Source organism: Novosphingobium sp. (assembly GCF_036820275.1).
Classification (GTDB): domain Bacteria; phylum Pseudomonadota; class Alphaproteobacteria; order Sphingomonadales; family Sphingomonadaceae; genus Novosphingobium.
Map to the genome: position 1 here is coordinate 1 of NZ_DAISLT010000032.1, position 57,671 is coordinate 57,671.

Annotated in this window: 41 protein-coding genes (1 of these 41 running past the window's edge); 16 read left to right on the plus strand and 25 right to left on the minus strand. The window is 64.1% G+C overall.

Annotated elements, in window-relative coordinates:
- Window positions 1-24 precede the first annotated feature (24 nt).
- From V7066_RS20660 to V7066_RS20680, 5 genes are read right to left on the minus strand one after another with little or no spacing between them, the layout of a single operon-like run.
- Window positions 25-894: an NAD(P)-dependent oxidoreductase gene (locus tag V7066_RS20660; protein WP_334184870.1), complete on the minus strand. Its 870-nt coding sequence runs from the start codon at window positions 892-894 to the stop codon at window positions 25-27.
- On the minus strand, window positions 891-2,069 hold the full coding sequence (locus V7066_RS20665; protein WP_334184871.1) for an L-rhamnonate dehydratase: 1,179 nt from the start codon (window positions 2,067-2,069) through the stop codon (window positions 891-893). Before V7066_RS20665 ends, V7066_RS20660 begins: the two co-directional genes overlap by 4 nt.
- Window positions 2,066-3,313, minus strand: coding sequence for an MFS transporter (locus tag V7066_RS20670; protein ID WP_334184872.1), 1,248 nt, complete (start codon window positions 3,311-3,313; stop codon window positions 2,066-2,068). Before V7066_RS20670 ends, V7066_RS20665 begins: the two co-directional genes overlap by 4 nt.
- 50 nt (window positions 3,314-3,363) lie before the next feature.
- Entirely contained in the window at window positions 3,364-5,064 is a 1,701-nt protein-coding gene (locus V7066_RS20675; RefSeq protein WP_334184873.1) for a GH39 family glycosyl hydrolase, read from the minus strand.
- A gap of 37 nt (window positions 5,065-5,101) precedes the next feature.
- Window positions 5,102-7,843: a TonB-dependent receptor gene (locus V7066_RS20680; protein ID WP_334184874.1), complete on the minus strand. Its 2,742-nt coding sequence runs from the start codon at window positions 7,841-7,843 to the stop codon at window positions 5,102-5,104.
- Between the two features lie 181 nt (window positions 7,844-8,024).
- Between V7066_RS20680 and V7066_RS20685 the strand changes: the two genes are divergently transcribed.
- The 3 genes from V7066_RS20685 to V7066_RS20695 all read left to right on the plus strand — a co-directional run bounded on the left by V7066_RS20685 (window position 8,025) and on the right by V7066_RS20695 (window position 11,452).
- Window positions 8,025-8,768, plus strand: a complete 744-nt coding sequence (locus V7066_RS20685) for a FadR/GntR family transcriptional regulator (protein WP_334184875.1) — start codon at window positions 8,025-8,027, stop codon at window positions 8,766-8,768.
- Between the two features lie 75 nt (window positions 8,769-8,843).
- Window positions 8,844-10,535, plus strand: a complete 1,692-nt coding sequence (locus V7066_RS20690; RefSeq protein ID WP_334184876.1) for a PQQ-dependent sugar dehydrogenase — start codon at window positions 8,844-8,846, stop codon at window positions 10,533-10,535.
- A gap of 371 nt (window positions 10,536-10,906) precedes the next feature.
- Window positions 10,907-11,452, plus strand: coding sequence for a CbrC family protein (locus V7066_RS20695; protein ID WP_334184877.1), 546 nt, complete (start codon window positions 10,907-10,909; stop codon window positions 11,450-11,452).
- A 188-nt stretch (window positions 11,453-11,640) separates the two neighbouring features.
- Here V7066_RS20695 and V7066_RS20700 read toward each other — a convergent pair whose 3' ends face one another.
- The gene (locus tag V7066_RS20700; RefSeq protein ID WP_334184878.1) at window positions 11,641-12,528 is read right to left on the minus strand and encodes a LysR family transcriptional regulator; all 888 of its coding nucleotides are present in this window, start codon (window positions 12,526-12,528) and stop codon (window positions 11,641-11,643) included.
- A 136-nt stretch (window positions 12,529-12,664) separates the two neighbouring features.
- Here V7066_RS20700 and V7066_RS20705 point away from each other — a divergent pair, with 136 nt between their 5' ends.
- Entirely contained in the window at window positions 12,665-13,375 is a 711-nt protein-coding gene (locus V7066_RS20705) for a sulfite exporter TauE/SafE family protein (protein ID WP_334184879.1), read from the plus strand.
- A gap of 66 nt (window positions 13,376-13,441) precedes the next feature.
- On the opposite strand, the gene V7066_RS20710 is transcribed toward V7066_RS20705, so the two are convergent.
- The 4 genes from V7066_RS20710 to V7066_RS20725 all read right to left on the minus strand — a co-directional run bounded on the left by V7066_RS20710 (window position 13,442) and on the right by V7066_RS20725 (window position 18,749).
- Window positions 13,442-14,575 carry a glycoside hydrolase family 43 protein gene (locus V7066_RS20710; RefSeq protein ID WP_334184880.1) on the minus strand — a complete coding sequence of 378 codons (1,134 nt, stop codon included), beginning with the start codon at window positions 14,573-14,575 and terminating at the stop codon, window positions 13,442-13,444.
- A 34-nt stretch (window positions 14,576-14,609) separates the two neighbouring features.
- Window positions 14,610-16,238, minus strand: a complete 1,629-nt coding sequence (locus tag V7066_RS20715; protein WP_334184881.1) for an alpha-N-arabinofuranosidase — start codon at window positions 16,236-16,238, stop codon at window positions 14,610-14,612.
- A 417-nt stretch (window positions 16,239-16,655) separates the two neighbouring features.
- Window positions 16,656-18,026, minus strand: a complete 1,371-nt coding sequence (locus tag V7066_RS20720; RefSeq protein WP_334184882.1) for a TonB-dependent siderophore receptor — start codon at window positions 18,024-18,026, stop codon at window positions 16,656-16,658.
- 33 nt (window positions 18,027-18,059) lie between these two features.
- Window positions 18,060-18,749 carry a TonB-dependent siderophore receptor gene (locus tag V7066_RS20725; protein ID WP_334184883.1) on the minus strand — a complete coding sequence of 230 codons (690 nt, stop codon included), beginning with the start codon at window positions 18,747-18,749 and terminating at the stop codon, window positions 18,060-18,062.
- A 452-nt stretch (window positions 18,750-19,201) separates the two neighbouring features.
- Between V7066_RS20725 and V7066_RS20730 the strand changes: the two genes are divergently transcribed.
- Both V7066_RS20730 and V7066_RS20735 read left to right on the plus strand, forming a co-directional pair.
- Window positions 19,202-21,298: a TonB-dependent siderophore receptor gene (locus tag V7066_RS20730; RefSeq protein WP_334184884.1), complete on the plus strand. Its 2,097-nt coding sequence runs from the start codon at window positions 19,202-19,204 to the stop codon at window positions 21,296-21,298.
- Between the two features lie 49 nt (window positions 21,299-21,347).
- Entirely contained in the window at window positions 21,348-22,007 is a 660-nt protein-coding gene (locus tag V7066_RS20735) for a response regulator transcription factor (protein ID WP_334184885.1), read from the plus strand.
- A gap of 23 nt (window positions 22,008-22,030) precedes the next feature.
- On the opposite strand, the gene V7066_RS20740 is transcribed toward V7066_RS20735, so the two are convergent.
- Window positions 22,031-23,398 (minus strand): sensor histidine kinase, encoded by a 1,368-nt coding sequence (locus V7066_RS20740; protein ID WP_334184886.1) that lies wholly within the window; start codon window positions 23,396-23,398, stop codon window positions 22,031-22,033.
- A gap of 158 nt (window positions 23,399-23,556) precedes the next feature.
- Here V7066_RS20740 and V7066_RS20745 point away from each other — a divergent pair, with 158 nt between their 5' ends.
- The 3 genes from V7066_RS20745 (at window position 23,557) to V7066_RS20755 (ending at window position 29,646) form a co-directional block, all read left to right on the plus strand.
- Window positions 23,557-24,357 (plus strand): type IV toxin-antitoxin system AbiEi family antitoxin domain-containing protein, encoded by an 801-nt coding sequence (locus tag V7066_RS20745; RefSeq protein WP_334184887.1) that lies wholly within the window; start codon window positions 23,557-23,559, stop codon window positions 24,355-24,357.
- 218 nt (window positions 24,358-24,575) lie between these two features.
- The gene (locus V7066_RS20750) at window positions 24,576-27,053 is read left to right on the plus strand and encodes a TonB-dependent receptor (protein WP_334184888.1); all 2,478 of its coding nucleotides are present in this window, start codon (window positions 24,576-24,578) and stop codon (window positions 27,051-27,053) included.
- 415 nt (window positions 27,054-27,468) lie between these two features.
- Window positions 27,469-29,646 (plus strand): TonB-dependent siderophore receptor, encoded by a 2,178-nt coding sequence (locus tag V7066_RS20755; RefSeq protein WP_334184889.1) that lies wholly within the window; start codon window positions 27,469-27,471, stop codon window positions 29,644-29,646.
- Window positions 29,647-29,742: 96 nt separating this feature from the next.
- On the opposite strand, the gene V7066_RS20760 is transcribed toward V7066_RS20755, so the two are convergent.
- Together V7066_RS20760 and V7066_RS20765 are read right to left on the minus strand one after the other, a co-directional pair.
- Window positions 29,743-30,423, minus strand: coding sequence for a Fe2+-dependent dioxygenase (locus tag V7066_RS20760; RefSeq protein ID WP_334184890.1), 681 nt, complete (start codon window positions 30,421-30,423; stop codon window positions 29,743-29,745).
- Between the two features lie 17 nt (window positions 30,424-30,440).
- Entirely contained in the window at window positions 30,441-32,786 is a 2,346-nt protein-coding gene (locus V7066_RS20765; RefSeq protein ID WP_334184891.1) for a TonB-dependent receptor, read from the minus strand.
- A 233-nt stretch (window positions 32,787-33,019) separates the two neighbouring features.
- Here V7066_RS20765 and V7066_RS20770 point away from each other — a divergent pair, with 233 nt between their 5' ends.
- Window positions 33,020-33,736 (plus strand): response regulator, encoded by a 717-nt coding sequence (locus V7066_RS20770; RefSeq protein WP_334184892.1) that lies wholly within the window; start codon window positions 33,020-33,022, stop codon window positions 33,734-33,736.
- Window positions 33,736-35,157 (plus strand): ATP-binding protein, encoded by a 1,422-nt coding sequence (locus tag V7066_RS20775; RefSeq protein ID WP_334184893.1) that lies wholly within the window; start codon window positions 33,736-33,738, stop codon window positions 35,155-35,157. The genes V7066_RS20770 and V7066_RS20775 overlap by 1 nt, the downstream gene beginning before the upstream one ends.
- Here V7066_RS20775 and V7066_RS20780 read toward each other — a convergent pair.
- The 9 genes from V7066_RS20780 to V7066_RS20820 form a co-directional block, all read right to left on the minus strand.
- Window positions 35,154-36,515: a sensor histidine kinase gene (locus tag V7066_RS20780; RefSeq protein ID WP_334184894.1), complete on the minus strand. Its 1,362-nt coding sequence runs from the start codon at window positions 36,513-36,515 to the stop codon at window positions 35,154-35,156. The two genes, V7066_RS20775 and V7066_RS20780, sit on opposite strands and share 4 nt — an antisense overlap.
- A gap of 1 nt (window position 36,516) precedes the next feature.
- Window positions 36,517-37,191, minus strand: a complete 675-nt coding sequence (locus V7066_RS20785) for a response regulator transcription factor (protein ID WP_334184895.1) — start codon at window positions 37,189-37,191, stop codon at window positions 36,517-36,519.
- A 9-nt stretch (window positions 37,192-37,200) separates the two neighbouring features.
- Window positions 37,201-38,586, minus strand: coding sequence for a TolC family protein (locus tag V7066_RS20790; protein WP_334184896.1), 1,386 nt, complete (start codon window positions 38,584-38,586; stop codon window positions 37,201-37,203).
- Complete coding sequence (locus V7066_RS20795) at window positions 38,583-41,684, minus strand: efflux RND transporter permease subunit (protein WP_334184897.1); 3,102 nt, start codon at window positions 41,682-41,684, stop codon at window positions 38,583-38,585. The genes V7066_RS20790 and V7066_RS20795 overlap by 4 nt, the downstream gene beginning before the upstream one ends.
- Window positions 41,684-42,664 (minus strand): efflux RND transporter periplasmic adaptor subunit, encoded by a 981-nt coding sequence (locus V7066_RS20800; RefSeq protein ID WP_334184898.1) that lies wholly within the window; start codon window positions 42,662-42,664, stop codon window positions 41,684-41,686. Before V7066_RS20800 ends, V7066_RS20795 begins: the two co-directional genes overlap by 1 nt.
- 232 nt (window positions 42,665-42,896) lie before the next feature.
- Window positions 42,897-45,971, minus strand: a complete 3,075-nt coding sequence (locus tag V7066_RS20805) for an efflux RND transporter permease subunit (RefSeq protein ID WP_334184899.1) — start codon at window positions 45,969-45,971, stop codon at window positions 42,897-42,899.
- On the minus strand, window positions 45,971-47,062 hold the full coding sequence (locus V7066_RS20810; RefSeq protein WP_334184900.1) for an efflux RND transporter periplasmic adaptor subunit: 1,092 nt from the start codon (window positions 47,060-47,062) through the stop codon (window positions 45,971-45,973). Before V7066_RS20810 ends, V7066_RS20805 begins: the two co-directional genes overlap by 1 nt.
- The gene (locus tag V7066_RS20815; protein WP_334184901.1) at window positions 47,059-48,429 is read right to left on the minus strand and encodes a TolC family protein; all 1,371 of its coding nucleotides are present in this window, start codon (window positions 48,427-48,429) and stop codon (window positions 47,059-47,061) included. Before V7066_RS20815 ends, V7066_RS20810 begins: the two co-directional genes overlap by 4 nt.
- Before the next feature lie 75 nt (window positions 48,430-48,504).
- Window positions 48,505-48,819, minus strand: a complete 315-nt coding sequence (locus tag V7066_RS20820) for a PepSY domain-containing protein (RefSeq protein WP_334184902.1) — start codon at window positions 48,817-48,819, stop codon at window positions 48,505-48,507.
- Window positions 48,820-48,970: 151 nt separating this feature from the next.
- Here V7066_RS20820 and V7066_RS20825 point away from each other — a divergent pair, with 151 nt between their 5' ends.
- From V7066_RS20825 to V7066_RS20835, 3 genes are read left to right on the plus strand one after another with little or no spacing between them, the layout of a single operon-like run.
- Window positions 48,971-49,645: a response regulator transcription factor gene (locus tag V7066_RS20825; protein WP_334184903.1), complete on the plus strand. Its 675-nt coding sequence runs from the start codon at window positions 48,971-48,973 to the stop codon at window positions 49,643-49,645.
- Complete coding sequence (locus V7066_RS20830; protein ID WP_334184904.1) at window positions 49,635-51,062, plus strand: sensor histidine kinase; 1,428 nt, start codon at window positions 49,635-49,637, stop codon at window positions 51,060-51,062. Before V7066_RS20825 ends, V7066_RS20830 begins: the two co-directional genes overlap by 11 nt.
- Window positions 51,063-51,101: 39 nt before the next feature.
- Window positions 51,102-51,611 (plus strand): DUF2141 domain-containing protein, encoded by a 510-nt coding sequence (locus tag V7066_RS20835; RefSeq protein ID WP_334184905.1) that lies wholly within the window; start codon window positions 51,102-51,104, stop codon window positions 51,609-51,611.
- On the opposite strand, the gene V7066_RS20840 is transcribed toward V7066_RS20835, so the two are convergent.
- Together V7066_RS20840 and V7066_RS20845 are read right to left on the minus strand one after the other, a co-directional pair.
- Entirely contained in the window at window positions 51,595-53,052 is a 1,458-nt protein-coding gene (locus V7066_RS20840; RefSeq protein ID WP_334184906.1) for a sensor histidine kinase, read from the minus strand. The two genes, V7066_RS20835 and V7066_RS20840, sit on opposite strands and share 17 nt — an antisense overlap.
- A complete protein-coding gene (locus tag V7066_RS20845; RefSeq protein WP_334184907.1) occupies window positions 53,042-53,788 on the minus strand; it encodes a response regulator transcription factor in 747 nt (248 codons plus the stop codon). The genes V7066_RS20840 and V7066_RS20845 overlap by 11 nt, the downstream gene beginning before the upstream one ends.
- 125 nt (window positions 53,789-53,913) lie before the next feature.
- Here V7066_RS20845 and V7066_RS20850 point away from each other — a divergent pair, with 125 nt between their 5' ends.
- Together V7066_RS20850 and V7066_RS20855 are read left to right on the plus strand one after the other, a co-directional pair.
- Window positions 53,914-56,127, plus strand: a complete 2,214-nt coding sequence (locus V7066_RS20850) for a TonB-dependent receptor (protein ID WP_334184908.1) — start codon at window positions 53,914-53,916, stop codon at window positions 56,125-56,127.
- 81 nt (window positions 56,128-56,208) lie between these two features.
- Complete coding sequence (locus tag V7066_RS20855) at window positions 56,209-57,105, plus strand: glucosamine inositolphosphorylceramide transferase family protein (RefSeq protein WP_334184909.1); 897 nt, start codon at window positions 56,209-56,211, stop codon at window positions 57,103-57,105.
- Here the strand turns inward: V7066_RS20855 and V7066_RS20860 are convergent.
- A protein-coding gene (locus tag V7066_RS20860) for a glycosyltransferase family 4 protein (RefSeq protein WP_334184910.1) crosses the window boundary here: on the minus strand, window positions 57,080-57,671 show its 3' portion. Its footprint extends 488 nt past the window's final position; only the last 592 of its 1,080 coding nucleotides appear in the window; its start codon lies off the right edge, out of view; it ends in the stop codon at window positions 57,080-57,082. The genes V7066_RS20855 and V7066_RS20860 overlap by 26 nt on opposite strands.

Sequence of the window (57,671 nt, forward strand, 5' to 3'; positions counted from 1 at the left end):
ACTGCGCGTTCGTGGCTTCGCCGATTATGAACGCAACGGTTGTATCACGGCAGCGATGTCCCGGTCAGTGTGCCCAGCCTCATCAGCTTCCATGAAGCGTGCCTTTGCAGCCTCGGCGATAGCAGAAACAATACCCGCTTCTGTCAGCGCCTGTCCGGCATAACCCAGATCCTTGGCCATCAGCGGCACCAGGAAGTGCGGCTCGAAAGCATGATCGATCATGCGACGAGAGACAGCTTTAAGGAGTGGACTGCCAGGCGCGCCATCGGTGAGGATGGACATCGCCAGCTCCACGTCGAGCCCGCGCTTCTCGATCAGCGCGAGCGCCTCCGCCAGACTGGCGGCTTGGACGCCGCACAGGAAGTTGTTGGCAAGCTTTACCGTCGCACCACTGCCAACCGGCCCGAGATGCACGACCGTGCTGCCCATCGCATCGAAGACCGGCCGCGCATTAACGAGCACCTCGGATTCTCCTCCGACAAGGAAGCGCAGGGCGCCCTGTGCCGCCTGATCGCGACTGCCCGTGACCGGGGCTTCGAGGAAATGCAGGCCGCGGGCTTCGGCAAGCCCCGAGAGTTCGGCGACCCAACCGCCGGTCAGAGTGCTGCAATCGATGGCAATCGCGCCGTTCGCCATCGCAGCCAAGGCACCGGCCTCGCCGGTCCAGACGGCACGCGAGACAGTGTCGTCTGCGAGCATGGCGACGACGACGTCCGCGCCTGTCGCGGCATCGCCAGGCGTCCGGGCGATGCGCGCACCGGCCTCGACCAGCGGGGCCGCCTTGTCGGCACTGCGGTTCCAGACGGCGACCTCGAAGCCCGCTGCCAGCAATTGCCGCGCCATGCCCGAACCCATGATACCGAGGCCGAGCACGGCTACTTTCATCGTCGTCATCCGATCACCTTGAAGCGCGAGAGGGCATCCTCATCGATTTCGAGGCCCAGCCCCGGAAGAGTGTCGTCAAGGTCGATGTGCCCGTCCACCGCCTGCGGTTCGCCTTTGAAGATGTACCAGAAAAGCTCGTTACCGACCTCTACGTCGACCATCGGGAAGTACTCCGCAATGGGAGAGTTAAGGCTCGCCATCACGACATGGTAGTTGTGCATCTGCCCGGCATGCGGGACGACCGGGATCGAGTAAGCCTCGGCCAGGGACTGGATCTTCCGCGCAGCGGTAATACCGCCGACCCGGTTGGTGTCGAACTGGAAGTAGTCGAGCGCCCTGGCCTCGATCATCTGGCGGAAACCGTAGCTGGTGAACTCGTGCTCGCCCGCCGCGATCGGCGTGGTGCCGAAGCGGCGCAACTCGTGATAGCCGTTGATGTCGTCGGGGATGATCGCCTCCTCCAGCCAGCGCAAATTGAACGGCTCGATCAACCGCATCATGCGCTTCGCATAGTCGAGGCTCCAGCCCATGTAGGCATCGGCCATGATGTCGATCTCGTCGCCGACCGTCTCGCGGACGGTGCGGATCAGTTCGACATTGCGCGCCATGCCCTCCGCGCCGTCGATCGGGCCCCAGCCGAAGCGCAGCTTCATCGCCTTGTAGCCTTCCGCCTTGTAGCGGGCGGCTTCCTGGGCGAGTTCGTCGAGCGGGATCGAGTAGAGGCGGCTGGCATAGACCGGAATCTTCCCCTTCGTGCGGCCGCCCAGCAGACGGAACACCGGCTGCTTCGCGGCCTTGCCCATGAGGTCCCAGATCGCGATGTCGAGCGCAGAGATTGCAACCAGCGCCACGCCCTTGCGTCCGAACGCCATCGTCTTGCGGTACATGTGCTGCCACAGGAACTCGCTGTCCCACGGATCTTGCCCGATGAGCAGCGGCGCCAGGTACTGGTCGATCAGCTGCTTGGTCACGAGCGGCGCCAGCGCCGCATTGCCGATGCCGACAAGGCCCTGGTCGGTGAATATCTCGACGATCAGCCAGCCGTGGAACGTGAAGGTGCCCATCGTCTCGGGCGTGAGCATCGGCGAGACGAGGTCCATCGGGTTGGTGCAGAAATGCGGCGGCAACGGCACGGTATCGCCCTGCCACTGGACGACGCGGGTGCGAACTTCGGTGATCTTCAAGGCAGGACCTTTCCTGTGAAATCGAGTTGTGAAATGCGGGGAATGGTGAGGCAGATGAGCGCGAAGGCGATCAGGTGGAGCACGGCCGCCACCGTAAGGACCGGTGCGTAGCCAAGCCCCATGTCGAGCGCCCAGCCGGCCGCCTGCCCCATGACGATGCCGCCGAATGCACCGCCGAGGCCGACCAGCCCGGCCAGCCGCCCCAGCGCGCTGCGGGGGACGAGGTCGGTCGGCAAGGTCATGACCAAGGTGGACCAGCTCTGCTGCCCGAAGAAGGCAAGGCTGAAGATCGCGACCACGGCAGCGACCGAAGCGGTCGTCGGCGCCAGCATGACCCACGGCATACAGGCCGCACTGAGGCCAAGCGCGATCTTGCGGGCGGCGTTGACCGAGCGGCCGGAGGACAGCAGCCGGCTCGACAGCCAGCCGCCACACAGACTGCCCACTCCCGAGGCGGCGTAGGGTATCCACCCGATTGTGGCCGCCTGCTTCAGGTCGAAACCATGGGCCTCGAACAGATACTTGGGCAGCCAGAAGAGATAGAAATACCAGGCGCCGTCGCTCAGAAACTTGGCCCCTACTACGCCGCGCACTTCGCGGCGTGAGAGCAGCGTGGCAATCGTCGGAGCTGGACCGGGCGTGATCTCTTCGTCCATGATTTCAGGCGGCGTGCGATAGGTCAGAAACCACCAGCACGCCCAGGCAAGGCCGAGCCCGCCCGTCAAGAAGAACACCCAGCGCCAGCTCGCCACACCGAACCAGTTGCCATAGGCGAGCACGCCGGCGATCAGCGGCGGGGCAATCACCGCGCCGAGTGCCGTGCCGGCATTGACGAGCCCCATCGCTGCAGCACGCCGTTCCGGCGGGAACCACTCCGCGACGGCGCGGGTGGCAGCAGGGAAGCCCCCACCCTCGCCCATGCCCAGCAGCAGGCGACTGAAGACCAGCGCACCGATCCCGCCCGCGATGCCGTGGCTGGCGCAGGCGAGCGACCAGAACACCATGATCGCCAGGAACCCGGCCCGCGTGCCGATACGGTCCAGCAGCCAGCCGCCACCCAGGTACATCAGACCGTAAGTGGCGAGAAAAGCGGAGTCGAGAAACGCCTTGGTCTGGTTGCCGATCGGAATATCGGCTTCGATATACTTTATCGCCCAAGGAAGCGTCTGGCGATCGAGATAGCTGATGGCGATGGCAAGAGCGATCATCGCCGCGATCGTCCATCGCCCCGCCACGAGTTTCATGCCCGCCCGACCTTCCGCTTCTGGTGCCGCCGCCGCTCCCGCCATGGCCCCTACTTCGCGTCGAGCACGAGCAAGGCGACACCCTGGCGCGGCAGGCGCAGCGTCGCGCTCGCGCCCTTCCCGCTACGGCTCACCGTGACGTCCTCGGCCTGCATTTTGGAAGCCGCCTCCAGCTTCACATACTGGTCCTGATCGGGCGACTGGGGTGAGCCCATCTTCTGCCACGCGGCGAATGCGTTGGCATGATCGCGGTCCACGCGCCACAGGCTGGCCTTGGCGGGGGCGTTCTTCAGCCCCTTGAGATCGATCGTGACTTGCGCGTCAGGGCCCGCCACGTCGTCGTCATGGTAGTGCCAGAGCAGTAGCGCGATCCTGCCGTCTGCGGTCCGGGTGGCGATCGAGCCGACATCGGCCTCGCCCTGCACGCCCTGCGCCATTACCCGATCGAGCGGGATCTGCGCGGCGTTGGTCGTCGCCAGCTTCGTCTCGCCCAGTTGGGCGAACATGCGAAACACGTTGAGCACGGGCAGATCGACGCCGTTGGTGGAAAGCTGGCGATAGCCGGCGAACCACGGCTGATCCTCGAACTCGAACGACCACGAGAGCACACCCTCCAGGTTCACCTTGCGCCTGGCGGCCAGTTCCCAGATCCGCGCGAAGCTGGCAGCGGTGTAGCTGGAGTACATCGTGCCGTTGCGATAGGCATTCTGCGGTCCGGGACAGGCGGCGCAGCCCTCGGGATCGCTCTCGCCGATCACCACCGGCTTGCCTGCCAGTGCGGGGATCGACAGCACCTTGGTAAAGCCGCCGTCCGTCTCACGCAGGTGCGTAGCCAAGCCCATGCGTACGTGGCCGTCCACAAACGTGGGCTTGCCCTTGGCGTGGAACGAAAGGAAGTCGGTCGGCGTGCCCACCTGCCCCGTAACGTAGTTCTTGCCGGAGGAAACATGCTTCAGGAACCCGTCCATGAAGGTTCCGCCCGGTCCCGCCACGTCCGGCCCGCCGACCCGCGCGGTCGGCAGCGCCTTGCGGATGGCGGCGATGGCATAGTCGTGGAGCTTGTAGAATTCCTCGGGACTGGCGGACCAATAGAAGTCGGAATTGGGCTCGTTCCAGACCTCGAAGTACCAGCGCTCGACTTCGGCCCTACCATAGCGTTCGATGTTGTGGAGCGTCCACTGGTGGACCAGTTCCGCCCACTTCTCGTAATCCTTGGGCGGATAAGTCCAGCCGGTGGCGATCAGCTTGTAGTCGAAGCCGGGACGCCAGGTATGCTGGTAGGGCGTGCCTGCGGGCGCGCTGGACAAGGCTTCGGGCATGAAGCCGATCTGGAGATAGGGTCGCACCCCGCGCGCAAGATAGGCATCGATGATGCCGTCCACGACCTTCCAGTCATAGACCGGCTTGCCGTCCTTGCCCTCGGTGTAAGCGTTGGTGCTGCCCCACTTGAAGGCCGGTGTGCCGTCGCCGCTGCTTAGCAGATTGTGTGCGCGAAAATAGACCTGGCCCGACTTCAACTTGCCCAGTTCGACCAGGAGCTTGCGGCCGTCCTTCATCGTCGCATAGTTCGGCTCGTCGGCACCGAAAAAGCGCCAGAGCGGCGGGAGCTTGCCATCGCTGCGCGCCGCGTCGACGCTCACCGTCACCGGGCGCGATGCCTGGGTTTCCTCCGCGAAGGCAGCATGGGGCAGCACGGCCTGCGGTACAGCCGCAAGCATGGCCATGGTCGCGATAGCCCTGGAAATCGTCATCGGGTCATCCTCTTGAATGGGTACGGCACGGTCTCGATCACAGCTTGGCCCGGAAACCGAGTGCGATCGTGCGGGTGTAGAGAACCGTGTCGCGGGAGAAGAGCTTCGGGTCGTCGAACGAGGTCTTGTAGAGATTCTTCAGCACGTTGGTCGCATCGAGCACGACCGTGAAGTCGGGATTGATCTCATAGGAGAACGACAGGTCAAGGTTGCTGATCTGTCCGTTGGTGATGAAATTCGGATTGACCCCGGTGAAGTGCAACCCGGCATTGTACTTGTCGCGCCAGACGTAAGAGGCCCGCCCCGAGAAACCGCCCTTCTCGTAGATCAGCGTCGCGGTTGCGGAATACTTCGACACGTTCTGGAACGGAATGTCGAGATATCCGGTCACGCCCGGCAGCGGCGAAAGCGCCTTGTTCTTGCCGTCTATGTACGTGCCGTTGGCGCTGACACCTATCCCGTCCAGCCATGTCGGCAGGCCCTTGGGGAACAGCGTGATGCCGCCCTCGACCCCCTGGATCTTGCCTGACCCCGAATTCTCGGGCCGGGTGATCTGGTAGACGCCGTTGTCGGTACCCAGATAATCGATGTCAAAGTTGGAGGTGACCGACTGGATGAAGCCCGTCACGTCGCGGCGGAACAGCGTGGCCGTGATCGAACTGGAACGGTCGATGTACCATTCGAACGAGAGGTCGTAGTTGTCCGAACGGATCGGCTTGAGGTCCGCGTTGCCGCTGGTGCCGCGCCCGAACGGCTGCTGGCCGGGGATCGGCGGGGTCAGCGTCACCGCCGGGTTGAGCTGCGCGAAGCTTGGCCGCGTGATCGTCTTGCTCGCCGCGAAGCGCAGGAACAGGTTGTCTTTCAGCTTGTAGCGCAGCGCCAGGCTGGGCAACACGTCCGTGCTCTTGTTGCGGATCGTCACCGGCGAAGTCGCGCCGCGCAGGACCAGGAATGCGTTCGAGGTAATGTCGGTCTCGATCACGCGCACGCCGATCTGTCCATCAAAGCGCCCGATATCGAGGTTGGCCTGGAGATAGCCCGCGTAGTTCTTCTCGGTGATGTCGAAGTGCTGCGTGTCCTGGAACGACGGGTCGGTGGCTGCCAGTCCGAAAGTCTGCCGCAGCGTACCGATGGCGTTCAGCAGGTAGCTGGTCGACGGCGTCGCCCATTGCCGCACATAGGGGCGTGTACCTTCCATGAAGCCGCCCGGGGTCTGCGTCATGAGGCCCGCGATGCTGTCGGCCTTGATGGTGTAGCAAGCCACGGCGCCCGTGGCCGAGCAATTGACGGTCTGCGTGAAGCTGTCGGACTTCGCGTCGCGCTTGCTGATACGCGCGCCGGCGTCGATGCCCGAGAAGATCAGGAAAGGCGAGCGGTACGAAACGTCGCCGCGCCAGGCCAATTCCTTTCCGTCGCCCTCCGTGCGCGTTGTCGATAGGCGCGAGAGGTAATAACGCGAAGGGTCGGCGATATCGTCGTTGGGCAGGACGAAAGTCGGCGTACCCGAACCGTTGTTGAACACCGCGTCCGTGCGCGAGGCAATGAAGTCCACGTCCAGATTGTTGGCAATGTCGGTGGCCTTCGACCGGGTATACGAGAAGTCGGTCGAGGCCGCCCAGTCACCGCTCTTCCACTCCGCGCCAAGCGCCGCCTGATAACGATCGGCAGTGCTGTCGTAAGCCTGACCGAACTGGGCGACGCGCCCGCCGGTGATGCTGAGCGATTGCACCAGCTTGGTATCGTCCACGAACTGGAGCGGCGAAAGCAGCGCACCGTTCATCGAGGTGAAGTTCTGGTTGCCGTTGCCCTTGTCGCGAAAACCATAGAACAGGCCGTCCGCGCGGATCGTCAGCCGGTCGTCGGGCGCCCATTGCAGGGTGGCATTGGCCGCCGGGCGTTTGCGGGTGCCGATGCGATCGAACGCCCCGATGACATCGGTACGAAATACGCGGGGCTCGGCGGGATTGGTGCCGCGCGGATCGAGGGGAACGCCCGGCGTGTAAGGCGCACGGCTGTTGTCGAGGTTGTAGCCGAAGTAGCCGCCGCCGAAGATGGTCTCGTCGCGATAGCGCGTCTGGTGATAGGAGACGCTGATCAAGGCCCCGATCTCGCCGATTCCGGTGGACCAACGGTCGGTCAGCAGCGCGCTGACGTAAGGATCGATCTTGTCGGGCTGCTGGCTGTAGACTTCCCTCCCCGCAAGCGCGAGCTGGAAGCCTTTGAAGTCGAACGGCCGACGGGTTCGCACGTCGATGAGGCCGGCGATACCGCCTTCGAGCTGCTCTGCGGAGCGCGACTTGTAGACGTCCACGCCGGCCACGAGATCTGCCGGTACGTCGGCCAGCGAGAGCGAGCGCCCCGTCGTCGTGAAAATGTTCCGCCCGTTAACGAGTGTCACCACGTCAGGCAGGCCGCGAATGAGCACGGTACCAGATTCACCGCGAGCACGCGGGGCGACCTGTACGCCGGGCACGCGCTGAAGCGCTTCCACGACGTTGTTATCGGGCAGTTTGCCGATATCCTCTGCCACGACGGAGTCGACGAGCTGCTGGGCATTGCGTTTGATGTTCTGCGCCGAAGAAAGGCTCGCACGCATACCGGTGACGATGATGTCTCCTGCCGAAGCTGCATCCGCGCCACCGGCCTCCAAACCGCTCTCCGACTGATCCTGAGCACCCGGTCGCGACTGGGGCGAATCCTGGCCCGCATGCGCGACACCGGCCTGTGCGAATAACAGTGCGACAGCCGACAGGCCGCCAAGTTTGGAACCGTATCTCACCAGCACCCCTCCGAATCATTTTTATTTCTCGTACTAGTTGTCGATATTTTCACGCCCTGACAAGGCATCAACGCCGGACCTTCCTCGAATTTTGCCAAATACGCGATTTTTTCTCATACTAGTTATGATTTTGGCCGCCCAGAAGGCTTGACGTGAGACCCTCGACAGCAGACGAAGGGCTATGATTTTGGAAGACGACCACCCACTGTCACTCCGCGCGGCCCGGCCCACGCGGGCCGTTCACGACCGGATCGCACACGAACTCGCGATCGCCATTGTCGGCGGAAAGTATCAGCCCGGCGACATCCTGCCGGGCGAGGAGCGCTACAGCGCGGAACAGGGCGTCTCTCGCACTGCCTACCGCGAGGCGGTGCGGGTTCTTTCGGCCAAGGGGCTCGTTTACAGCCGCACCAAGAGCGGTACGCGCATCAATGAACGCCTGCGCTGGAACATCCTCGATCTCGACGTTCTAGCCTGGATGTTCGAGGCTGGACCGACACCCGAATTCCTGCGGGATATCTTCGAACTGCGGACCGTCGTCGAACCTGCCGCCGCACAGTTCGCCGCGATGCGCCGTGACGGCCAGGATATCTCGCGCATGGGCCATGCGCTGGAAGAAATGCGCCGGTTTGGGCTGCTGACGCCGGAAGGCCGAGCCGCGGATCAGAGTTTTCACAACCTGATCCTGATGGCCACCCGCAACGAGGCGCTCATCAATCTCGCGACCTCGGTTACTGCGGTTGTCGCCTGGACCACCCGCTTCGCACGAGACGAACGCAAGGAATCCCGCGACCCCATGCCGGACCATGACGCCGTTTTTGACGCCATTGTGCGCGGCGATCCGGAGGAAGCGCGGGCAAAAATGCTCGCACTGATCGGCAATGCCTCGCGCGATGCCGGTATGTCCGGAGTTTCGGGCGGTTGAAGTATTTCTCATACTAGATTAGTGCTGACGGAAACCTTGCGGTTCATTGCGATCCGACGACGAAGGCTTTCACTTATGGCACCGATTACGATCCGCATCTTGCTCGGCATGGCCGCCATCTCGGCGATTTCCGCTTGTGGAAAGGCCTCGCAGGAGCGGGACGCCGAAACCTCCATACAATGCGATACAGCCGGGCTTGCGCTCCCAGCGGGCTTCTGCGCCACGGTTTTCGCAGACAAGATCGGTCACGTCCGCCACATTGTCGCCGGCGAAGACGGACTGATCTATGCCAACAGCGCTCCCGACCGTGAAGATGGGACGGTTCCTTCAGGGTTGGCGGTCCTTCAGGACGCCAATGGCGACGGCAAGGCCGAGCGTATCGAGCGACCTTTCGCCAGGCAGGTCGGCGGGACCGGGATCGCGGTATTTCGCGGCCGCGTCTTTCTGGAAAGCGGAAATCGCATCATCAGCTACCCCCTCGACGATGCTCACCATCAACCAGGCGGCGCAGAACAAGTCGTAGTCAGCGAGCTGCCGACCGAAGGCGACCATTTTTCGCATAGCATCGCCATCGCCGCCGATGGCAGCCTGTTCGTCACCAGCGGCAGCGCGACCAACGCTTGTCAGACGGAGAACCGTAAGGCCGGTGCACCGGGCCAGACCCCATGCGCCGAAAAAGCGCTTCGAGCCGGCATCTGGCGTTTCGACGCCACGAAGACGGACCAGCGCTTTTCCACCGACGGCCGCTTCGCATCGGGTATCCGCAATGCCGTTGGCCTGACGATCGATGGCAGCGGACGCCTCTTCGCCATGCAACATGGCCGGGACCAGTTGCACGAAAACTGGCCCGCGCTTTACTCGGCCAAGCAAGGCCAGGAACTGCCCGCAGAAGAATTGCTGCTGGTGAAGCAAGGCGACGACTTCGGATGGCCGGAGTGCTACTACGATCCGGGCCAGCGGAAACGCGTGCTGGCACCCGAATACGGCGGAGATGGCGGCAAGGCAGTCGGTCCCTGCGCCGGGCGCAGCGAGCCGGTCGCGGCATTTCCGGCACATTGGGCACCGAATGCCATCGCGGTGTACGAGGCTGCACAGTTCCCATCTGTCTATCGCGGCGGCATGTTCATCGCGTTCCATGGATCATGGAACCGCGCACCGGGCCCTCAGCAGGGCTTCAACGTCGTCTTCCAGCCGATGCGTGACGGCAAGCCGATCGGTCCTCACATCGTCTTTGCCGATGACTTCGCCGGGCCGGACAAGGCATCGGGCAAGGCGGACTATCGCCCTTCCGGTCTGGCAGTAGCACCTGACGGCGCGCTCTATATCAGTGACGACAGGCAGGGCCGTATCTGGCGCATCACCTATCGTGGCAGCCGGACAGCGGCACTCGCCGGCGCCTCGCCCACAGCCCGCCGTCCCTCGCCGCCAGTTTCGAAGGCGGCTATGCTGGCCCCATCCGGCGTCGATGCCGAGAAGATCGCATTGGGACGTCGGCTTTATCGCGGAGAGCTCGCCGGAGCCAGCTGCACAGGATGCCACGGCGCGGATGGCGAAGGCACTCCTGTCGGCCCCAGCCTTGTCGATGCGGAATGGCTCTGGAGCAAAGGTGAGACCGCCGACATCCGCCGTGCCATCAAGGACGGCATTCCCAAACCCAAGCGGTTCCCTTCTCCAATGCCGCCCATGGGAGGCGTCGACCTCACGCCAGCGCAAATCGACGCAATTGCTGCCTACCTAGCTTCTGTACCGAAGCGTGCAACAAATTGATGGGCCTTGAATGCCGGCTCAGCTGAGGAAGAGCACTCAACCCGGTCGCCCTCAAGCCTCCCCCGTCACGGCGTTACAGGTAATACTGAACGCCTGGGTTTGTGGACATAACTGCTGTTCCAGCCAACGATCCCGAAAGGCCGGCTTCGCCAGAACCGGTCAGATGGCGGGTTTGGACGGAGATGGATCTCGGCCCGCCGTGGCTGGTTTGTCGGGGGATCCGGACAGGCCGGTTCCGGATTAAAATCGTATAATCCTGCCGTTCCGGATTTCGGACGCATATGATGCCCTCTTTACGACCGGGAAGGGTGGAAATCTGACCTGCCACACTTTTGTATTGACCGGTCGAACGCCTCGGACGAGACTTGGCCATGAGCACCTTACCGTTCTTCAAGTACCATCCCGATCCCGTCTCGACCGGGATGGTTGAGGCCTCTCAAAACGAGTGTGTGTGCTGCGGAAAAAAGCGTGGGTTCATCTACATCGGCCCCGTCTACGCCGTCGAAGAGTATCAGGACAAATTTTGTCCGTGGTGCATCGCCGACGGATCGGCCAGTCAGACCTGCGATGCTACCTTCACCGATGAGATCGGCATCGGCGGCGGAGGCGCCTGGGAGAGCGTGCCTGACGAGGTTGTAACGGAGGTTACCTGCCGCACTCCCGGCTTTTCGGCTTGGCAGGAAGAGCAATGGTGGACCCATTGCGGCGATGCGGCCGCCTTTCTCGGGCGGGCAGGACGAGCAGAACTCGAGGCTGCGGGGGAAGTGGCGGTCCAGGCAATCCAAGATAATTGCGGGCTCGATGGGACAAAGTGGAATGATTTTTTCAACGCGCTCGACAAGGAAGGTTCTCCGACTGCGTACCTTTTTCGGTGCCGGCATTGTGGAGACATAGGCGGATATCAGGACACCGACTGACCCCTTTCTCGCGAAAAGGTCCAGCTTGGCGATACCTCCAGGAGATCATCACGCTAAACGCCTTACAATGGCCTTGACGGCATTGCCGACTGGCCGATTGCGGCGAGCCGAATGGCTGAATTCCACCCAAAAGCTGTCCGTCACATCGTCGATGGCGATGTGTTAGGTTGGTCGGCTGTTGCCGGACGCTATTCGCACACTTGTGACAGATGATCTAACAGGGCCTTTGCGGGCGGCGTCAGGTCGCTTTCGTCACGGACGCATAATGACAGATGGCGCGTGGCCCAGTCGTCGCGCAGGCGGATGATCGCAATATCCGTGGATCTCCGGCATCGTCGTGCGGCGGATTCGGGGACAATCCCGATGCCCGCCCCGGCTCCCGCCATCCGACAGATGCCATCGAAGCTGCCGAGCCGAACTCGCATCTTCAGTCTTGCTCCGGCGCGGGATGCTTGCCCGTTGATGTGGTCCTGCAATGCCCCGCCCGCCAAGCCGATGAACTGATGCCCGAGAAGGTCGCCGAACCGCACCCGGGCCTGCTTTGCAAGCGGATGCTCCCGGGACGCAACGACGACAAGACGATCGATCGCGAAGGGCCGCAACGTCAGATCACCCATCTCGACCGCGTTCGACAGCACGCCGATTTCGGCGAAGCCCGCAGCGACACTTCTGGCGATTTCAGTGCTCTGGCGCTCCTTCAGGTCGATGTCGATCTGGGGGTGCGCAGCCATCCAGGGGGCAAGGCGCCCGGGCAGAAACTCCGTGATGGCAGCGGTGTTCGCGAAGTTACGCACCGAAGCGCGCAGGCCCTTCGCATATTGGCCGATATCGCCCCGCATCTGCGCCATCTGGTGCAGGATCGTGCGGGCATGGTGCGCCAGCATTTCGCCGGCCTGCGTTGGCGTTATGCCGCGGCGCCCGCGATGGAGCAGGGTCACCTCCCCAGCCGCCTCCATGTCGCGGAGCCGTTCGCTGGCCGCCGGCAGCGACAGGCCTGCTTCGGCAGCGCCATGCGTGATGCTCTTGGCATCCACCACCGCGAGAAACAGGCGAAGGTCGGTAAAATCGAAGCGCATGGAGGGTTTCTAATGCCTTTCCTGCCTTCGCTCCAGCCGAAGCCACAATTCGGCCCTTCCGCATTGTGAGCCGCAGTCTGATCGCTACCTCCAGCGCATGCTTGCCCCTTCAACCCCGATAATCGCCGCAATCATCATGACATTCTTTGCCGCCGGCCTCGTCAAGGGGGTGACCGGCATGGGTTTGCCCACAGTTGCCATGGGCGTGCTGGGATCGCTGCTATCGCCGTTGGCCGCCGCCGCGCTGCTGCTGGTGCCATCGTTCGTCACCAACCTCTGGCAGCTTCTGGCAGGCCCGAAGCTCGGCAGGCTCATCCGTCGCCTCTGGCCGATGATGCTGACGATCGTCATCGGGACGGTCGTCGGTTCTGCGATCTTGGCGAGAGGGAACGCCGCACGGACGACCACGGGCCTTGGCATCGTCCTGGTTATCTATGCGGCCTACACCCTGCTGGCTCGGCCTCCTCGCGTTTCTCTCCGATGGGAGCCGTGGCTGTCGCCGATGGTCGGGCTGGTCACCGGACTGTTCACGGGTGCGACGGGCGTATTCGTGATACCGGCGGTGCCGTACATCCAGTCACTGGACCTGGAGCGCGATGATCTGGTCCAGGCGCTGGGTCTTTCGTTCACTGTGTCGACCACCGCGCTTTCGATCGGCCTGTTCTGGCATGGTGCATTCCCGATCGGGCATCTGTTGTCCTCGACGCTTGCGGTCGTTCCCGCGCTCCTTGGCATGGCAGCCGGACAGGTGATCCGGGCACGGATCAGCCCGCAGCTCTTCCGCCGGCTTTTTCTGATCTTCCTGCTGCTGCTGGGCCTGGAAATGGCCTTCCATGGTCTGCGTTGACGAGACCAGCTTCCCCTCTGCTTCGCCTCGCTCTCATGCGCTTGCCGGCAGCTATGCGCTGGCGCTTCAGTGCTTGGCAAAATACTGTTCGAGCCGATCGGCTTCTACCGGCGAGATCGGCATCACCGCACCGTGCTTGGGACCCGTGAAGTTTGTGGCCTTCATCGGCGACCCCGGCTCGTTGAACCTGCCGAGATTGCGGAAGGTCTTGAAGTCGCTCGTTTCGGAAAAGCCCATGTTGTTCGGCTTCGCGCCGAAGACATCATACATCAACACATAGGTATTCGTGCCGGAGCGGCGCCAGAGATTGGGGGCTTCAGTTCCAACTGTCTCGGGATCGACTGGTTGGGGATCGAACACATAACCTCCGTTGATCTTGTTCGAGATTGCCTGGCGAAGATGACCGGGCCGCTCGTGCGCGACGTAGAACAAGTGGAACTTGTCTCCGATCCGGGTGATGTCTCCGTCGATCGAACCAACGTTCGCCTTGGGATAAGTGAACAGCGGACGCGGAGCGTGGGTCAGCGTCGTGAAATCCTTGTTGGCATAGGAATAGACCATGTGTTCCGTCCCAGCCCCATCGCGGGTCGTGTAATAAACCATCATCTTGCGCGTGGTGGGATCGTAGATCGTTTCCGGCGCCCATGCCGCGCTTAGCTGGGCGGTTTCGGGAAAGAGCTTGTCGACATGGACAATGGCATGCGTCCAATGGATGAGATCGTAAGACTTCATCAGGATCAGCGAGCGGTTATTGCCCCAGCCGTGGGTCTCCTTCGGCCGCTCCCATTCCGTTTCGCGCAGGCCTTCGCGCTGGGCGTAGATGTGGAGGTCGGTCATGCTGAGATAAAAGGCACCATCGGGTCCGCGCACGACATGAGGATCGCGGATGCCCTTCTGCTCGGAAATCCCGCGGCCTTCCAGCACCGGCTTACCGTCATTCACGTCCGTAAACGCGTAACCGTCCCGCGAGACCGCAATGTGCAGCGAATGAGATTCGTCCCGGAAATAGACCAGGAGATAAGCCGAAGCCGTCAGGGCGCTATCGGAAGGCACTGGCATTGCCTTCCTGCCTGCAAGGCTCTGCACGATTTCAAGCTGCTTTTCTTGGCTGGCAGGACTGGTCTGCGCCACGCCGGACGTGCTCAGGGCGCCGAACGCGGCGAGGCCGGTCGCGATCAGGCAGGCCAACTTTACCTTCATTTCTCTTCTCCATGTAAGCGCCTATCCGGGCACTTCATTCGACTTCGAGCACCGTCACGGACTTGGCCGGCAGATCGAGTTGAACGACGCCAGCGGAGAGATGCGCCGGCAAGGGGTGCGGAACGAAGGGGTCCGCCTTGTCGAAGGTGATGCGGGCATCGATCCGGTCGGCGGTGAGCACTTGGGCACGTGCGCGCTGCCAGCGGCCACCGTCGAGCCGGACGTTCAGCCGGTTCGCCCTGGCCGGATCGAGATTGGCGATGGTGACGTGCAGTTTGCCCGCCGAATCGCGCGATGCCGATACGTCGATGGCAGGCAGGCGAACCGCGCCTTGCACATAGTCCGGCGTCCGAACCGTCGCGGGCAATGCCTGCGCACCCTGATGGACCTTGTACATGTCGAACACATGGTACGTCGGCGTCACGACCATCTCCGCGCCCCGCGTCAGCACCAGCGACTGAATGACGTTCACCATCTGCGCCAGGTTCGCCATCCTCACCCGGTCGGCATGACGGTTGAAGATGTTGAGGCTTTTCGCCGCGATCAGGGCGTCACGCAGGGTGCTCTCGAGGTAGAGCTGCGAGGGCGCATCCTTCTCGCTCTGGAACCAGGCGCCCCATTCGTCGACCGCGAGTGCGACCCGCTTTTCGGGATCATAGCGATCCATGATTTCAGAATGGCGGCGGATCAGCTCGTCGGTCAGGTCGGCGCGGGCCAGAGCTGCTGCCCAGCCGTTTTCGTCGAAAGCCACGTTTCGGCCCTTCGCGTGCCAGTCGTTGCCTGCGAATGTATAAAAGTGCAGCGACAGGCCCCATAGTAGCGGCCGATCGGTCGTCAATGCCAGAGGCGTCGGCTGCGGCCGCCACTTCATCGCCCCGGCCATCACCCGGTCGGTCCAGCCAAAGTCGTCCGTATCCGCGCCGACCGCGATGAGCTTGGCCCGTTCGCCGGAATAGGTCCGCAGAAAAGCCGCATAGTGCCGGAATGCGGCGGTATAGGTATCGGCGGTCATGTTGCCGCCGCAGCCCCAGCTCTCATTGCCCACGCCGATGAAAGGCACCTCCCAAGGCGCCGCGCGGCCATTCGCCGCCCGCTCCTTGCCCGGCGCGCTGTCCTGTGGAGCGGTCATGTAGCGGAGCCAGTCGTCGGCTTCCTGCACGCTCCCGCTGCCGAGGTTCACTGAAACGAATGGCTTCGCGCCGATCTGATCCAGGAAATCCATGAACTCATGGGTGCCGAAAGCGTTAGTTTCCGGGGACTTGTCCCATGCCGCATTGATCCCGCCCGGCCGTTTTTCAGCCGGGCCTATGCCGTCACGCCAGTGATAGCCGTCGGCGAAACAGCCGCCCGGCCAGCGGATGACCGGCACTTTGATGCGGCGGAGTGCCGCGACGACATCTGATCGGATGCCCCGTACATTCGGAATGGTGGAATCGGGGCCGACCCAGATGCCCTCATAAACGCCGCGCCCCAGGTGCTCGACGAAATGGCCGTAGATGTTCGGATCGATGGTAGGCCCATTGGCGCTTGCCGAAACAGTGACTTCGGAAGTTGCACGGCCGACCCCGGCAGCCTCGCCGCTGGCTGGACGAGCGAATCCGGTGCCCGCAGATATCAAGGCCAGGGCAAGCCCGCTTGTCCACATGCCCGATGATCGAGGCATCTCGCTTCTCCCAATTGTCGGAGTATTGATGCGCGGACAAGCGAATGGCGTCAACCATATTTCGGGACCGCGTATTACATAAAGGGCCTTTTGCCCTTTAGAGCATAGCCCCCTAGTCAAGGTCGAGGTCAGGCTCGACAACTTTGCCCGCAGTCTTGGCGCTACGTTCGAATATAGATGACCTATGTACCCACTGATCCCATTTCCGACGCCCATGAGAGTATCTAGCGCGGCTCTTGCTGACCCTCCCCCCAACACTGGTCCGGCCTTTGTGAGAAAAGCCGGCTGCTTTTGTATCAGGGCTGGCATGCCAGAAAATTGGCTTGCATTCGCCCTCCGCGCGAGCAGGAGGCCGAAGGCTCCTGCTCGAAGAAAAGTTCGCTCGACCCGCGATCACCGGTCTACTCGCGCCTGCATCTAGAACGATTTGGTGGCCGTTCCGATGATCTGGCGGCTTTGCCCGAAGAAGCAGCTCGTTTCCCCGCTGCACCGTCCCGCATAGCGCTTGTCGAAGATGTTGCTGCCGTTGATGGCAAAGCGCCATCCGGGAATGTCATAATGTAGCGTCGCATCGAACAGGGTTGTCGAGGGACTAGGGAGAGTCGTCAGGAGCGTTACGCCTCCGGTCGTTGTATATTCGCCGGGCAGCGCAACGACACCGTTGCTCTTGCTGAGATATCGCACGCCCGCACCGGCGCCTAGGCCGCTCCTGTGCGTGTAATCGGCGAAGAGCGAGGCCTTGTGCTGCGGCTGTGCTGCCACGCGGGCGCCCATTTCGTTCTTGGCATCGTTATAGGTATAGGACGCGTTCACGCTGAATTGCTTGTGGATACGGGTCACGAGTTCCAGTTCGACACCCTTGGACACGACCTCTCCCGTCTGGAGCTGGAAAAACGGATTGTCCGGATCGGTAACGAGCACGTTGGACTGCTTGATGCGGTAGACCGCCGCCGTCGCGAACAGCTCAATATTGTCGCCAAGAGACCGGGCGTCATACTTCACCCCCGCCTCCCATTGCTTTCCCTGGCTGGGCTTGAATGCCGCGCCGGCAAACGTCTGCCCGACCACAGGCTGGAACGAGGTGGCATAGCTGACATAGGGTGCAATGCCGGCCTCGGTGAGATGAGTCGCCCCAGCCCTCCAGGTGAACTTGTCCTGTTTGCTGACCGGGATAGCGGCTGTAGCAGCATAGTTATCCGTCTTCACCCAGTCCTGCCGCCCGGACAACGTGAGGATCAGATTGCCGATCCTGGCCTGATCCTGCAGGTAGAGCCCTTTCTGCTTCAGGCGCTGGTCGGTCGAGCCGGTCAACGTCGTGGGCGCGATGTAGGCTCCGGGACTGTAGACCGGATCAAACAAGTCGATCGTTCCCGCGGGCGTAAACGAGAACGCGGAAGCCTCGCGGTAATTGCGGTAGTCGAACCCGACGAGGACATGATGCTCAATCGGGCCGGTGGCGAAATCGAGATCCAGGCGGTTGTCCACCGTGAACTGGAGGGTATCGTCCTTGAACGGGAAATTGTTGCGTGTGACCGTACGGTTGTCGGCACCCAACGCAGCGCCATAGATGATCTGCTGGTACTCGTGGTACTCGCCCCAACGCAGGTTCTGCGTGAACTTGGCGGCACTGGAGAAGCGATGCGTCAGCTCGTAGCCCAGGCCCCATTGGCGGCGGCGGTAGAAGTTGTAGTCCGGCTCGCCCAAATTGATGCCACGGCGCACCTTGCCGACCGGATTGTCCACGAGCACGCCTACCGCCGGAAGAAAGCCGTTGGTATCGCCTTCCACCCTGTCCCATTGATAGTGTCCGAGCAAGGTCAGCTAGGTGTCCGGCCCGAGTTGCGCCGTGACGGCCGGCGCCACATAAGCACGCCTGGCACCTACGAAATCGGTCTGGCTGTCCCGGTCCCGGTAGAGTCCGGTGAGGCGCGCGCTGAGGCCATCGGCAAGCGCACCGGTGATGGTCCCTGCCGCCTGCTTGAAGTCATCGGTCCCGTACTTGACCTGAAATTCTCCGCTTGTCTCCTCGGAAGGACGACGGCTGGTCAGGTTGTAGATCCCGCCCGGCGGTGTGGTGCCGTAAAGCACGCTAGAGGGGCCCTTGAGGATATCGATCGACTGGAAGCCGTAAAGGTCGAGGCCGACGTTGGAAATCGTCGAGCTGACCGGCGCCTGGAGCCCGTCGATATACTGGACCGGAATGAAACCGCGCAGGGTGAGAAAGTCGAAGCGCAAGTCCGGCCCGTAGTTCTCGCCGACGATGCCTGCGGTGTATCGAACCGCCTGTTGGACATCGATGAAGTTCAGCAGATCAATCTGGTCTCGCGTGACCACGGAAACCGACTGAGGGGTTTCGATCAGAGGCGTGTCGGTCTTGCTTGCGGTGATAGCGCCGTCGGGCACGAAGCTGGGAGCCAGGACGATGATGGCGCCGTCGTCCTGCCTCGTGGCCTGAATGCCCGAAGCACTACTTTGCGATGACAGAGCCGGGGATTGGGCCAGGGCCGCCATGGGCATCGCCAGCGACGCGCCGGCCAGCAGGACGCAAACACGTGCACATGCAGAAGTACAAAAATCGGACATCGTTCGTCATCCCCCCTTTGGGATCCTGGCCGCGCAGACGGCGGCCGCCATCGGATTTGCCTCGCAAGTGCGAATCGGTTGCAACAAGGATTGCTCCGTCGCGTACCTGACGCAACCGATTTCAGCGGCAGGCGAGAGAGCAGCATCGCAACGATGCTTATTTGTCGCATCATCTGCGCCAACCCTAGTATGTCGAGGTTGCAACCCGAAAGAAGCTACTCCGGTCAGATCCGGGGCATCGGTTTGAACTGAGCATGGTATGACGGCATCCCCATTTGCTTGAGCTTTCCCAGCAGTCATCGGGAATTAGGAACAATGAGTTGCAAATGCCTCGCATTTGCGCAACACGCCCGCAAAATTTCATCACATTGGGGCGCGACATGCACGACAACAGGATCACACACCGCTCGGCCTTATGCTTCGCAGCGGCGATCGCCATGATGCCAGGCATGGCGATCGCCCAGACGACCGCTGAGCCGGAACCTCCGCGTGCCGAGGATATCGTCGTCACCGCCGACCGGCGCGACAGCTTCAGTGCCGACTTCGTGCAGGCCGGAACTTTCCGCGATGCGCGTCTACGTGACACGCCGCTCACCGTCGCGGTCCTGACGAAGGACCTGCTGGAAGCCCAGCAGGCGCGCTCGGTCATCGATGCCGTTCGCAACACCCCCGGCGTGACACAGGCGCAGATCAACAGCGCGATCTACAGCAACCTCGCCATTCGCGGCATCACGCTCAACAACTTCACGAACGTGCGCTGGAACGGCGTGCTGCCGATCGTGAACCTGATCGAGCAGCCGATTGAGAGCAAGGACCGCATCGAGGTGCTCAAGGGTGCGGCCGGTCTCTACTACGGCTTCGCGACGCCTTCCGGCATCATCAACCTGGTGACCGAGCGTCCCACAAATGCTCCGACGAGCCGCATCGATTTTCAGGGAGACAGCAACGGCGCGGTGGGCGCCAGCTTCGACGTCTCGCGAAGCCTCGGAAATACCGCCGGCCTGCGTGTCAACGCAGGAGCCTCGACGGTGGAGACGGGAATCAGGCGCACGTCCGGTTCGCGGCGCTTCGTTTCGGGTGCGTTCGACTGGCGCCCCCTCGACGGCCTGGAAGTGCTTCTCGACGCCGAATACAATTTCAAGACCGTCACCGAGCCGACCGAGTTCAGCCTGCCTGCCGCTGTGAACGGCGCTATCACCCTGCCACCGCTGCAGTCCCCCTCGAAGAATCTGGGCGCCGCCTGGATGCAGGGCCGAGGCTGGGAAACCAACCTGCTGGCCCGCGTCAATTACGATTTCACTAGAAACTGGCGCCTTTCCCTAGCCGCCGGCCAGTCCTACCTGACCCGCAGCCGCGCCTATTCCTCTTTCGGCAACTACAATCTCGATACCGGAAACGGGACCGTCACTGTGGCGATGACCAGCGGGAACGACTACAAGAACACCATCTATCGAGGCGACATCTCCGGCTCGTTCGAAACCGGGCCGATCAAGCATAATATCCTCGTAGGCGTGTCGTACTACACCCGCGACAGCAACGTGCCGACCGCCGTTCGCTACACCTTCGCACAGAACCTCTACGATCCCGTCGACATTCCGCAGCGTCCCACGGCGCCGCGCATCATTCCCAATCCTTCACGGGTGAAGGATCTCGGGATCTACGTGCTGGACCGCGCCTCGCTCGGGGAGTGGCTGCAGGCAACGATCGGCTACCGTAAGACCGACTACAGCGACGTCAGCCGCACCTCCGACTACAAGATCAAGCCCGGCACCTGGTCCTACGGCCTCATGGTCAAGCCGGTATCCTGGGCGAACGTCTACGCCAACTATATCGAGGGCCTGGAACCGGGACCGATCGCGCAGCAGATCGCCAACAATGCCGGTGAGATCCTGCCCGCGGCCGTCAGCAAGCAGAAGGAAGCCGGGATCAAGATCGAGCCGATCCGCGGCGTGCTGATGACGGCGGCCTACTTCCATATCAAGCGTCCGTCTGCCTATCTGAACAGCGCCAACTTCTTCGTGCAGGATGCCGAAGCCGTCTACAAGGGCGCGGAATTCAGCATCGTCGGCGAAGTGCTGCCCCGCCTGTCCCTTTCGGCGAGCGCTCTCACGCTGGACGCTGCGCAGCAGTCGGGCAACGCCGCGGTGGTAGGCAAGATGATCGAGAACGTCTCGAAGTTCTCCGGCTCGATCTTCGCCGAGTATCGGGTGCCGGTGATCGACGGACTGCGCGTTTCTGCTGGCATGTTCCACGTCGGTCGCCGCGCCGTGAATGCGCTGAACCAGGCTTACGTTCCGGGCTACGAGACGTTCGACCTTGGTGCGAGCTACACCTTCGAGCTTGCCGGCAGCCCAACGACGCTGCGCCTCTACGGCGAGAACGTGACGGGCAAGCGCTACTGGGCCTCCACCGGCTCAAGCCTCCTGGCGCAGGGCTTGCCCGCAAGTGTCAAGTTCGCCATCTCATCGAGGTTCTGAGCCTGCCCGGGGATGGGCAGGCCTGGAAGAAATCTGAAGCGAGCCATTCATGCGCATCCTCGTTGTAGAAGACGATCAGGCCCTTGCCACCGAAATCGCCCGGACACTGCGGAGCGAGAACTTCGCTGTCGACCTTGCAACCAATGGCGAGGAAGGGCTGCACCTGGCCACGACGGAAGGCTACGATGCGCTCGTCCTCGATCTCGGGCTGGCGAAGATGGACGGTATTTCGCTCCTGCAGGCATGTCGTGACGGCGGCGCGACAGTGCCTGTCCTGATCCTGACCGCGCGCGATTCCTGGGCCGACAAGGTGGCCGGTTTTCGCGCCGGCGCGGACGACTACATGACCAAGCCGTTCCTGCCGCAGGAGTTGACCATGCGCCTGCGCGCGCTGGTGCGCCGGGCCAACGGCCATGCTGCCACGCGCCTCACTTGTGGACGGCTCGTATACGATGCCCAGCTCGGCCACTTCGAGCTTGATGGCATGGCGCTTCGCGTCACAGCGTTCGAATGGCGCGTTCTCTCCGCGCTCATGTTGCGCAAGGGGATCGTCGTGGAGCGCCGCGAACTGCTGGAGCACGCTTACGAATACGATGTCGATTCGGATTCGAACTCGCTCGACGTCATCATCGGTAGACTACGGCGCAAGATCGGAGCGGAAATGATCGAGACCGTTCGCGGTCGCGGCTATCGCCTCCAACCGGGCTGAAAGTCTGTTTGAACCCGGCGGGGTTAGCGAGGAAGCGAGAGAACCGCCCGCAAGCCCCCCATATCTGAATTTTCCAGGTACAGAGCGCCGCCATGGAGTTCGGCCAGCTCGCGGGTGATGGAAAGGCCGAACCCATGGCCGTCCCCGCGCTCGTCCAACCGCTGCCCCGGTAGCAGGGCCAGTCCCAATGCGGGGCCGCTCAATCCCGGACCGTCCTCTTCCACCACGATGGCGATGGCCCGGTCCTGCTGCGTCGCGGTGATGCGTATCTGGGTGGCGGCCCACTTGGCGGCATTGTCGAGGAGATTGCCGAGCATCTCGCTCAGATCCTGCGGGTCGCACCTGACGGACATATCCCTGGGAACGGCCATGTGGAACGCGAGGTTGCGGTCTATGTAGATCCGCTGCAAGGCTGCGAAGAGATCGGCCACGACCGGCGCAAGCAGAACGCAGGCTCGTCCCGGCGCCCCGGGAGACGCCGCGCGGGCCCGTCCCAGGTGGTGCCGGATTGCCCCATCGATCTGGGCGACGAGCAGCGAAAGCTCTCCATCGGGGTCTTTGCCGTTATCGCTCAGCTTGACCCGAAGCGTCGCCAGCGGCGTTTTCAAGCTATGCGCCAGGTTCGCGACATGCGAGCGCGCCCGCTCCAGCGAGGCTTCGTTCTCGTCAAGCAGGTCGTTCGTTTCCTCGACCACAGCTCGTAGTTCGCTGGGCTGGTCGCCGGGAACACGCGCCAGCCTGCCGCGACGCACCTCTTCAAGAGACCGCTTCAGCCGCACCAGCGGCCTCAGTCCGATCTGGAGTTGCAAGAGCGAAGTCGCCAGTAGAACGATACTCAAGCCGCCCAGGATGAGCAAAACGGGACGCACCGCCGCCGTGCGGAGCCGTTCGTAGACGGCATGGGGCGCCGTCGCGGTGATGCGCACTGATCCACCCGGGGTCTGCCGATCCAGCATCCTGACATAGAGGTCGCCCGATCGCCCTGTTCGCAACAGATCCGGAAGCGCGCGGAAGTGCCCTTCCCGGCCCCGTGGACCTTCCTCCCGAAAATCAAGCGTCCCGATGACTTCCGTGGAATTCACGACCATACGCGGGGTTTCGATCCGCCACGACCAACCGCGCCGGTATTGCGTGAACGGCCCGATCTCCGAGAGCATGTCGCGGTCGATCGATCCATCTGTCCGTACCGATCGCGCAAGCAAGCCGATTTGCCCATCAAGACTCTGGTTGATGCTGCGACGCACGTAAGTATCGAGCACCGCTTCGACCGACAGACTTGCTGCGACCAGAGCTGCGGCGGTCAGGATCGTGCCGGTGAACAGAAGCCTGCCCCGGATCGATATCTCGGCAAGAGAGGTAACTATGCGCTTCCGCAAATGGAGGATCGACATGGGAGGTTCCGATAAAGACCCATGCCGATTGCTCTGACCAGTAGAGATTGTCAAAGTCTCGCGATCACCTTCCCAACCTTCATTTACTTTTTAAACCGAACATGAACGGTTCAGTTCACGTTGGGTAGGTAGTCGTCGGCTAGACAAGTTTGATGCGAATGCTTCGTTACAACGTCCGGCCACGAAGCCCCATTTCTGCGTCCGATGCCGCCTTGAGTTTGGAAATCAGAGCCTCGGCCAAAGCAGGGGAAAAGGCGGCCGGAAACGCGCTTGTTACATTCGGATCGCTTGCGTTTCGAGAGCGACAGATCGTCGTCATCCTGCGTTCGCTGCTTCATCCCGCAGATCCGGTACGCTCGTCGGACAATGAAATGCGCGCAAAGCTTTCAGGTTCATTGCGGGAGGCTTTCGAATGGTTGGCCCGCGAGGCCATTGCTCATAGCATCGTCGTGTTCGCGCCCGGCGCCCCCTTCGTCAGCTTGGACGAAAACACAATCATCCACCGCATCTCGGCCCTGCAAAGGCCCTCGTTGTCCGGCAACTGGCGTCTCGCCAATCCGCTGCAACTGGCGATGAAAGCCTGCGCGGAGGGACTGAAGAGCGATGCCAGGCGCTTGCCGGCGAGAGCCATACTGCTGGAACGGGACACCTCGGCGAACCCATCGCTGCGGATTGAATACAGCGGTAAGCGTCCACTTGCCCCGGCATGCGACAATTACCTACCGCGCCGGCAGAAGCTCTGGGACGGCGCATCGGAACCCCCAACTGGATCGCTGCGCGCGAAGGCGCTGGAAATTGTACGCCGTCATCAACTCGCATCCACCGCACAGTTCCTCGCGGTAGGAATAACGCACCAGTACTTGAGTAGCCTCCATCGCCAAGGCTTCGTGGAGCGCATCGGGCACGGCGTCTATCGCTACCCGAGAAGGCTGGAAGCCCCAGGAACACCAAAGATGTAATTTTCACTTTAACAACACACCACAATCAACAGACATAGTAGTTACGGTCGCGATGATTATCACGGCCGCACTTCGTGTTGTCAAAAATACAATTATATTGAAGCTATATTGTTACGATTTGTATCGGTTTGTTTATTTTACATCTTGCTAGAATCGCGATTGCTTCGCATTAGCGCCTCCTCAAACAAAGCTTGTTCACAGCTATCAGGGGGTATCACGTGTCTCTGTCCCGTCTCCGTTCATCATCGGCCTCGGCGCCGGCCTATCTTGCCATGAGCTGCCTCGGTCTTGCGGCGAGCCCTGCCGTTGCACAGGAAGTCAGCCAGCCCACCTCCCCGCGCCTCGGTGGCGTCACCGTCACCGACACCGCCATCGAGGAAGACAGCTACAAGACCGACAAGGTAGACTCTCCAAAGTATACCGCACCGCTGGTCGACACGCCGCGCTCGATCACCGTCGTTCCGGCGCAGGTCATCAGGGATACGGCATCGGCCTCGCTTGCCGAGGCGCTTCGGACCGTTCCCGGCATCACGTTCGGTGCCGGCGAAGGCGGCAACCCGCAGGGCGACCGGCCCTTCATCCGCGGGTTCGACAGTCAGGCGAGCACCTATCTCGACGGCGTGCGCGATATCGGCGCTCAAAGCCGCGAAGTCTTCGCCGTCGAGCAGATCGAGGTCGTGAAGGGCTCGGACAGTTCGATGGGGGGCCGCGGCAGCGCCGGCGGCAGCCTCAACCTCGTGTCCAAGGTGCCCACCGCCGATCGCTTCGTCGCAGCCAGCGGCAGCCTCGGCACGGACGACTACAAGCGCGTCACCCTGGATGTGAACCAGCCGCTGAACGACTTCGTCGGCCTGCGCGTCGCGGCGATGTGGCATGACCAGGACGTGGCCGGTCGCGATGCCATCTGGTCGAAGCGCTGGGGCGTCGCGCCGTCGGTGAAGCTGGGCCTCGATGGTCCCACCAGCCTCACCGTCAGCTACTATCACCTGCAGAGCGACGAACTGCCGGATTCCGGCATTCCCTATCTCTACACCAGCGGCAACGTACCCGCCGGCATTGCCGAAACCACGCCGGCGGAAAACTACACCACGATCAGCGGTGTGGAAGTGAACCGCCCGCGAGGCGCCTTCTACGGACTGAAGGACCGCGACTTCCGCAAGACCAACGTCAACAACTTCACGGTTCGCGCTCAACACGAATTCGACAACGGCATCACCCTGCGCAACACCTCGCGCTATGGCCGCAGCGAGCAGCGCTACATCCTGTCGCAACCCGACGACCAGCAGGGCAATGTCTACGGCGCCAGGAATTCTGCCGGCGTCATCACCGCCCCGGGCGGCCAGGTCTGGCGCCGCGCCAATACCCGCTACGGCTACTCCGAAGGCCTGATCAACCAGACCGACCTGTTCGGCGAAGTCAGTCCCTTCGGGCTCAAGAACAACTTCGCCGCCAGCTTCGAATGGGCGCGGGAAAAGGCGGCCACCGGCTCTTATGTCTCGAACCCCGCGACCGGAACGGCGATCGCCACCGGTTCGAGCGTCAGCCCGCGATGCAGCACGCTGATGGTGCAACGTTACAATTGCACCTCGGTGGGCAATCCCAACCCGAGCGATCCCTGGGTAAGCTATGCCAGCGATGCCGCGGGCGCAGGACCGGCGGCAATCCAGCGCAGCCTGCCAAAGACCCAGACGCTCACCCGCATCAACAGCTGGGGTGCCTCGCTGTTCGACACGATCACCATCACCGACAACCTGCTGCTCAACCTCGGCGGACGCTATGATCGCTACCATACCGAAGTCAGCCCCGGCCTGACCGCCACGTCCACCGCCAGCCGCAGTTGGGTGAGCCGCACCGACAACTTATGGAACTACCAGGCCGGCCTGATCTTCAAGCCGACGGCCGACAGCAGCATCTACATCTCGACGTCGAGCTCAGCCACGCCCCCGGGCGCCTACGCCGGACAGGGGCAGGAAGGCAACGCCCTCAACACAGGCAACCAGAGCCTGACCGATCAGCTCAAGATCGAGAAAACGAAGTCCTACGAGATCGGGACCAAGTGGAACGTGCTGAACGACACCCTGGCGCTGACGCTTGCGGCTTTCCAGACCCGTACCAAGAATGCACGCACAACGGGTGAAAACGGCACCGTGGTCTTCGCCGGCGATCGCCGCATCCGCGGTTTCGAGTTCGGGTTCAACGGCAATATCACCCCCGAATGGAACGTCTTCGGCGGCTATACCTACATGGACGCCAAGATCGTCGACGGCGGCATAACCACTACCACCAACACTGCGACTGGACAGACCATCTACGCTCCGGCGGTGAGCACCGGCACACCGTTCCCCAATACGCCCAAGCACAGCTTCACGGCATTCACCAACTACAACGTGACCTCGAAGTTCACGATTGGCGGCGGTGCGATCTACATGAGCAAGGTCTACGGCGGCATCCAGGAAGTGGGCGCCCGCACGATTACCAACGGTCAACTCGTCCTGCCCCGTACTCTCGTTCGCGCAGTGCCCAGCTATTGGCGCTTCGATGCCAATGCTGCGTTCAAGATCAATGATCTGGCGCAGCTTCAGCTGAACGTGCAGAACGTCTTCAACAAGCTCTACTACGACAAGGCCTATACGGCGCACTTCGCCAATCAGGCGCCTGGACGCACAGCGATCCTGACACTCAACGTGAAGTACTGACCCTTCCTTAGCGAGAAAACACGTCGGCTCGTCTCCGAAAGGAGGCGGGCCGATGCTCGTTGGGACGCGGAGTGGCCGCGCCCGAAAATGCGAATGCGAACAGACTTCCGAAAGCGCGGCTTGTCACGGATTCAACGCCCTTTCGAAGTTAGGTCGCTTTCCCAGACTCTTGGCGTTCTGCCGTTCGATCGGGCTTCCCCGCTTGCGACAACATTGGCAAAAATCAATTTGCGAGTGCGGTGCAATAGCGCTAACGGCGCGCGCCGGGACTTCCCCGGATTCAGGCATTCTCAGGGTGCTTGCCGAGCCGTGCTGTGGTGCCGCCCTTGCCGTCAAGGTTCGCTCGTCCCCGACAGAGCGGCCACCATAAGCGCTCGCTGCCTGAGCCTATTGCCCAATCAAGGAATGCCGACCCATGTTGACGCTTATTCCCGCGACTGTCGCGGCTGCATCGCTGGCCGCCAGTCCGGCCGCCGCTGCCGAAGCGCCGACCGGTGCCGGACGGACCCCCGCCCGCTCCGAGGCTTCGACCGACGAAGCCCAGACCGGCAGCGAAATCGTCGTTTCTGGCCAGCGCGAACAGTACGTGGGTGAGGTCCCCGCACGCGACGTGCCGCAGAACATCCAGACGATCAATGCCGCGACGTTGGCGCGGACCGGCACCACGCGCCTCTCGGACGCACTCGACATGGTGAGCGGCATTTCCCGGCAAAACAGCTTCGGCGGCCTGTGGGACAGCTACGCCGTGCGCGGATTTGCCGGTGAGATCAACGTCCCCAGCGGCTTCCTGGTGAACGGCTTCAACTATGGTCGTGGCTTCGGCGGACCGCGCGACCTCTCCGGCGTGGAGCGCATCGATGTCCTCAAGGGACCGACTTCCGCGCTCTTCGGGCGCGGTGAGCCTGGCGGAACGGTCAATATCGTCACACTCAAGCCCCAGTTCAGCCCGACCGGCAGCGCCACCGTCCAGGCGGGCAGCTACGACAGCTACCGGGCCGAGGCGGACTATACCGGGCCGCTCAGCGATAGCCTGGCAATCCGCATCAACGGCGCCGTCGAGGACATGGGAAGCTTCCGCGACTACGTGAAGACCGAAAAGCAGACCATCTCGCCTTCGCTGCTCTGGCGGCTCGGAGACGACACCAGCCTGTCCTACATGTTCGCCTATACGCACCAGGAAATCCCGCTAGACCGCGGTGTTCTGGCCGTGAACGGCAAGCTGGGCGTGATCCCCGCCAGCCGTTTCCTGGGTGAGCCCGCCGATGGGCCGACCCGCACGAACGACTATGGCCACCAGTTGCAGGTCCAGCACGATTTCGGTTCGGACTGGAGCGCTCTTGTCGGTTTCGGCTATCGCACCACGGACCTGACCGGCTTCAGCACCTGGCCCGAACTCGTCGCATCGCGGCAGCCCATCTTCACCGACGGACGCACCCTGTCGCGCCAGCGCCGCTATTACGACTACAACACCAGCGACCTGACGGTTCGCGGCGAGATCACCGGCAAGATCAGGACCGGCGGCATCGTGCACCACATCATGCTGGGCGCCGACTACGACCGCTTCGTCTTCGACAACCGCCTCTATCGTTCACGGCCGCCGCTTCTGTCCACCAATCCGACTTTCGACGAACTCTACGCGATCGATATCTTCGACCCCGTCTATCGCCCTGCGGACCAGTTGCCGGCGACCACGGCCGTCATCTACAACCAGCGCGAGCGCGCCGTCAGCAGCGGCATCTACTTCCAGGATCAGATCGACCTGCTTCCGAGGCTGAAGGCACGGGTCGGCGTCCGCTACGACGATTATCGCCAGTCGATAGCGATCCGCGCGACCGGCGCGACCACGCACCAGCATCAAACTGCATTCAGCCCGCAGGCCGGACTGGTCTACGAGCCCACCGATACGGTCTCGCTCTACGTCAGCTACGGTCAGGGTTTCCGTGCCAACACCGGCAACGACTTCGCTGGCAAGCCCTTCGATCCCGAGAATACGGAATCGTTCGAAGCCGGCGCGAAATACGCCAGCCGCGATGGCCGCATCACGGCCTCGCTGGCCGCCTTCACGATGACCAAGGACAATATTCTCACTGCCGACCCGGTGCACCAGGGCAGTGCCATCGCCATCGGCCAGGCCCGCAGCAAGGGCGTCGAGTTCGATGCGAGCGCCCGGCTTCCGGCGGGTCTGCGCATTCTGGCCAGCGCCTCCTACGTCGACGCCTATGCCACTTCGGACGTGCTCGACCCCGATTTCGGCAAAGTCGTCGCCGCCGGCGATCCCCTCATCAACATCCCCAAGTTCAGCGCCAATGCGCTGGTGTTCGAGGACTTCGAGATCGCCGGCCACGCGGCAAGCCTGGGCCTCGGCGTCAATCGCGTCGGCAAGCGTATGGGAGAAACGGGTACCACCTTCATGCTCCCGGGATACACGCTCGTCCGCGCGCTCGCCTCGTTCGACGTGACCGATCGCCTGCGACTGAATGCCGAAGTGAACAACCTGTTCGACCGCACCTGGTATGCGAACAGCTATGCCGCGCTTTGGGTCTATCCGGGAGCACCCCGCACCTTCACGGTTCGCCTGCGTTATCAGCTCTAGTCCTGTTTTGGCAGGACTGGGATTGTATTACTCCCATGGCGCAAGATGCGTGATTGATGAGGAGCCGCCTTTGAAGAAGGCTGTGACCTCAACGGATCACAGGTCCGCCCACTGCCGCAGCAGGTTGTGGTAGACACCGGTAAGCTGGATCAGGGCCTCGCCATCCCCGCCGGTCTGGGTCAGGCGCTGGATTGCCATGTCCATGTCCAGCAGCATTTCTCGGCGGGCATCCTCCCGCACAAGGCTCTGAACCCAGAAGAAGGATGCCACCCTCACCCCCCGCGTGACCGGCTCGACGCGGTGGATGCTGGTGCCAGGGTAGAGCAGCATCGCGCCCGCAGGCAATTTTACGGCATGGGTGCCGAAGCTGCCGCGGATGACCAGTTCTCCGCCCTCGTAACTGTCCGGATCGGCCAGAAACAGCGTGGCGGACAGGTCAGTGCGGACCCGTTCGCGCGTGCCGTTGATCGGGCGGATGGCATTGTCGACATGAAAGCCGAAATCGTGCCCTTCGGCATAGCGATTGAACAGCGGCGGATAGATCCGCTGCGGTAGCGCAGCCGACATGAAGACGGCGTTCGACGCCAAGGCCTGAAGTATCCGCTGGCCGAACTGCTCGGCCAGCGGATGGGTTTCGGAGAGCTGCTGATTACGCTTGGCCTTGGCCGACTGTGCCCCGGCCGTGACCTTGCCGTCGAGCCAGTCGGCAGCTTCCAGGGCTTCGCGCATGCCGCGCACTTCGTCTGGGGTCAGGACATCGGGAATTTCAAGCAGCATGACGCTCTCCAGCGGGCTTAGAATGCGAAGTCGAGGCTGCCGCTGACCGTGCGCCCGGCTCCCGGAATACCGTAGAGCTGGAAGCCGTCCAACGAGGCGCCGATCCGCGACCAGTAGAACTTGTTGGTCAGGTTCGCCACGTTGAGGTTCGCCGTCACGTTCTCGTTCACATGCCAGCGGACAGCCGCGTTCTGTACGATGAACGACGGCGCCTTTTCCTGGTCGAGCGTGTAGATCGCATAGACGCCGGAAGGCCCCATGGCGTAACTCGACATGTTATTGAGACCACCGACGTAGTTGTTGTTCGTGTAGCGGCGACGGCCGACATATTGCGCGCCGTAGCTCAGTTCCACACCCGAACCCACCTTGTAGGACGTCCAGAGACTGCCGCCCCAGTCAGGCACGTTGGCCGCTTCGACGCCTTCGTTCACGCCCTTGGTGATCTTGCTCTTGAGGTGCGAGAAGCTGGCGATGATCGACCAGGCCGGCGTAATCCGGCCGTGGGCCTCCAGTTCGAAGCCATCGACGCGCTTGGAGGGAAGTGCACGCACGGGCGAGGTGTCGTCGGCGTTGTACTCCCAGGAATCGGAGAGCTCGGTGCGGAACACCGCTCCGGTCAGGCCGAGCGCACCGCCAAGCAGATCCCACTTGCTGCCCGCTTCCCAGGTCCGCGACTTGGCGGGCTTGAGCGCGGCGGTTGCAGCGGCACCGTAGATCGTGTCGTTGGTGGTCAGGCCCACTGCCGAGGGCTGCGCGGCCTGGCTGTAGGAGACGTAGACTGCCCCCGCCTCGACCGGCTTGTAGACGAGGCCGAGACGCCCGCCGATCGCCGTGTCGCTGCGGCTGGCCGTCACCGACTGCGCCTTGAAACGGTCCGCGCGCAGGGCGGCCTGCACTTGCCAGCCTTCCGCCAGCGTGATCGTGTCGTTCAGGTAGATGCCTGCGCTCTCGACCTTGGCGCGCGCGTTGCCGGCGCCCTTCACGACGGTCGTGGAGGCGAAGCCGGTGGTCCTGGGATTGGCGAGATCGAAGAACATATCTCCGGCCGGCGCCAGCATGGAGCGCTCGTGATCGCCGTAGTATTCGCGGAACAGCTCGATACCGGCAGCCAGGTCGTGCTTGATTCCGCCCGTGTGGAAGCTGGTCTTGATGTCGGTCTGGCTGTCGTAGATCTCGTAGCGCTTCGAAGTGCCGAAATCGCTTCCGCGCAGATAGCCGTAAGCGCCCGTATCGACGTTGGCGTAGTCGGTGTAGGCGCTCACTGTCCCGACCGAGCTTAGTCCGCCAAGCCCGACATAACCCAGCGTGGCGCAGCGGGTGCCCGTGCAGGTCTTGTTGCCATCGGCGTCGGCGGCGGTGAAACGGGCCGGAGCATACACGCCCCAGTTGTCCGAGCGCTCGTAGCGCAGCTGGCTGCGCAACGTCGTTCCCGCCGACAGGTCGTGCTCGATCCGGCCCGTCAGGGTGTCGATCTGGGTATGCTGCGCGTATAGCCCCGCCGCGCCATACCAGGCATCCTTGCCCACGTTGGGCATGCGCTGGCCCTTGGTGCCGCGCTGGATCGGCTGACCGCCGTCCGGGGTGTTGTCATCGCGCTGGTGGAACCCGTCGAGATAGAAGCGAGTGGACGTCCCCAGCCCCGTCGCCAGGGAGACCGCAGCGCCGTAGCGTTCGTAGTCCACCTCGTTCCGGCGCGCCACGCCGTTATAATGGGACATCAGGTTTACGCGCAGGGCCGTGGTCTCGCCCAGCATCTGGTTGATGTCCGCCGCCGCCCGGCGATAGTTCTGGCTGCCGAGACCGAAAGTGCCGCGATAGAAGCTGCCGAGCTGGGCCTCCTTGCTGACCAGATTGACGCTGCCGCCGACCGCCGAAACGCCGGATTCGACCGATCCGGTGCCCTTGAAGACTTCGGCCTGCTCCATGTTGAAGATATCGGTGCGGCTGGACATGCCGCCGTCGCGAACGCCGTCCACCGTCACGCTCTGCTCGGTCGAGAAGCCGCGGATCGTGAAGAAATCGCCCCAGCCGAGGTTGCCCTCACCGGACGTGAAGGTGATCCCCGCAACGTTCTTCAACACGTCCTGCAGGCTCAGGGCATTCTGCTCCTTGAGCGTCTCGGAAGAGATGACGGAGATGCTTTGCGGAGTATCGCGCAGCACCTGCGTCATCTTGGGCGACTGCACTCTATCGACCTTGTACTCGTCCTTGATGGATGTGCCGTGCACGACCATCGACCCCAGCGGCACCGGCTCATCGACAGTCTGGGCGGCTGCCGGAACGCTCAATGCCATCAGGATTCCCGCCGGAGCGAGACGCGTAGTCGAAATGCGGCGGACCGCGCCGCCAGCAGCTTTATTCATGGCTCTTCCCTGGTATAATGCGATGCATTCGCAAATCGTCACCGCCGGTAGCAGTTCGAACCACGCGGTAAATCGGAAGAGAGACACAGTTTTGTACTGTATCGGCAGCTTATGTTTCGGATTGTAATGAAACTGGAATTTCCAACACATCGATACACATTCGCGCGAAACAATGCGCCCGTTTGTCTGGCAAGAAGCACGCCCTCTTACCCAGACTTCAAGGAATTGCTGCCGTGAGCGACCGAATCCTCGTAGTGGACGACGATGCCGGCATTCGCGGCCTGCTCTGCGAATATCTGAACTCCGCCGGAATGCAGGCCGAGGCCGCCGAGGACGGTCCGTCGATGTGGCGATGGCTTGAGAACAACCGGGCCGACCTCATCGTGCTCGACCTCATGTTGCCGGGTGTGGACGGTCTCTCGCTCTGCCGCTCCATCGCCGACCAGATCAAGATTCCGGTCATCATGCTGACCGCGCGCGGCGCCCTGATCGACCGCATCATCGGCCTGGAGATGGGGGCGGACGACTACATGCCCAAACCGTTCGACCCGCGCGAACTGCTTGCCCGGATCAAGGTCGTGCTGCGCCGTACCCGGCAGTTCCCGCCGGAAAGCCAGGTCGACGACGTCTCGCTCCTGGCCTTCGGCGGATGGCAGCTCGACACCCGGCTCAACCGCCTGCTTTCTCCCGACGGTATTTCGACTACACTTGGCGGCTCGGAGTTCCTGATGCTGCGGCTGCTTCTCAACCACCCGCACCGCACGCTGAGCCGGGACTTTCTTGCCGCGCAGGTCTACGGCAAGGATCGCGGACCGCTAGACCGCTCGGTCGATGTCTGCATCAGCCGCCTCCGGCAGATGCTGGGCGAAGACGTTCGCAATCCCCGGCTCATCCGCACGATACGCAATGGCGGGTATGTCATGGCGGTCGACGTGGTCATCGAGGCCTGATGCAGCGGATACCTTGGTCCCGGATGCACCGGGTATGGCCGCGCTCGCTTTCGGGGCGCATGGCCTGCATCCTCGTGGCCGGCCTGCTTGCCGCCCAGGCGCTCACCAGCACGATCTGGTTCGACCGCCGCCAGAGCGATCTGATGGACGTGCCTCTGCGTATCCTCGCGGTGCGAGCGGCCGCGACCATGAAGCTGCTTCAGGACCAGAGCCGGGAAGAGCAGGCGAGAACGATCGCACTGCTGACCGACCACCGTTTCCACCCCAGCCTCCTTGCCGCTCCGCCCGGAAACCTGCCGCCCCCCCACCCGCCTTCGGAGGAAGAGCGGCTGATAAAGGCGATCGCGCTCGATCGCCTGGGCAGGCCTGCCTATATCTGGGTGCTGAATTGCCAGCTCCTGGGTGACAGCGGCCGGCCTGCCGGGACGTGGTCGATGCTGGAAATGCGCTCGCCCTCGGTGCGCTACTCGCTCGTCCTTCATGAGCCGGGTAAGCCGCTATGGCTGCGAGTAGACGGCGTGGAAGGCGTGAAGGGCATCGACACCCACCGTCTCGGCACGATCGCGGATTATTTCCTCAGAATCTATGCCCTGCGTATCGTGATCGTGGTCCTGATCGCGCTCTTTGCGGTACGGCTCGCCATGAAGCCGCTGGCGCGCATGACGCAGGCGGCGGAGGCACTGGGCACCGACATCAACAGTCCCCCGCTCGAATCCCGCGGCCCCGTCGAAGTGCGCCGCGCAGCAGAGGCGTTCAACCGGATGCAGGCCCGTCTCATCGACAGTCTCGCCGAACGCTCCCGTTTCCTGGCGGCCGTTTCCCACGACCTGCGCTCGCCGATCACCCGACTGCGACTGCGGACCGAACTGTTGCCCGCGGAAGACCTGCGCGAGAAGTTCCGAAGCGAACTGGCCGACATGGAAGCCATGATCGATGCCACGCTGACATTCACGCAAAGCGGCGAAGGGGACACATTTCTGTCCGAAGTCGACGTGAATGTCCTTCTGGACGAAGTCGCTACAAGCCTGCGCGAACTCGGCGCGGAAGTAACCGTCACCGGCAGTGCAGCCGCTCCCCTCGTGTGCTTTCGGCTGAGCTTTCGGCGCTGCCTGCAAAACCTGATCGAGAATGCGGTACGTTATGGCGCGCGGGCAGACATCGAAGTCCGGGACGGAGCCGAAGAGCTGGAAATCGTCATAAGCGATATCGGTCCCGGAATTCCCGAGCCGGAACTCGTCCATGTGCTGGAACCGTTCTATCGCCTCGAAAGCTCCCGCAGCAGCAACACGGGCGGGTTCGGCCTTGGGCTGAGCATCGCCAACGCCGTGACCCGTGTCCATGGCGGTTCGCTCCAGATTGCCAACGGGACGGAATGCGGATTGATCGTCCGCCTGCGGATTCCCCGCAAGGCCAAGAACTAGGGCGCGTCGGGCCGCCGGGCGGGCAGCCGCAGTTCCACGGTGAAACCAGCCATCCCGCCAAGGATTTGCACGGAACCGCCATGGGCACGGGCTATGGCCTTCACCATGCTGAGCCCGAGGCCATGACCCTCGGTGCTGCGGGACCGCTCCGCCCGCGCAAAGCGCCGGAACAACCGGATCCGCTCGGCCTCGGTCACGCCCGGCCCGTCATCGGATACGGCAAGGACGATCTGACACCCCGAGACCTGCGCCTTCAGCTCGACCACCGTTCCCACCGGCGTATGGCGCAAGGCATTGTCCAGCAGGTTCGCCAGAGCCTGGCTCAGGAGGCGCCGGTCGCCCGCCGTTGCCAGGCCCGGCGGGATCATGCGCTGTAGCACCCTGCCGCTATCCTCGAAATCCGGCCTGTAGGTCTCGACCATCTGTTCGAGCAGCAGCGAGACGTCGATCTCCTGCCGGGGCAGCTTCTCGGAAAGCCCTTCGACTTCGGCAATCCGCAGCAACGACGCGAATATCTCCAGCAGTTCTGACGCCTGCTCCCGCGCATTCCCGATCAGGCTCTGCCGAACCGCCGGATCGTCCGCAGCCTCGGCCCTTTCCAGACTGCCGTAGAGCCGGGTCAGCGGCGTGCGAAGGTCATGGGCGACATCGCTCGACACTTGCCTGAGGCTCTCCATCAAGCTTTCGATCCGGTCGAGCATACGGTTCAGGGTGCCCGACAGTCGGTCGAACTCGCTGCCGGAGCCGTCGCGGGGAATGCGGCGCGCCAGATCGCCTTCGATGATCGCCTGGGCCGTCGCGTCGATCCGGCTGAGCCGCCGCCGCGTCACCCAGCCGACCAGACCGGCCGCCGCCAGGCCGAGCGCAAGCGTGGCCGCCATGGCACTCGCAAAGAGGCTCGCCAGAGTACGGTCGATCTCGTCGAGATCTGCGCGGTCCGCCGCCACGATCAGCACGCCGCCGGGAAGCCGCGTGGTCAGCGCCTGCGCGATCCCCTCACGCCCCGAGCCCTTGTGCCGGTAGGCAAGCAGTTCCTCGAAACCCTCTCTTGAAGGAACGTCAGCATCGAGCGCCCCGGCGAGAGCGTCGCCGCGCTCGTCCGCCAGGAGGTATTCGAGACTGGCGGTGGAACGTGCCGCTTCGCGTCGGCGGATCGCCGCGGCGAGCGCCGGCAGCCCTTCCCGACCGGCTTCCGCAAGCAATCCCGAAGTCTCGGCCGCGATGCGATGGTCGAGTTGCTGTTCGAGCCCCTCATGTGTCACTTCATAGGCGACCGCGCCGATCGCCACCGTGGCGAGCACGAAGACCAGCGCAACGGCCGCGACGAGGCCGGTGGTGGTCCTCCAGAACCGGCGCATTCTAGCGGCTCCGGATCATGTAGCCGGCCCCGCGGATGGTCTCGATGGCATTCTCCGCGAAACCCGCATTGAGCTTGGAGCGCAAGCGGCTGAGGTGGGTCTCGACGATGTTGGTCTTCGGATCGAAATCGAAGTCCCAGACCCGCTCCAGCAGCATCGTGCGCGTCATGATCCGGCGGGGGTTGCGCATGAGTTCAGCCAGCAGCGCGAATTCGCGCGGTTGCAAGGCGATACGGATGCCCTGCCGATCCACCGTGCGCCGGTGAAGGTCCAGCACGATGTCACCCACTTCCAGCCGGTGCGCCTCCGTGCGGACCGGGGGACGCCGCGCCAGCGCATTGAGCCGCGCCGAGAGTTCGGAAAAGGCGAAGGGCTTGACCAGATAGTCGTCCGCGCCCGCTTCCAGTCCGTCCACGCGGTCGGCAATGCCGCCCACCGCCGTCAGCATCAGCACCGGCGTGGCATCGGCAGCGGCGCGCAGGGCCTTGACCACCGAAAGCCCGTCCAGCCCCGGCAACATGCGATCGACGACGATCACGTCATAACCGCCGCCGGTCGCTTCGAAGAGACCGTCCCGACCGTCGCGTGCAAGCACGACGGCATGTCCGGCCTCTTCCAGTCCGCGCGAGACGAAGCGCCCGGTTTCCTCGTCGTCCTCGATCATCAGGATTCGCATAGCCGCAACCTAGCCCGGCTCCAGCCCAGTGCGCCAGCCACCTCCGAGCGCGCGAAACAGGGCAACTTCCGCAGCGGCCACCGCAAGATCGCTCTGCGCCTTGGCCAGTCGCGCATTGGCGAGGGTGCGCTCGGCATCGACCTGGAGCAACCCCGAGGCATCGCCCTGACGCACGCGGGCTGCGGAGCGCCGGGAATAGGCCTGCGCCTGTACCACCGCATCGGTCAGCAGAGCGTTGCGCCGGACTTCGGCATCGTAGCCCGCCAGCGCCGTTTCCACCTCCCGCAGGGCCTTCAGCACAACCACGTCCCACCCCGCCAGCGCCGCCTGCTCCGAGGCGCGGGACTGCGCCAGCTTCGCCCTGGCCGGTCCCTGATTGGGAAAGGCCCAGCTCACCAGCGGCGAGGCAACCGCGTCAAAACCGCCCGCCAGCAGCCCCAGCGCACCGCCCAGGTTGACGCGCGGATAGAGGGCCGCCCGCGCGACGCCCACCCGGGCGGCGGCGGCGGCGAGCTTGCGCTCGGCCTCGCGAATGTCGGGGCGGCGCAGGAGCAGCGCGGTGCCGTCTCCCACCGGAGCGGGTGCGGCAAGGCGCGGCGGCTTGGCGCAGGCGAAGCTATAACCTCGCGCTTCCGCCGGAGGCCGACCTTGCAGCGTGGCGATCCGGTAGAGCGCATTGGCCCGCTGCGCCTCGTAAGGCGCGACGGCCGCCCGCGAGGAAGCCGCCAGCGCAGCCGCCTGCGAGACTTCGAGCGGCGAAACCTCGCCCGCGCTCAACTGCTCGCGCACGAGCGCCAGCGAACGATCCTGCGCGGCGACGATCGCTTCGGCCTCGCGCTTGGACTGATTGGCCGAACAGAGATCGACATAGGCCTGTACCATGTCCGCCACGACCGTCACTTTCACGGCATCCAGCGCGGCCTGCTGGGCCTCCGCATCCGCCTGCGCGGCCAGTGCGCCGGAACGCAAACGGCCGAACAGGTCGATATCCCAGCTTGCCGTAGCGGCGATATCCCAGTCGCTGGCCGAGACCGACGCGGCGCTCGGTTGCTTGCTGGGATTGTCGAGCGTCAGGGCGCTTTCGATCGTCGTTGTCGGCAGGCGTGCCGCCTTGGCCTGCCGCAAGGCGGCGCGGGCGCCGTCGAGATTGGCATAGGCCACTCGCAGATCCGCATTGGCGGCAAGACCGCGCGCCACCAGTTCATCAAGCTGCGGGTCTGCATAGAGCCGCCACCAGTCGTCCGGAACCGGCGCGATCGAGGCGACCGGCAGAGCGGCGAAAGGACCCGTCGCAGCGGGGGGCGCGGCGGGAACCGGCGCCTTGGGCGCGGTCATGCAGGCGGAAGCGGCCAGCGCCAGGAGAGGCGCGCAGCACCGGGAGAGGCGGGTCTTCATGCCAGAACCTCCCCACGCTGTTCCCGCCGGGCGGAACGCTCCGCGCCGAAGCGCCCGTAGAGCGAGGGCATCAGGAACAGGTTGAGCACGGTCGAGGAGACCAGTCCGCCCAGGATGACGATCGCCATGGGATGTTCGATCTCATGCCCCGGCGCATTGCCGGCGACGATCAGCGGCACCAGGGCGAGCCCCGCACAGGCCGCGGTCATCAGGATCGGCACCAGCCGTTCCTCCGCCCCGCGCAGCAGCAGCGCGCGGCCGAACGGCACGCCCTCTTCCCGCTCAAGATGGCGATAGTGCGACAGCAGCATGATGCCGTTGCGCGCCGCAATGCCGATCACCGTCACGAAGCCGACCAGCGAACCGAGCGAGAGCGTCCCGCCGGTCAGCGCCACCGCAACCACGCCGCCGACCAGCGCGAAGGGCAGGCTCACCCCCACCAGCGCCGTGATCCGGCGCGAGCGGAACTCGATCCACACGAGCAGCAGAACTCCGATCAGGCACAGCGCGCCGGTGGTCCAGAGGCGCTGGCGCGATTCCTTGAGGGCCGCATATTCGCCGAGAACTTCGGGGTGATACCCTGCCGCGAACGTCACCTTGCCGACAGCCGCCTCCACTTCGCGGGCCACGGTGCCGAGGTCGGCACCGGAGACGTTGAGCGTGACGTCGAGGCGGCGCTGGCCGTTCTCGCGCTTCACTTCGTTAGGCGCGGGAACGATCTCCACCTCCGCCACGTCCGAGAGGCGTACCGGCGCACCGGCGGGCGACTGGATCATCAGGTCGCGCAGCGCATGGACGCTACCGCGCACGGCGGGCTCGCCCCAGAGCGCCACGTCGAAGGCCCGCTGGTCGCGGTAGATTTCGCCGACCTTCTGCTGCGCGACGAGCGTCTGGGCCTGGCGCCGGACTTCGCCTGCCGTCAGGCCGAGCCGGGCCAGTTCGGCGGGACGCGGGCGGATGCGCAGCTGCGCAACCAGCACCTGGCTTTCCAGCTTGAGATCGGCGACGCCCGGGATGCTCGAAATCGCATCGCGTACCCGCTGCCCGGCGGCGCGCAGTTCGTCCTGGTCTGGACCGTAGATCCGCACGACGACCGTGGCACCTGCACCGGTGAGCACTTCCTTGATGCGCTCGCGAAGATAGGTGAGCACGTCGCGGAACAGGCCGGGATAGCCGTCGACCACTTCCTTGATGCGCTTCACCGAGGCGTCATAGTCCGCCTTTTCGTCGAGGCTGATCCACAGTTCGGTGAAGTTGGGGCCGACCACTTCGTCGGCCTGCTCGGCGCGGCCGATATGGGCGCCGAAGTTGCGCACACCGGGAATGGAGCGCAGTTCCTTCGAGGCACGGATGGTGATCCGGTCCATCGCCTCGATCGACGTGCCGGGCTTCTCGACGAAGTGCATGAGGAAATCGGTCTCCCGGAAATCGGGCAGGAACTGGTCCTTGAACGTCGCATAGCCGACGCCTGCCAGAAGCAAGCCGCCCGCCACCACGCCGACCGCCAGCCTTGGTCGCCCGATCACGGCAGGCAGCGCACCGACGTAGCGCCGCTTGAGCCACCCGACGACGCGGGTATCACGCTCCGGCTTGAGCGGGGCATTCGGCAGGAGCATCAGGCACAGCGCCGGAGTGACCGTCAGCGCCACGAGCAGCGAGGCGGCGATGGCCAGCACATAGGCGACCGCCAGCGGCTGGAAGAACGTGCCCGCAAGGCCGCCGAGGAAGAAGATCGGCAGGAACACCAGCATCACGATCAGCGAGGCGAAGACCACGGCCGAGCGCACTTCCAGGGACGCGGCCAGCACGACCTCGAAGGCGGGCCTGGGACTTTCGGATTCGCGGTTGAGCCTGAGCCTGCGCGCGATGTTCTCGACGTCGATGATCGCATCGTCGACCACTTCGCCCAGCGCGATGACGAGACCGGCGATGACCATGACGTTGATCGTCGCCCCGCTCCACAGCAGCACCAATCCCGCCGCCAGCAGCGACAGCGGAATGGCGGTGAGGCTGATCGCCGCCTGCCGCCAGTCGCGGGTGAACAGGAACAGCACCGCCGCCACGAGCGCGCAGCCGATCAGCAGCGCCCGCGTGAGATTGTCGATCGAGCGTTCGATGAACGTCGCCGGACGGAAGATGGTGGTATCGACCTTCACGTCACCGAGGCCAGGCTTCAGTTCCGCGATGGCCGCCTCGACCGCGCGCGTGAGTTCGAGGGTGTTGGCGGTCGGCTGCTTCTCGACGATGAGCATGATGCCGGGCACGTCGTCGATGATCGCATTGCCGATCGGCGCGGCATAGCCGTCCACCACGCGGGCGACATCGCCCAGGCGCACCGGCGCATCTCCCGCCTGCTTGACGATCGCCTGCGCGAGCTGGCCGGCGTCCTGCACCATGCCCGCCTGCTGGACGGCGATGCGCTGGTTCGGCGTATCGACGAAACCGCCGCCGCCAACCAGCACGGCGTCGCCGACGGCCGCGCGCACTTCGGCCAGCGTCACGCCCGCCGCACGGAGCCGGTCGGGATCGACGAGCACCTGAAGCTGGCGGTCCCGCTGTCCCCAGACCGCGACATTGGCGACGCCGGGCACGGCCATCAGCCGCGGACGGATCGTCCAGCGCACGAGTTCCGAAAGCTTCATCTGGTCGAGCTTGCCGGAGGTCAGCCCGATCTTCATGGCGCGGCTGGTCGAGGACAGGGGCGGCATCAGCACCGGCTGACGGGCAGCGAGCGGCAGGCGCGCCTGCACTTGCGCCACGCGTTCGCCCACCATCTGGCGTGCGCGCATCACGTCGGTGCCGCGCTCGAACAGGATCTGCACCGAGGAAAGGCCCAGCACCGACTTGGAGCGCAGTGTCATCAGGTCCGGCACGCCGTTCACCGCCGTCTCGATCGGGACGGTGACGAGGCTCTCGACTTCCTCGGTCGAGAGGCCTGGCGCTTCGGTCTGGATCTCGACCATGGGCGGCGCGAATTCGGGGAACACGTCCAACGGCACATCGCGCCCGGCACGCAGGCCGAGCACGATCAGGACGGCGGCCAGCGCGAGCACGAGAACCCGCTGGACCAGGGCGAAGCGAACAAGACCGGCCAGCATCAGTGGGCCGCTCCGAATTCGGTGCCGAAGAGTTCCGCCGTACCGACGGAAACGACTTCGGCGCCGCTCTCCAGCCCCCGCGCGAGCAGCGCCTGGCCGTTCGTCTCGGAGGCGACTTCCACCCGCTGACGCACGAAAGTGTTCGGCGCGGTCCGGCGATAGACCCATTCGCCGCCATAGATGTCACGCACCACGGCCGAGGCCGGGACGGTGAGCCCGCGTTCCTGCCCGGTCATCGGCATGTCGACCGAGACCCGCTGGCCGACACGGAAACGTCGGTCGCGATTGTCGAGCGCGTAGTAGACATCGACCGTGCCGGCTGCGGTATTCGCGGAGGGCGGCGCGGGAACCGGACGCGCGCCGCGCGCGCCGTTCTGTTCGCCTATCGGCCGCACCATGGCCTCGGAACCCCGTGCCAAGGCGCCAAGGTCGCTGGCGAAGACCGAGGCCCGCACCCACAGGGTCGCCTGGTTGGCGAGCACACCCACGGCAGGACCGAGCAGCCGGCGTTGCTGCTGCGCCGCGTCCGCCAGCGCCTGCGCCGCTGCCAGCGCCGCTGCCGCCTCGTCGCGGGCACGGACGCTTCCAGCCTCCTCGCGGACGAGGGCTTCCGCCCGGTTAAAGGCAATGCGCGCCAGTCGGGCTTGAGCCTGCGTGCGGGCGACTTCGCCGTCCGCGGTCGCCTGCTGGGCACCGATCTGCTGAAGATTGCTGAGCGATCCGGTCGGCACGCCGTTGGCGCTCGTGGGCGGCACCACGACTTCACCGGCGACCTCGCGCATTCGCTGCGCGGAGCCGCCGCCAACCCGCGACAGGACGATGCCGAGCCGCCGCTGCGCCGCCGGCTCCAGCGTCAGCTTCAACAGCTCGGTCTCATGGGCGATCAGCTCCGCATGAGACGGTGGTGCGGGCGGCTTGGGCGATTTCTCTCCGCAAGCGGTGACGGCGATCGGAACGATCAATAGGAGAATCTGGCGCATACCGGATGCGCTACCCCACTGGCATTGGGGGAAACTGGAGCCTGCTATACAAATTCCCAATGTCGGAATCGCCATGCCGGACACCGACTTTGGCAAGAATGGCGGTCAGCGCCGCGAAAATGGCGGAAAGGATCGCCCAGAGAAGCCAGCTTTCGCTCCACGAGCCCAGCGTCATCGAACGAACCTCGTACGGCCCTCGACCATGCGCGCGCCGATGTAGCAGGCGCGCCGCTCAGGTCGTCGCAGCCTGAGCGGCAAGCTCATCGGTCCGACTGTCCTTCGGCAGGGTCAGCCGCACCAGGATCGGCATCGCCAGCAGCACCAGCGGATACTGGAGCAGCAGCCCGGCGATGATGGCGATCGCCAGCGGTTGCTGAATTCCCGAGCCCTTCCCGATCGCAAGCGCCAGCGGCAGAAGCGTGAGGATCGCCGCCAGCGTCGTCATCGTGATCGGACGCACGCGGTTGCGGCTCGCCTCGCGCGTTGCCTCGGCCGCTGGCATGTGACGGGCCATCTCCTCGAATTCGGAGACGTAGAAGATCGCCATCTCGGTGCCGATGCCGATAATCATCGTCATGCCCATCAGCGCGGTGATGTTGAGGTCCACTCCCGAAAGCCACAGGGCCGTAAACACCGCCGTCGTCGACAGCAACGAGCAGCCGATGATGATGACGGGCAGCCAGATTCGGCGATAGAGCACGAGCAGCAGGATGAACTCCGCGATCAGCGCGGCGCCGAATACCCGGATGAGCCCCGAGAACGCGATCTGCTGCTGCTGGTAGAGGCCGCCCATCTCGTAGCGCACCCCGGGCCCCAAGGCGCCCGGCTTGTCGAGCGCGGCTGTCACGTCGGCCACTGCCGCCCCGATGCCGCGCCCCTGGATGCGGCCGGTGACGGCCACCATCGGCTCCAGATTCTCGCGCGAGATCTGCGGCTGTCCGGCCACCGTCTCCAGCGTCGCGGCGCGCGATATCGGGAACAGGTCGCCGTCGCTCGCCCGGATCGGCAACCTGGCGAGATCGGCCTCGCTCATGGTCGGGGCGTTCGGCAGGCGCACGCGCACGTCCACGGTCTTGGTGGACTGCGCCAGCGTGGTCGCCACCGTTCCGCTCAACGCCGCCGAGAGCTGCGCCTCGACATCCGCGGGAGCGACGCCCTCCATCCCGGCGCGCACCGGATCGACATGAACGTCGATCGCGTCACCTGCCAGGCGCACGCCGTCCTTGACTTCGACCACGCCCGCGACCTTGGAAACGATGCCCGCGACTTTCTTCGCCTCGGCCTGAAGCACCGAAGGATCGGACGAGAACAGCTTGACCTCGATCGGCTGCGGAACGGCGGTAAGGTCGCCGATGAGATCTTCCATCAGCTGCGCGACCTCGACCTCGACGCCGGGCACCTTCAGTCCGACATCTTCGGCCACCGAAGCCGCCAATTCCTCGGTCGGGGTGGTGTGATCGGGCTTGAGCTTGACGAAGTAGTCGCCGTGGTAGCTCTGCCCCAGATCGCCCCCGAGGCCCGTGCCAAGGCGCCGCGAGAAGGTCAGCACTTCCGGGTTATCGCGCAGGATCCGGTCGACCTGGGCGATCTGCCGGCTGCTTTCGTCGAGCGAGGTTCCCGGGGCCGTGAAGTAATCCATCACGAAGCCGCCCTCGTCGACCTTGGGCATGAAGCCGGTCGGGACGTTCGAGTAACCGAGATAGCCGATGGCCAACAGGGGCACGAGCACCGCAGCCAGGATCCATGGACGCCGCGACAGGCCGTCGATGGCGCGGTCGTGCGTGCGACCAAGGCGACCGGCGCCTGCCTCGCCGGGATCGCGCCACGTGCGAAAATCGACCAGCCAGCGGACCAGCACGGGCACCACGAAAGCGGTCATCGCCCAGGAAATCGCCAGCGCCGCCGCCATCGTTACCGAGAGCGCCTTCGAGAAGGCGCCGGTGACGCCGCTGAGGAACGAAAGCGGCAGGAAGACGATCAGCGTCGCGAGGCTGGAACCGGTCAGCGGCGCCATGAACTCGCGGGCGGCCGGGATCACCGCGCTGTCGCCGACGACCTGACCGTCCGGCCCGGTCGCGCCCGCGCGGCGGGCAATATGCTCGACCATCACGATGACGTCGTCGATCAGCAGCCCCACGGCAGCGGCGATGCCGCCGAGCGTCATGATGTTGAACGACATGCCCAGGGCGCTGAGAACCAGAACCGTCGCCGCCAGGGTGGCGGGAACCACGATCGCCGCCACCAAGGTCACGCGCCAGCTGCGCAGGAACCAGAGCAGCACCAGCGCGGCGAGCACGAGGCCGATCAGCACGGCATCGCGAACGCTTGCCACGGATTCAGTTACCAGCTGGCTCTGGTCGTACCAGTTCACCAGCTTCACGCCCGGCGGCAGCTTCAGCGTCTCCAGCTTGGCCTGCACCTCCTGCGCGATCTGCACGGCATTGCCGTCCGGCTGTTCGTAGATGTTGAACAGCACGGCGGGGCGGCCGTCCTCGACGATGCGCTGCCACTGCGGAACGCGGCCGTTCTGCACGGTCGCGACGTCGCGCACCCGCACGATCCCGGCCGGATCGGACTGGACGACGATATCGCCGACCTGATCGGCCGTCAGCACGCTACGATCGGCGATGACCAGCGACAGGCGCCCCCGGTCCTGGACCTGACCGGTCGCGCTGAGCACGTTGCCGCTCCGGATCGCGGTGGCCAGATCGGTCATCGCCATGTTGTGATCGGCAAGGCGCTGCGGATCGGCAAGAACCTGGACTTCCGCCGTATCGCCGCCCTGCACGCCGACGCGGGCCAGCCCGGTGATCGAAGAAAGCAGCGGCGTGATCTGGTAGCGGGCCAGATCCTGCAGGGCCACGGGATCAGCCCTATCGGAAACCAGGGCATAGGAAATGATCGGGAAGACCGTCGGGTCCATCCTTCGCACGCCGTACTGGGTGCCGGAGGGCAGCTGCGGAAGAATGCGCGCCACTGCGGAATCGACCAGCAGCGTGCTCGACACCATGTCGCGGTTCCAGCCGAAGTCGATCGAGATCTGCGCCGAGCCGCGGCTCGTTTCCGAGCGGACATCCTGAACGCCGGGGATGGCGCGAATGGCTTCCTCGACCGGGCGCGTAACGGTGAGCGCGGTCTGGTCGGCCGGGCGACTGCCGGCATCGAGATCGACGACGACGCGCGGGAAGGAAACTTGCGGGAACAGGCCGATCGGCAGCGAGAAGGCGGCCACCAACCCCGCGACCGCCATGGCGAGCGCGATGAGGACGAAAGCCCGGGACTGCTTGTGGAGAAGCTTTTCGAGCATCAACGCCCCCGTCGCACGGTATCGCCGTCATTGAGCTGGTAGGCGCCGTCGACGATGACGGGCGCGCGGGGATCGAGCGGACCGGAGACGACGTCCCCCGCCGGCGAGGAAAGCGCCACCTGGACCGGCACGGCCTTGGCCTTCCCTGCCACGTCCTGGAAGATCCGCGCGGGTCCGTTGGCCGTCACCACGGAGGCGTGCGGCACCACCCAGCCGGAAACGTTGCCGGTCTGGATCGCAACCTGAACCCCTTCTCCCGGCAGCAGCGATCCGGCGGGGAACGAGACGTCGACATCGACCATGCGCGTGCGGGCATTGAGCATGTCGTCCACCCGGACCACTCTGCCTGCGATCTGCCCTGCACCCTCGTTCTGGCCGGAGAGACGCTGAAGCGTGACCGTCTGCCCGGGGCGCACGGCGGCCTTGCCTGCCGGGTCGATACCCACCGTCACCACGAGGCCGCCGGCCTTGGCGAGCGTCACGATCGGCGCACCGGGCTGCGGGCGGTCGCCCACGCCCGCCGAGACCAGGGTGACGATGCCGTCATAGGGCGCGCGCAGGGTCTGTACCGCACTGCCGGCGCCTTCGGCGGAAAGCCCCGCCAGCGCGATGCGGGCATCCGAAACCGCCTTGTCGGCCTGGACCAGCTGGTCGGAAGTGGCGAGCTGCTGGCTGAGCAACTGCGCTGTCGTATTGCGCTGCTTCTGTGCGGCAGCCAGCGCGTCTGCCGCTTGCAGGTAGGCGCTGCGGGCGGTCGGCGCGACCGCAAAGGTCGCCAGCACCTGCCCTGCCCTCACTGCCGCGCCCTGCGTCACGGCAAGCGAGGTCACCTGCCCGGGCTGTGCCATGCTGATGGTCGTCGTGCCGTTCTGGGATGGTGCGACGGCGCCATAGGCGGTGACCAGAGCCGGCAGCGAGCCCTGCTTCGCAGAAACCACGGCCACGGCGACGCTGCTGGAAGGCGGCGAATTCTGCGGGGTATTGCCGCCACAGGCGCAGAGCGCGAGCGTGAGGGCCGACGCTGCGAGATAGGGGGCGAGATAGGGGGCGAGATAGGGGGCGAGATAGGGGGCGAGATAGATGGATTTCACGGGCGGACTCCGGCAGGATCGGAAGGCAGGTCGGCGCCAGGAAGCTCGACGGAAGGAAGCGCGGCGCCGGTCAGCGTCTGGATGGCGATCTGGCGATCGAGAAGCGCAAGCTGGAGGGTGAGCACCTCCTGTTCCTTGGCGAAACGGTTCGCCATCAGGTCGAGGTAGGACCGCTCGTCGAGGCGCGATGCCTGGAATTCGCTCTGAGCCCGGCGCGCCGCCTCGCGCGCGGCGGGGAGATCTCGCAGTGTCGATTCCAGTTGGGTCGTCAGCTGGATCGCTTCCGAAAGCATCGCGCCCACTTCGCCGGTCGCGGCGGCGAGCCGGGCTTCATATTCGGCATGAAGCTGCGCGCGGGTGGCATTGGCAATGGCGACATTGCCCTGGTTGCGATCGAAGATCGGCAGGCCGAGCGTGACGTTCGGGCCGCCGTTGATGACCTTGGCGTTATCGCTCGCGACGCTGCCGCCCAGGACGAGATCGGGGAACTGTGACAGCACCGCCTGACGCACCCCCTCGTCGGCCGCGGCATAGCCGAGGCGCAGCGCCAGCAGGTCGGGACGGCGGTCCTGGAGCGACGGCAGGGCCGCGCGCACGGCAGCGGGGTCGAAGGGCGGAAGATCGACGCTCTGGGCAAATTCCACCGTCGCATCGGGGGCCAGGCCCAGCAGAGCATTGAGCTGATGCCGCAAGGCGAGCTGGTTCTGGTCGAGAACCTGCAGGGCGCTTCGCGAAACCTGGAGCGCAACCCGATCGGGGGCGATCGTAGCCAGCGTCACGTTACCCGCCGCCAGAGCCTTTTCCAGACGGGCGTTGCGGGCTAGCAGAATCTCGTACTGCTCCAGATAGACCGGCCGACTGTTCTCGCTCACGATCAGGTCGGCGGCAAGCTGCCGCGCCTTGCCCGCGACCTGCCACTCCTGCCAGACGATGTCCGCAGCGACCTGCTGCTCGCTGTCCTGCGCGGCCCTGCGACGCGACTTGTAGGTGATGAGCGCCTTGATGTCCTGAGAAAGCCCGAAGTTCCACGCCGGGACAGTCCCGACACCGGAGAGCAACGGCAGGAATGCCCCAGAAATTGAGGGATTCGGCAGAATTCCGGCCTGTTTCGTCTGACCGCCCGCCATGCCGCGACGCAGTCGGGCCGCCCGCAGATCGGGGTTGTTCGCAAGCGCCAGGGTCACCACCTGCTCGACCGACAGGAGGGCGCCAGGCGCCTGGGCTTCCCGCAACCCGCCGACGTCTTGTGCCAGCGGCGCGGAAGCAGGCAAGGGAAGCGGCGTATAATGCGCGCAGGCGGACAGAAGGCAGGCAGTAAAGCCCGCGGCGCCCGATGCGACGACTTTTCGAAGAGACGATCCAGCCATGAATGTCCACGCTTGAAAGGATGGCCGCGTGGCGCACCCGAGGGCAAAACTCCCCAACCGGGGAGCGGCGATGAATTAGGCAGCGGTATCCGTGAGCGGCCCGTTTTCGAGCACCGAACCGCTGATCGCATCCACTCCGACCTCGAAGGCGCCGTGGCGTGTCAGGATGTCGAAGGAGTAACGCAGGCCGCTCCCGCCACTTTCCTTTTCAAGCTCCTGCGCGGTGATCGTACCGGCATGCTGCCGAAGCGCGATCGTACGCGCCGCCAGCAGGTCGATCTTCGCATCATGCGCATAAGGGCTCTGGTCCAGCTCGACAGCCAGGGCCGGAACAGGGGATGCCAGCGACACACAGAGCAGCGAAAGTCCAAGAACGGCCAGAGCTTTCATGAGAGACACTCCACAGGTTTCGAGAGACCTCTAGCGGATGCAACCTTCGCTCAGGATTGAGCCTACATTAGGAATTCCCAACTTGTCATCAGCGATCGAGTGTGCGCCATAAGGACGGTTGAACCCGCATTGCCCCAAGGAGCCGATGCCGATGAAGATCCTCTTCCTTGAGGATGACGACGAGTTGCGAAACCATGTGGAGCGCTCGCTTCAAGCGGCCGGCCATGTGACGGACAGCTGCACTTCGGGCGCCGATGCGCTCTACCTTGCAACCACCAACCAGTACGACGTGCTGGTCCTCGACCGCATGGTGCCGGGTCTCGACGGACTCAGCGTCATGAAAGCCCTGCGCGCTGCGAATGTCCTGACGCCGATACTGCTGCTTACCGCGATGGACGGCGTCGAAGACCGCGTCGAAGGTCTCGAAGCCGGCGCCGACGACTATCTGGTGAAGCCGTTCGCGGTCTCGGAACTGGCCGCGCGCCTCAATGCGCTGCTGCGCCGCCCGCCGATGCCCGACAGCGTATCCGTGCTGCGGGCCGGTGATCTGGAGATCGATCTGATCCGGCGCACCGTCATTCGCGCAGGGCGCAAGATCGACTTGCAGGCGCAGGAGTTCAAGCTGCTGGAGTATCTGATGCGCCATGCCGGGCAACTGGTCACACGAACGATGCTCCTTGAGAACGTCTGGTCGTTTCACTTCGATCCGCGCAGCAACATCATAGAAAGCCACATGAGCCGCCTCAGGACCAAGGTCGATCGCGGCTTCGGCTGCGAACTGATCCAGACCGTGCGGGGCGCGGGATATCGCATCGATGGCGGCTGAGCCGCTCCGCCGCTCCGTTCTGCGCAGCGGAGCCTTTCGCTTCGCCGTGCTGTTCGCCGCCGTTTTCGCGATCGGATCGCTGCTCGTGCTGATTGCGGTGCAACGGCAGATCGAGGGCTATGCCGTCGCCGCCACCGACGCCAGCCTGCGGAACGAAATGAAGATCCTGCGTTCCGAATACGAGGCGCTCGGACTCGACGGCCTGACCGAGGCGATCTCCCGCCATTCGCACACCGGCAAGGATCCCCAGTTCCGCTTTCGGCTGGTGGACGGATCGGGACGCGTAATCGCCGGAGACCTGCCTGCCGACGCCACCCTCGTCGGACCTGGAATCCTCAAGGTCCGCGAGGTGAACATGGCGGTTCGCGGCGAGGCGATCGAGACCTTCAAGACCCTCGGCGCCGCCCTGCCCGGCACGTTCCACCTCGTGGTGGGCACGGACATGTTCGACGTGCGCACCGTCGTGGAACGCCTGCGGATCTTCACGCTGGCCTGCGGCATCGGCATCACCCTCTTCGCGCTCGCCGGCGGCTATTTCGTCGGCAGCCTCTTCATACGCCGCCTCAACGGCGTGAACTCCTCGGTCAACCGGATCATGGCGGGTGCCTTGGGCGAACGCATCCCGACCATCGGCCTGGGACCGGAGTTCGACGAGCTTTCGGGCAATCTCAATCTCATGCTTGACCGGATACAGGGCCTGATGGAGGGGCTGAGGCAGGTATCCACCGATATCGCGCACGACCTGCGCACGCCGCTCACCCGGCTGCGCCAGAACCTGGAAGGCCTGCGCGGCACCGATACGCTGACCGGCTACGATGCGGGGATCGAAGCGGCCCTGGAGCAGACCGACGAAATCCTGGCGATCTTCCGGGCCCTGCTCCGGATCGGAACGCTCGAAGGCGGTGCCGGTCGCAGCCGCTTTACCCGGCTGGACCTGAGCGAGATGATCGAACGTGTCGGAGGTGCCTACGAACCGGTGGCGGAAGACTCTGAACATCGCCTCGACGTAGAACTGGAACCGGGCCTCATGGTCACGGGCGACGGTGAGCTGCTGGCGCAGATGTTCACCAACCTGATCGAGAACGCCCTGGTCCATACGCCTCCCGGCACCTGCATCGTGCTGCATGCACGGCGATCCGGCGAGGGTGTCATCGCGGAAGTGCGCGACGATGGACCCGGCATCCCGGCGGAAGAGCGCGACAGGGTCTTCGTCCGCTTCTATCGCCTCGATACCAGCCGGAGCACACCCGGATCAGGACTGGGGCTATCCCTGGTCCGCGCGATCGCCAGCCTTCACCATGTCATACCCATCCTGGAAGACAACGGGCCAGGCCTGAAGATCGTCCTGAAATTTCCGCCGACTCCCCAGCCGCTTCCCCAGTCGGCTGCCGCAATCGATGCCGGGGACCGAACCTGAAGCGGATCGCTTCCCGTATTCACCGATCGGACATTTTCCATGCTCAGCCTTCCCCTGCTTTTCGCCGCCGCCCTGGTTCCTTCGACGCCCGATCTCGGCAAGGCGGAAGGGCAATGCCGGGCCGGTGAAACCGGGCCTGCTTTTCTGGTCGAGGTCGTGGGTCTCAAGGATCGGAGCGGGCGACTGAAACTGGAAGTCTATCCCGCCGACCAGACGGACTTCCTGGCCGACGACAATATTCTGGTCAGTGCCGGCAAGACCTTCCGCCGGGTGGAAGTGCCGGTTCCCGCCAGCGGCACGCCCACTCTGTGCGTGCGCCTTCCCGCGGCGGGGACCTATGCCGTGAGCCTGCTTCACGACCGGGATACGGATCGCCGGTTCAACTGGCGAATTGACGGAATCGGTTTCTCCGGTAACCCCAAGCTCGGATGGAGCAAGCCTGCCGCCGCCAAAGTGCCCACCCGTGCGGGCGATACACCCACTTCCATTCGCATCGTGCTCAATTATCGCAGTGGCCTGGGCGTCGCTCCGCTCAGACAGGAACGGTAACGGAGGCCGGAACGGCATCCTTGGCGAGCGCGGGAAGCGATACTTCGATGACAAGCCCTTCCCCGCTGCTCCGCGCGCAAACCGTACCGCCATGCGCCGCCACGATAGCCTGCACGATGCTGAGGCCCAATCCGTGCCCCGGCCGCGACCGGCCAGGGTCCAATCGCACCAGCCTGTCGAATATGCGCTGCTGGTCTTTCTCCGCCACGCCGGGTCCATCATCGGATACCGTCAGGACGATCTCCTGACCCCGTCTGCAAACAGATAGCTGGACGTTCGTATCGCGCGGCGTGTGGACCAGCGCATTGTCGAGCAGGCTGGCCACGATGCGCTGGAGCAACGCCCGATCTCCCAGAATCCAGACCTGCTCGATATCGATGAAAAGCCGGTGTCCCGAATCTTCAAAAGCGGGACGATGGGCTTCGGCAATCTGATCGGCAGCGGCTCCGAAATCGACGCGAACGAAACGTCGCTGCGCATGCCTGCCATCGATTTCCGCAAGGGAAAGCAGACCTGCAAACAGATCCGCGAGCGCATTTCCATCTTCGATTGCCGCTTCCAGCAACATGCGCTGCCTGGGATCCGTGGACATCGAAACCGAACGCTCCAACCTGGTCCTTATCCGGCTGAGCGGTGTGCGCAGGTCATGCGCCAGGCCGCTCGAAAGTTCACGCAGCCGCGTGACCAGCGCGACGATCCTGTCGAGCATGCCGTTGAGCACGGTCGCCAGTTCGTCGAATTCGTCGGAGAGGCCCTCCACCGGCATTCTCCGCGACATGTCTCCCGCCATGATCGCCTCGGCACCGCGCGACATGGCATCGAGCCGCCGCCGAACGGCGCGGCCGAAGCCGAGGATCAACACCAGGTTGACCAGGAACAGGATACCGAACGCGCCAAGAAACAGGCGCAGGAGTATCGCGTCGGTCTGGTCGACGGCAGTTCGATCCGCCGCAACCAGAAGGGAGCCGCCGCCATCAAGCCGAGAATGCAATCCCTGGGCAATGGCCTCGCGCCCGTCGAACCGCCGGAAATGGATGAATTCGCTCCACCCCAGAGGCGGCATGGCCGCGTCTAGCCGGCCTGCCCGGCGCCTGCCGCCCGCATCCGTGACGATATACCCCATCGTCCGATCAAAGCCGGGGTCGACAAGCGCCAGATGACCTGTCGGTTCCGGAGGCCTGTCGCGGTCCTTGGCGCTGACCAGATCGACCAGCGCCTCGAAGCCGTGGGCGCGCTGGAATTGCAGGAGCGTGCGGGTATCGACGGCAACCCGCTCATCGATCTGCCGCTCGACTTCCTCGTGGACGTACCAGTATGTCAGCCCCCCGAGCGCCGCCGTTATCAGGCAGGAAACGAAGGCAACTGCCAGTGCCAGCGATCTTACCGTTTTGGGATAAGGCAGGCGTCGAAGCCTTGCCCCACCCACGGCTTCACTCGGCATCGGTATTCAGGATATATCCCGATCCCCGAATGGTTCGTATCGCATTGACGGAAAAGCCTTCGTTCAGCTTCGCTCGCAGCCTGCTCATGTGGGTCTCGACGATATTCGTCTGGGGATCGAACCCGAAATTCCAGACTTTCTCCAAAAGCAACGTCCGGGTCACGACCCTGTCGGCATTGCGCATGAGATGTTCCAGAATGCTGAACTCGCGCGGTTGAAGCTCGACGGACCTGCCGCCGCGCTTCACCGTTCTGCGCAGCAGGCTCATTTCGATGCCCCCGGCGTTGAGAACCTGCTGATGGATAACCGGCGCGACGCGGCGCGACAGGGCGGTGAGGCGCGCAGCCAGTTCCGCAAAGGCAAAGGGCTTGACAAGATAGTCGTCCGCGCCCGCTTCCAGCGCCTCGACCCTGTCCTCGATCCCCGCGAGCGCGGTCAGCATGATGACGGGGGTCTGGCAGCCTTCGCGGCGCGCCTCCTGCATCACCGACAGACCATCGAGGCTCGCAACCATCCTGTCGAGAACGGCCACGTCGAATTCCTCCCCCAAAAGCATGTGCAATGCATCGTCGCCGACAGTGGCCACCGCGACGTTGTGGCCCAGTTCGCCCAGGCCATTCTCCAGGTAGGATGACAGTTCCGCATCATCTTCCAGAACAAGAACTTTCATCGCTATTGCTTGTCCTCGATTACAAAACATGGCTCGAACATTGGGGTTACATTGGGGCGGGCACAATTATTGTCCATCTTGCTTCCCCGCTCTTGGGCAAGGCATGGCCTGCCTGTATCGGCGCCGACGAGTGCGAATGGTTCTCATTATCTTTCACACTTTCCAATCGCAGGTTCAGGGGAATATTCAAGATGTCAAAACCGCTCCCGATGCGGCGTACCAAGGTTCTCGCGCTTGCCGCGAGCGCCGCCGCAGTCCTCGCCAGTTCGCAGGTTCACGCTCAGGATAACGCCCTCGGCCGCATCACGGTGATCGGCACGGCGATCAAGGACGACGAATCGCAATCCTCCTACAAGACGTCGCGCAGCACGACTGCGACGAAGACCGATACTCCGCTTCTGGATGTGCCGCAGTCGGTCAATGTCGTCACACTCAAGCAGATCCAGGACCAGGCTGCCGGCAGCATCGGCGATGCCATCCGTTACATTCCGGGCGTCTTCTCGGCTCAGGGTGAAGGCAACCGCGAGACGCTGGTGCTGCGCGGCAACTCGACCACGGGCGATTTCTTCGTCGACGGGATGCGCGACGACATCCAGACCTATCGCGACTTCTACAACATCGAGCGCCTGGAAGTCTTCAAGGGTCCGAATGCCATGATCTTCGGACGCGGCGGCGTCGGCGGCGTGGTGAACCGCGTAACCAAGGTGGCCAACGGACAACTGATCCGCGCCTTCCGCCTCGAAGGCGGCAGCTTCGATCACGTCCGCGGTCAGTTCGATCTCGGCGCACCGCTGGGTAGCGCCGTTTCGGCACGCGTGACAGGCGTGTACCAGAACAGCGACAGCTACCGGGACGGCGTGACCAACCGGCGCTGGGGCTTCAACCCGACGGTGACCTTCACCCCCGGAGCCGATACCACCGTCACCCTCGGCTACGAGCACTTCGAGGACGAGCGCGTGGCTGATCGCGGCGTATCCAGCTATCAGGGCAAGCCGCTGCGCACGCCCCGCTCCCAGTTCTTCGGCGATCCCGACCAGAGCCCCACCTGGACCAATACCGATGCCGCCTCGCTCTACGTCGAGCACAGTTTCAGCGACCGCGTCTCGCTGCGCAACCGTACGCGCTATGCCGACTACGACAAGTTCTACCAGAACGTGTTCCCGGCCGCGGTCAACACGGCGGCAGTGACCAATCCCGCCGGCCTTCCCGCCGGAACTTACGGTGCCGGTACGATCGTTGCGATCCAGGGCTATAACCAGCGCACCAATCGCAAGAACTTCATCAACCAGACCGACCTCAACGCCCAGTTCTCGACGGGATCGATCGAGCATACCTTGCTGATCGGCGGCGAGTACGGTCATCAGAAGACCGACAACTTGCGCGAAGAGGGCTTCTTCCCCACCGCGACCAATGCCCAGGGCATTCAAACCATCTACGCGACGGTGAACAATCCCACGATCTCGCGTCCCGACATGCTGTGGCGCCCGGTCGCCAGCAGCGGTGCGAACAGGGGCACCACGGAACTCTTCGCCGGCTATATCCAGGACCAGATCTCGCTCTCCAGCATGATCGACGTGATCGTCGGCGTCCGTTACGAACATCTGAAGACCCGCGTCACCGATACGCGGACCGTCGGCTTCCCGGTGGGTCAGCAGCGAGAATTCACGGCTACCGACAATCTGTGGTCGCCGCGCGCGGGGCTGATCTTCAAGCCGGTCGAGAACGCCTCGATCTATGCCAGCTATTCGCGCACCTTCCTGCCGCGCGGCGGCGATCAGCTTACCGGCCTGACGCTCAGCACCCAGAGCCTGGCGCCGGAAAAGTTCCAGAACTACGAACTGGGCGCGAAGTGGGACATCCTGCCCACGTTCAATGTCGCTGCCGCCGTGTTCCAGCTCGACCGCAGCAACGTGCTGGCGCTGAGCGATCCCAACAACCCTTCCTCCCCGACCGTGCCGATCGGCCGCCAGCGGACCAAGGGCGTGGAACTGAGCGCAACCGGCAACATCACCAGGCAGCTCAGCATGGTCGGCGCCTACACGTACTCGGACGGCACGTTCCTCGATGACGTGTCGGGCACGGTTAAGGCTGGCAATATCCTGCCGAACATGCCCAAGCATGCCGCCTCGCTCTGGACTCGCTTCGATCCCGTCGAGCAGTTCGGTGCGGCCGTGGGCATTCTATACCAAGGCAAGCGCTACGCCTCGACCGACAATGTTGTCTCGATGCCCGGCTATACGCGCGTCGATGCCGCGCTCTACTACAACCTGACCGAAACCGTCAGCGCGCAGGTGAATGTCGAGAACCTCTTCAACAAGCGCTACTTCCTCTTCGCGCACAGCAACACGAATGCCACCCCCGGCTCGCCGACGGCCTTCAAGGTGGGGCTGAACGCACGGTTCTAACCCGTACCGATCCCCGTTCCCCGGAACTTCGGTTCCGGGGAACGGCTTGACGGACCATGCGGACTGCGCCACCCGCATCCCATGCCGAGACGCAAGGATATCTGGCGCTGCGCGATCGTGACGCGGCCTCTCGACCGGGTGCTTGCGGGCGATTACGGCCCGCAGGAACTGACATGGTTCCCCGAGGAGCCCGAGTTCACCTTCCTTGCCGACCCCTTCGGCTTCGACGACGGATCCCACCTTCACGTCTTCGCCGAACAGTACGACTATCGCACCCGGCACGGCGTTATCGAAAGGCTGACTTTCGACTGCGAGCTGAGGCTCGTTGACCGACGGCTCGTTCTGGAAGAACCCTGGCACCTCTCCTACCCGCAGGTCTTCGCGGGCGAAGGCGCCGTCTGGATGCTGCCCGAGGCCCATCGGTCCGGCAAGCTCACGCTCTATCGCGGAAGCGAGGATCTGGTGCGGTGGCGTCCCGAATGCATCATCGCGCTGGACTGCGTGCCCGTCGATGCCTCGATCCTTCGCCATGAAGGGCGCTGGTGGCTGTTCTATTCCTCCGCGGAAGACCGGGAGACCAAGCAGGGCTCGCTCCACCTGGCCTGGGCGGAGTGCCTGACCGGCCCCTGGACGCCGCATCCGGCCAATCCGGTGCGCTGCGACAAGGCCTCATCCCGTCCCGGCGGCGCCCCGGCCGTGCTCGGCGGCCGGATCATGCTGCCGACGCAGGACTGCTCTCAAACCTACGGCGGCGCGATAAGGCCGCTCTGGATCGACCGCCTCGATCCGGACCACTTCGCGACTTCGTCCGGCGCTGCGCTGGCTTTTCCGCCGGGCGCTCCGGCCGGATGCGAGGGCATGCACACGCTCAACGCATGCGGCGACTTCACGCTGCTCGACGTGAAGACGATCGACCGTTCGCTGAAAGGTCTGGCGCTCGATATCCGGCGCCTTACCGGCGGATACGCTCGCAGATAACCCTGCCGGTGCGCGAGAAGGCTCGCGGGGAAAAGCGCTCCAGCATATCGGCGCGCGCCGCGCGCCCCATCTCGGGGAAACGCTCCGGATGGCTCAGAGCCTGCCTCAGACACTCCGCAAGTGCGGCCGGACTTTGCGGGGAGCAAAGCCAGCCGGTCGTGTCGGGTCTGACCGAGGCGGCCAATTCGCCCACCCTCGACGCGATGATCGGCAAGCCGGCCGTCATCGCTTCGTGACCGGCGATACAGAAGCCTTCCGAGCGGGACGGCTGAACATAGAGATGGCAGGACGCCAGGAATCGCTTCGGGTCTTCGACATATCCCGGCAAGCGAAAATCACTCAGCCCGGCGGCTCGCGCCAGGGACTGGAGACGATCCCGCTCTTCGCCTTCTCCGGCGATATCGAGCACCCAGGGCACCGGCGCGGTAAACCCGTGCTGCCGCAAGTGCGCGAGCGCCTCGATCAGCACGTCATAGCCCTTCACGGGATGCAGGCGCCCGAGGCTGCCGATGCGCAGGACCTCGCCGTCCCGGCGCGGCCGGGCGATCGGCATTGCCGGATCGACG

Bases quoted from the DNA above. Each gene is read 5' to 3' on its own strand.
- V7066_RS20760 (WP_334184890.1), bottom strand. From the start codon at position 30,423: ATGCTGCTTGAAATTCCCGATGTCCTGACCCCAGACGAAGTGCGCGGC.
- V7066_RS20835 (WP_334184905.1), top strand. From the start codon at position 51,102: ATGCTCAGCCTTCCCCTGCTTTTCGCCGCCGCCCTGGTTCCTTCGACG.
- V7066_RS20785 (WP_334184895.1), bottom strand. From the start codon at position 37,191: ATGCGAATCCTGATGATCGAGGACGACGAGGAAACCGGGCGCTTCGTC.
- V7066_RS20710 (WP_334184880.1), bottom strand. From the start codon at position 14,575: ATGAAGGTAAAGTTGGCCTGCCTGATCGCGACCGGCCTCGCCGCGTTC.
- V7066_RS20815 (WP_334184901.1), bottom strand. From the start codon at position 48,429: ATGGCTGGATCGTCTCTTCGAAAAGTCGTCGCATCGGGCGCCGCGGGC.
- V7066_RS20725 (WP_334184883.1), bottom strand. From the start codon at position 18,749: ATGGCGGCCCTGGCCCAATCCCCGGCTCTGTCATCGCAAAGTAGTGCT.
- V7066_RS20685 (WP_334184875.1), top strand. From the start codon at position 8,025: ATGATTTTGGAAGACGACCACCCACTGTCACTCCGCGCGGCCCGGCCC.
- V7066_RS20840 (WP_334184906.1), bottom strand. From the start codon at position 53,052: ATGCCGAGTGAAGCCGTGGGTGGGGCAAGGCTTCGACGCCTGCCTTAT.
- V7066_RS20715 (WP_334184881.1), bottom strand. From the start codon at position 16,238: ATGCCTCGATCATCGGGCATGTGGACAAGCGGGCTTGCCCTGGCCTTG.
- V7066_RS20855 (WP_334184909.1), top strand. From the start codon at position 56,209: ATGCCGAGACGCAAGGATATCTGGCGCTGCGCGATCGTGACGCGGCCT.
- V7066_RS20670 (WP_334184872.1), bottom strand. From the start codon at position 3,313: ATGAAACTCGTGGCGGGGCGATGGACGATCGCGGCGATGATCGCTCTT.
- V7066_RS20675 (WP_334184873.1), bottom strand. From the start codon at position 5,064: ATGACGATTTCCAGGGCTATCGCGACCATGGCCATGCTTGCGGCTGTA.
- V7066_RS20830 (WP_334184904.1), top strand. From the start codon at position 49,635: ATGGCGGCTGAGCCGCTCCGCCGCTCCGTTCTGCGCAGCGGAGCCTTT.
- V7066_RS20705 (WP_334184879.1), top strand. From the start codon at position 12,665: ATGACATTCTTTGCCGCCGGCCTCGTCAAGGGGGTGACCGGCATGGGT.
- V7066_RS20755 (WP_334184889.1), top strand. From the start codon at position 27,469: ATGTTGACGCTTATTCCCGCGACTGTCGCGGCTGCATCGCTGGCCGCC.
- V7066_RS20775 (WP_334184893.1), top strand. From the start codon at position 33,736: ATGCAGCGGATACCTTGGTCCCGGATGCACCGGGTATGGCCGCGCTCG.
- V7066_RS20735 (WP_334184885.1), top strand. From the start codon at position 21,348: ATGCGCATCCTCGTTGTAGAAGACGATCAGGCCCTTGCCACCGAAATC.
- V7066_RS20690 (WP_334184876.1), top strand. From the start codon at position 8,844: ATGGCACCGATTACGATCCGCATCTTGCTCGGCATGGCCGCCATCTCG.
- V7066_RS20660 (WP_334184870.1), bottom strand. From the start codon at position 894: ATGACGACGATGAAAGTAGCCGTGCTCGGCCTCGGTATCATGGGTTCG.
- V7066_RS20825 (WP_334184903.1), top strand. From the start codon at position 48,971: ATGAAGATCCTCTTCCTTGAGGATGACGACGAGTTGCGAAACCATGTG.
- V7066_RS20740 (WP_334184886.1), bottom strand. From the start codon at position 23,398: ATGTCGATCCTCCATTTGCGGAAGCGCATAGTTACCTCTCTTGCCGAG.
- V7066_RS20695 (WP_334184877.1), top strand. From the start codon at position 10,907: ATGAGCACCTTACCGTTCTTCAAGTACCATCCCGATCCCGTCTCGACC.
- V7066_RS20780 (WP_334184894.1), bottom strand. From the start codon at position 36,515: ATGCGCCGGTTCTGGAGGACCACCACCGGCCTCGTCGCGGCCGTTGCG.
- V7066_RS20730 (WP_334184884.1), top strand. From the start codon at position 19,202: ATGCACGACAACAGGATCACACACCGCTCGGCCTTATGCTTCGCAGCG.
- V7066_RS20745 (WP_334184887.1), top strand. From the start codon at position 23,557: ATGCTTCGTTACAACGTCCGGCCACGAAGCCCCATTTCTGCGTCCGAT.
- V7066_RS20790 (WP_334184896.1), bottom strand. From the start codon at position 38,586: ATGAAGACCCGCCTCTCCCGGTGCTGCGCGCCTCTCCTGGCGCTGGCC.
- V7066_RS20765 (WP_334184891.1), bottom strand. From the start codon at position 32,786: ATGAATAAAGCTGCTGGCGGCGCGGTCCGCCGCATTTCGACTACGCGT.
- V7066_RS20800 (WP_334184898.1), bottom strand. From the start codon at position 42,664: ATGCGCCAGATTCTCCTATTGATCGTTCCGATCGCCGTCACCGCTTGC.
- V7066_RS20850 (WP_334184908.1), top strand. From the start codon at position 53,914: ATGTCAAAACCGCTCCCGATGCGGCGTACCAAGGTTCTCGCGCTTGCC.
- V7066_RS20805 (WP_334184899.1), bottom strand. From the start codon at position 45,971: ATGCTCGAAAAGCTTCTCCACAAGCAGTCCCGGGCTTTCGTCCTCATC.
- V7066_RS20820 (WP_334184902.1), bottom strand. From the start codon at position 48,819: ATGAAAGCTCTGGCCGTTCTTGGACTTTCGCTGCTCTGTGTGTCGCTG.
- V7066_RS20700 (WP_334184878.1), bottom strand. From the start codon at position 12,528: ATGCGCTTCGATTTTACCGACCTTCGCCTGTTTCTCGCGGTGGTGGAT.
- V7066_RS20795 (WP_334184897.1), bottom strand. From the start codon at position 41,684: ATGCTGGCCGGTCTTGTTCGCTTCGCCCTGGTCCAGCGGGTTCTCGTG.